Consider the following 57,671-nt stretch of genomic DNA (forward strand, 5'->3'; position numbering starts at 1 on the left):
CCGTCAACCGCCATCCGGCCTGGTCGTCCGCGTTCTCGCTCACCGCTGCCCCTCTCGTCCCGTGTCGGCGTCACCGGGCCGTCCGGCCTCCAGCGGGCCGCCCATGTCAGCTCACCACCGAGTACTTCTGCCAACCGGTGGCGAGGACCTTCGGCGCGGAGAACGTGGCCGAGGGCTGCTCCGGGTCGAACTTGCCGTTGTGCAGGTGGACGACGAGGGTGCCGTCGGCGCGTACGACCAGCAGGTCCGGCCGGCCGTCGAGGTCGATGTCGGTCACCACGACGTGCGCGAACTCCTGCCAGCCCCGGCCCAGCGTGAACCACTGGCCCTCCTCCCGCCACCAGGGGCCCTCCCCGGAGGTGTTCTGCGCGAACTCGTACAGGTCGAGGTCGCCGTTGGCGCGGCGGACCAGCAGGTCGGGCCGGCCGGTGCCGGTGACGTCGGCCATCGCGAGCGGGAAGTCCTCGACGTCGACGGTCACCATGCGGTGCGCGGTGCGGTCGTACGTCTCGTTCTGCCTGACCTGCCGCTGGTTGAAGAACGCGTCGACGTGGCCCGCGTCCTGCTCCCGGCCGAACATGTCGTCGCAGCCGTCCAGGTCCATGTCCGCGATGCCCAGCGTCTCCCACTTCTTGTCGTCGCGCGCGCCGGAGATGCGGATCGGTTCGCCGAGGGTGTCGAGGCCGTTCAGCCCACCCTTGTTCGGGTAGAGGAAGATTCCGTGGGTCGGGTTCATGAAGCTCATGCTCACGCCGATGACGTCGGCGTAGCCGTTGCCGTTGACGTCGATGGGACGAACCAGTCCGTAATTGCGCGTGGGATGGAAGTCGGTGCTGATCAGCACCGGCTCACCGAAGGTCTCGCTACCCCGGAAGCTGCCACTGTGCGGGAAGACCAACAGTTCACCCGTGACGTCGTCGCGGGCCATGATGTCCATCCTCCCGTCCCCGTTGAACGATCGGCAGTGACCATTCCCGTACATGCGTGCCACAAATAACCTCCACGTACGCCCCGAAATACGACAGTCCGATCATTACGAACAGGAGTGGGGCGGGTAACCCCTACCTGCACCCCTCACCACCCGGGAAGACGGCAACCTGCGAGGGAGATCGACGAACGACAAAGCCGAACCAGACTTCACGTCGGCCCGGAGTCAGCGGAATTTGACGTGGGATCGGTTCAGTTCGGCCACCGAGGAGACCCCGAGCAACTTCATGGTGACCTCGATCTCGCGGCTCAGGATCTCCATTGCGCGTACGACGCCACGGCGGCCGCCGGCCATCAGCCCGTACTGGTAGGCCCGGCCGACCACGGCGGCGGTGGCGCCCAGGGCGAGCGCCGCCACGATGTCGGCGCCCGAGGTGATGCCGGTGTCGACCAGCACCTCGACCCGGTCGCCGACCTCGTCGACGACGTGCGGCAGCAGCTCCACGGGCACCGGCGCCCGGTCGAGCTTGCGCCCGCCGTGCGTGGAGAGCCACACCCCGTCGACCCCGGCGGCCGCGACCCGCTTGGCGTCGGCGACGCTCTGCACGCCCTTGGCGACGAGCTTGCCCGACCAGGCACCGCGCAGCCACTCGACGTCCTCGATGGACAGCCGAGGGTTGAACACCCGTTTGATCATGTCGGAGGCGGACCCGCCGGTGGCCTTGAGCACCTGCGGCGACGGGGTGCCCGCCCGCCACTGCCGGACCCACCAGCCCGGGTGCAGGAACGCCTCGGCGATGGTGCCGACGCTCATCGACGGTGGGATGGTGAGCCCGTTGCGGATGTCGCGGCGACGCGGCACGGAGATCGGCGTGTCCAGCGTCAGCAGGATCGTGTCGAACCTCGCCTCCTCCGCGAGCGCGAGCAGCTCCTTGACCATCGCCCGGTCCTCGGCGAAGTACAGCTGGAACCAGTGCCGGCCCTCCGGCGCGGCGGCGGCGACGTCCGCCAGCGAGGTGGTGGCGAGGGTGGAGACCGAGTACGGCACGCCGAACTGCTGTGCCACCGAGGCGACCGCCGGCTCGCCCTCGGCGTGCATGACCCGGTTGAACCCGACGGGAGCCAGGGCGAACGGCAGCTTCTGCCGCTTGCCCAGCACCATGCGGCTGGTGTCCAGTTCGGACACGTCGCGCAGCACCGAAGGCTGGAACTCGATGTTCGCGAAGGTCTCCCGCGCGCGGGTGAGGCTGCGTTCGCTGTCCGCCGCCCCGTCGCAGTAGTCGAAGACCATCCGGGGCACGGCCCGGCGGGCGGTGGCGCGCAAATCGGCGATGCCCGCCGCGCGCAGCAGCCGGCGTTCCGTCGGGTTCCACGCCACCTTGGGCGGCTTGATCAGGGTGCTCATCCGAGCGGACTTGCTCATGCGGGCTTCCTTCTGTGAGGGGGGTGAGGAAGGGGGCGGCTCCACGTCGTGGGAGGCGGCTACGCGGCGAGGGCCCGCTGGGCGAGCAGTTCCTCGACCACCTCGGCGGGTGTCGGATGGTCGTAGACGAGCGCGGCCGTCAGTTCCAGCCCGGTGAGGGCTTCGAGCCTGCGGCGCAGCTCCACGGCGGTGAGGGAGGAGAAGCCGATGTCCAGGAACTCCTGGTCCTCCTCGACGGTGGCCGCCGACGGCAGACCGAGCGTGTACGCGGTCTGGGCCCGTACCACGTGGGACAGCACCGTGCGGCTCTCGGCCTCGTCGGCGCCGTCGAGCAGCCGGCGCAACGCGTCCGGATCGTCGACGTCGAGCGTGTCCTCGGCGGTCTCGGTGATGTGGCGCATCGCGTCCGGCAGGTCCCGCAGCAGCGGGCTCGGCCGGTACCGGGTGTAGTCGGGCACGAACGAGGCCCAGTCCACGTCGGCCGCGACCCGGCCGACGGCGCCCGCGCCCACCGCGGCGGCGAACCGCTCGACGGTGAGGTCCGGCCCGACCGCTACGCACACCGCCCCGTCGCGCCGCTGGGCGATCGCGTCGAACACGGCCGCCGTCTCGGCGGCGCCGGCGACCCCGAACAGCTCGTCGACCGTGTGCACGAGCACGAGCCGCTCCGCCTCGGCGGCGAGGGCGGTCGGGACCGCGTCGACGGCGTCGCTGGTGACGACCACCGTGTCGGCGGCGCCCGTGGTGGTGATCGTCACGCCCGCCGCGTCCAGCAGGGCGGCGATCCGCTCCGCCAGCGGCCCGCCGTGCAGCGCGACCGGGCCGGCCGGCCGCCACGGGTCACCCGGCTGTGCGGGGGCCGCGACGAGCCGGCGGGCGAAGACGCCCGCCGGGCGCAGCGCCACCTGGTCCTCGCCCGCGCCCCGGGTGAGCACCCGGCACAGGGCGCTCAGGGTCCGGTCGTCGAGCGCCTCCGGCAGGTCGACGACCCCACCCCAGGCGCGGGGCGTGGTGACGGCGGCGGCCCGGCCGAAGCCCCACGCCGCCGCCCCGCACGGGTCGGTGACGCGTTCGCCGGGGGCGACCGCGACCGCCTGCCGGGTCAGCGCCCACACCGGGGCGTCGATGCGGGCCTCGTCGAGGGCCCCGAGCAACTCGGCGGGAGCGGGTCCGGTGGGCGTCGTCAGCACCCCCGACACCACGTGGTCCGGCGCGAGGTCGAGCAGTTCGTCGGTCGTGCCGACGCGGTACCCGCGGACGTCGGCGCCGTGCCGGGCCATCGCCTCGGCGATCGGACCGGCGCCCTCCGGCACCAGCCAGACGCCCGGGAGGGCGGCGGCCGGCAGCCCGGTCACCGGGGACCACCGCAGCTGGTAGCCCGGCGCGGGTCCACGCCGCCAGGTCGACAGGGCCACCGCCACGTCCTTGAGGGTCGCGGTGTCGTCCAGACCCAGCAGCGCGCCCAGGTCGTCGCGGTCGACCGCGGCCCAGAAGTCGTCGCCGGGCGCGGCGACGGCGGGCGCGTCCGGCCACAGGCGGGTGCGCTGGAAGGCGTACGTGGGCAGCGCCACCGCACGCGCGCCGGCGAAGAAGGCCGCCCAGTCGACGGGTACGCCACGGTTGTGCAGGCGGGCGAGGGCCTCGGTCGCCACCAGTGCCGGGTCCCGGTCGGCGCGTTGCGCGGGAACGAATTCGCCGTCCGCCACGCAGTCGCGACCGAGCGCGGTGAGCACCGCGTCCGGGCCCAGTTCGAGGAAGGTGCGTACGCCGCGGGCCGCCAGCGCCTCGACCGCCGTGGCGAAGCGCACCGTGGCCCGCACCTGCTCCACCCAGTACCCGGACGTCAGCTCGGCGACGTCGCCGGTGACCGTGGAGAGCACGGGGATCGTCGGCGGATGGTGCGCGACGGACTCGGCCACCGCGCGGAACTCGCCGAGCATGGGCTCCATCAGCGGCGAGTGGAACGCGTGCGACACGGTGAGCCGCTTGGTCTTGCGACCGGAGCCGGCCAACTTACCGGCGACCGCCAGGGTGGCGGCCTCCGCGCCGGAGAGCACCACCGACTCCGGCCCGTTGACGGCGGCGATCGCCACGTCGCCGGTGAGCAGCGGCGTTACCTCGTCCACCGTGGCCCGTACGGCCACCATCGCGCCGCCCGTGGGCAGCGCCTGCATCAGCCGGCCGCGGGCGGCCACCAGCCGGGCGGCGTCCGGCAGGGTGAGTACGCCCGCCACGTGCGCGGCGGCCAGCTCACCGATCGAGTGCCCCGCCACGTGGTCCGGCCGTACGCCCCACGACTCGAACAACCGGAACAGGGCCACCTCCACCGCGAACAACGCCGGCTGCGCCCAGCCCGTCTGGTGCACCTCCTCGGTGTCCAGCACCTCCCGCAACGGCCGCTCCAGGTGCCGGTCGAGTTCCCCGCACACCTCGTCGAACGCCCGCGCGAACGCCGGGAAGCCCAGTAGTTGCGCCGTCATGCCGACCCGCTGCGCCCCCTGGCCGGTGAACAGCACGGCCGTCGCGCCGGCGGTGTCGGCGATCCCGCCGACCGCACCGGGCGCGTTCTCGCCGCGGGCCAGCGCGGAAAGGCCGGCGCGCAACTCGTCCAGGTTCCGGCCCAGCACGGCCGCCCGGTGCCGCAGCGCGGTACGGGTGGTGGCCAGCGAGAAGCCCACGTCGGCGGCGGACGCGTCGGCGGTGAGGCGCGCGGCGAGCCGGGCCGCCTGGTCGCGCAGCGCGGCCTGGTCGCGGCCGGACACCAGCAGCGGCACCACCGGCACCTCGGCGGTCGAGTCCACCACCACCGGCTCCGGCGCCTGCTCGATGATCGCGTGCGCGTTGGTGCCGGAGATGCCGAACGAGGAGACGCCGGCGCGGCGCGGGCGTCCCGTCTCCGGCCAGGGCACCGCCTCGGTCAACAGCCGGACGGCCCCGTCGGCCCAGTCCACGTGCGGCGACGGCGCGTCGACGTGCAGCGTCCGCGGCAGCACGCCGTGCCGGATCGCCTCCACCATCTTGATCACGCCGGCGACCCCGGCGGCGGCCTGGGTGTGCCCGATGTTCGACTTGATCGAGCCGACCCAGAGCGGCTGCTCGCCCCGGTCGCGGCCGTACGCCGCGATCAGCGACCGGGCCTCGATCGGGTCGCCCAACGTGGTGCCGGTGCCGTGCGCCTCGACGGCGTCCACGTCGCCGGGGCGCAGCCGCGCGTCGGCGAGCGCCTGGTTGACCAGGCGCTGCTGGGAGGGGCCGTTCGGTGCGGTCATGCCGTTGCTCGCGCCGTCCTGGTTCACGGCGGTGGCGCGGACGACGGCGAGCACCGGGTGGCCGTTGCGGCGCGCGTCGGAGAGCTTCTCGAGCACCAGTACGCCGACGCCCTCGCCCCAGCCGGTGCCGTCCGCGCCGGCGGCGAAGGACTTGCACCGCCCGTCCGGCGCGAGGGCCCGCTGGCGGCTGAAGTCGATGAACGCGTTGGGCGTCGCGAGCACGGTCACGCCGCCGGCGAGGGCCAGGGCGCACTCGCCCCGGCGCAGCGACTGGGCGGCCAGGTGCAGGGTGACCAGCGACGACGAGCACGCCGTGTCGACGGTGACGGCCGGCCCCTCCAGCCCCAGCGCGTACGACACCCGCCCGGAGACCACACCACCGGCGACGCCGGTGCCGATGAAGCCGTCCAGCTCGGCGGGCAGGTGTTGCAGGTGCGCGCTGTAGTCGTGGTACATCAGGCCGGCGAACACCCCGGTGCGGCTGCCGCGCAGGGTGGTGGGATCGATGCCGGCGCGCTCGACGGCCTCCCACGAGGTCTCCAGGAACAGCCGCTGCTGCGGGTCCATGGCCAGGGCCTCGCGTCGGGAGATGCCGAAGAACTCGGCGTCGAACCAGGCCGCGTCGTACAGGAACGCGCCCTCGCCGCAGTAGGTGCGGCCCGGCTTCTCCGGGTCCGGGTCGACGAGGTTGTCGATGTCCCAGCCCCGGTCGGTCGGGAAGCCGGCCACCGCGTCGACGCCGCCGGCGACCAGGTCCCACAGCTTCTCCGGTGAGCTGGCCCCGCCGGGGAAGCGGCAGCCCATGCCGACGATCGCGATCGGGTCGTCGTCGCCGCCGTCGGAGGAGGCCACCACCACGGCGGCGGCCGGCCCGCCGTCGAAGAGCTCCGCGTCCAGGTGCTCGGCGAGCGCCGTCGGGTTGGGGTGGTCGAAGACCAGCGTGACGGGCAGCCGCAGGCCGACCACCGCGTTGAGCCGGTTGCGGAACTCGACCGCGGTGAGTGAGTCGAAGCCCAGCTCCTTGAAGGCCGTCGTGGCCCCGACCGCGTCGCCGCCGCCGTGCCCCAGCACGACCGCGACCTGCGCGCGGACGACGTCCACGAGTTCCTTGCGGCGCTCCGCCGGGCCCCGTCCGGCCAGGGCCGCGACCAGGTCGGAGGCCGCCGCGGCGTCGGCCGAGACCTGGCGTCGCGCCGGGGTGCGGACCAGGCCGCGCAGCACCGTGGGCAGCACCGCGCCGGCCGCCTGCTCCCGCAGCGCGGCGAGGTCCAGGTGGATCGGCACGAGGGCGGCCTCCGGCGCGCCGAGCGCCTCGTCGAACAGCGCGAGGCCGTCCTGTGTGGACAGCGGCCGTACGCCGGAGCGCCGCATCCGGGCCAGGTCGGCGTCGTCGAGGGCACCGGTGAGGCCGGTGCGCTGCGCCCACATGCCCCACGCCAGCGAGACGGCGGGCAGGCCCCGGGCACGCCGGTGAGCGGCGAACGCGTCGACGAAGGCGTTGGCCGCCGCGTAGTTGCCCTGCCCGGGGCCGCCGAGGACACCCGCCGCCGAGGAGAACACGACGAAGGCGCTCAGGTCGCCGGCCAGCTCGTGCAGGTTGACCAGCGCGTCGACCTTGGGGCGCAGCGCGGTCGCGAGCCGCTCCGGCGTGAGCGAGGCGATCATGCCGTCGTCGAGGACGCCGGCCGTGTGCACGACCGCCGTGGGCGGGTGCTCCGCGACGAGCGCGGCCAGCGCCTCGCGGTCGGCGGCGTCGCAGGCGGCGACCGTCACGTGGACGCCCTGGGCGGTCAGCTCGTCGTGCAGGACCGCCAGGTCCTCGGTCATGCCGCGGCGACCGGCGAGCACGAGCCGGCGGACGCCGTGGCGCGCGACGAGGTGCCGGGCGACGAGACGGCCGAGCGTGCCGGAGGCGCCCGTGACCAGGACGGTTCCGGTGATCTCCGGCAACGTGCCCGGTTCCCCCGCCGCCTTGGCGAGGCGGGGCGCGAGCACCTCGGCGTCGCGCAGGGCGAGCTGCGGCTCACCCGTACGCAGCGCGGGCACCAGGTTCGGCTGCCACCGCTGACCGGCGACGTCGAGAAGGACGAACCGCCCGGGGTTCTCGGACTGCGCGGAACGCACGAGCCCCCACACGGCGGCGAGCGCCGGGTCGGTCCCGTCCGTCGCACCCTCGGTGAGCAGGACCAGCCGGGCGTCGGCGAACCGGGCGTCGGCGAGCCACTCCTGGACGGCGGCGAGGGTGCGCTCCGCCGCGCGGTAGGTGTCCCCGACGAGGCCGTCGCCGTCGCGGGTGATCGGGAGGACCACGTGCCCGGGAACCTCGGTGATCGCGGCGAGGCTGTCGTACGCGGTGGCGCCGGGCAGGTCGCCGCCGACGACCGCGACCGTGGCCGCGCCGTCGGCCACCGGGACCGGCACCCAGTCGAGCACGTGCATCGCCTGGTGGCGCGGGTTGGTCAGGGCGGCGAGCGCGCCCGCGGGCAGGCGGCGCACGGCCAGCGCCTCGATCGCGGCGACGGGCACGCCCGCGTGGTCGGCGACGGCCACCGCGACGGCGTTGGGGCCCGCCGGCCGGATGGTGACCCGCAGCCGGGCGGCGCCGGTGGCGTGCAGGCTCACCCCGTGCCAGGCGAACGGCAGCCAGGGCCCGCCCGCGCCGTCGTCGGCGGTGAAGACGCCCAGGCCGAGCGGGTGCAGCCCCGCGTCGAGCAGGGCGGGGTGCAGGCCGAAGCCGGCGACCTTCGCCGCCTCGGGCGCGGTGACCTCGGCGAACAGTTCGTCGCCCCGCCGCCACACCGAGCCCAGGCCGCCGAAGGCGGGGCCGTAGGTCACGTCGAGCGACGCGAACCGGTCGTACAGCTGCGCGGTGTCCACCGCCTCGGCGCCCTCGGGCGGCCAGGTGCCCGCCGGGGCCGCCGCACGGTCGTCGGCGCCCGCCGCACCGATGGCGAGGGTGCCGGTGGCGTGCCGGGTCCACTGGCCGTCCGCGTCGGGCCGCGAGTGGACCGTCAGCCGCCGGGCGCCGTCCGGGCCGGGCTCGCCGACGCGGAGCTGGACCTGCACCGCACCCCGCTCCGGCACCACCAGGGGCGCCTCGAGCGTCAGCTCCTCGATCCGGGTGGCGCCGACCTCGTCGCCCGCCCGGATCGCCAGCTCGACGAAGGCGGTGCCGGGCAGGAGGATCCGGCCCGCCACCCGGTGGTCGGCGAGCCAGGGGTGCGCCGAGGTCGACAGCCGGCCGGTGAGCAGCACGCCGTCCGCCCCGGCCAGCGACACGGTCGCGCCGAGCAGCGGGTGCCCGGTGGAACCCAGGCCGAGGCCGGTGGCGTCGACCGGGCCGCCCGCGCCGCTGGGCCAGTAGGTGCGCCGCTGGAAGGCGTACGTCGGCAGGGCGACCGGCCGGGCGGGGGCGGTGACGAGCGTGGCCCAGTCGGGCCGTACGCCCCGGGTGTGCGCCTGCCCCAGCGACAGCAGGAACCGGCGCAGGCCGCCCTCGTCGCGGCGCAGCGTGCCGACGACGGAGCCACCCTCGGCCTCGTCGAGCAGGTCCTGCACGGCCGGTACGAGCACGGGGTGCGAGCTGACCTCGACGAAGGAGTCGACGCCGTCGGCGACCAGGCCGCGTACGGTCTGCTCGAACTCGACGGTCTGCCGCAGGTTGCGGTACCAGTAGTCGGCGGTCAGCTGCGCGGTGTCGAGCAGTTCGCCCGTCACGGTCGAGTAGAGCGGGATGTCGCTGGTGCGTGGGCGGACGGGGGCGAGGATCCGGAGCAGCTCGTCGCGCATCGACTCCACGTGCGCGGAGTGCGAGGCGTAGTCGACGTCGATCCGCCGGGCCCGGACCTCGTCGCGCTCGCACTCGGCCAGCAGCTCGTCGAGCGCCTCGGGCGCACCGGAGACCACCACGGTGGCGGGCCCGTTCACGGCGGCGATCGACAGGCCGGGCCGCAGCCGTCGGGCGACCTCCGCCACCGGCTGCGACACGGACACCATGCCGCCCCGGCCGGCGAGTTGCCCGGCGATGAGCTGGCTGCGGCGGGTCACCACCAGCGCGGCGTCGTCGAGGGAGAGCGCGCCGGCCACGCAGGCGGCGGCGATCTCGCCCTGGGAGTGCCCGACGACGGCGGCGGGCTCGACCCCGTGCGAGCGCCACAGCGCCGCCAGCGAGACCATCATGGCGAACAGCGCGGGCTGGACGACGTCCACCCGCTCCAGGCAGGCCGCGCCCGGTACGCCGCGCAGCACGTCGAGCAGCGACCAGTCGGTGTGCCGGTCCACGGCGGCGGCGCACTGCGTCATCCGGTCGGCGAAGACGGGCGAGGTGTCGAGCAGTTCGGCGGCCATGCCCAACCACTGCGAGCCCTGCCCGGGGAAGAGGAACGCGGTGCGGTCGCCGACGTCGGCGAGGCCGGTGACGAGGTTGCGGGCGGCGTCGCCGTCGGCGAGCGCGTCGAGGGCGGTGGACAGCTCCGTCCGGTCGCCGACGAGCACCGCGCGGTGCGGCAGGCGGGCCCGGGTGGTGGCGAGGGCGTGCGCGACGTCGTGCCCGGCGTGGTCGTCGGCCAGGTGTCGGCGCAGCCGGGCCGCCTGTTCGCGCAGCGCCGCCTCGGTGCGGGCCGACAGCACCCACAGGGTGGGGCCCTCGGCGGGCGGGGCGTCCTGCGGGGCCCCGACGGCCGGGGGCTCCTCGATCAGGACGTGGGCGTTGGTGCCCGAGATGCCGAACGACGAGACGCCCGCCCGGCGCGGGGTGTCGCCCCGCGGCCAGGGCACCGGCTCGCTCAGCAGCCGCACCGCGCCGTCGGTCCAGTCCACGTGGTGCGACGGCCTGTCCACGTGCAGCGTGCGGGGCAGTTCCTCGTGCCGCAGCGCCATGACCATCTTGATCACACCCGCGACGCCGGCGGCGGCCTGGGTGTGCCCGAAGTTGGACTTCACCGAGCCCAGCCACAGCGGCCGGTCGCGCTGCTGACCGTAGGTGGCGATGAGCGACTGGGCCTCGATCGGGTCGCCCAGCGTGGTGCCGGTGCCGTGCGCCTCCACCGCGTCCACGTCGGCGGGGGTGAGCCCGGCGCTGTCCAGGGCCTGCCGGATGACCCGCTGCTGCGACGGCCCGTTGGGCGCGGTCAGGCCGTTCGACGCGCCGTCCTGGTTGACCGCCGAGCCCCGCACCACGGCCAGGACCTGGTGGCCGTTGCGGCGCGCGTCGGAGAGCTTCTCCAGCACGAGTACGCCGATGCCCTCACCGAAGGCCGTGCCGTCCGCGGCCGAGGCGAACGCCTTCACCCGCCCGTCCGGGGCGAGCCCCTTCTGGCTGGAGAACTCGATGAACGTGCCCGGCGTGCCGATGACGCAGCTGCCGCCCGCCAGCGCGAGGTCGCAGTCGCCGCTGCGCAGCGCGTGCGCGGCCACGTGCATCGCCACCAGCGACGACGAGCACGCCGTGTCGACGGTGACGGCCGGACCCTCCAGCCCCAGCACGTACGACACCCGGCCGGACACCACGCTGCCGGCGACCCCGGTCATGGTGTAACCGATCAGCGCGTCGATGTCCTGCTGCATCGCCGACAGGTACTCGACGCTGTTGGCGCCGACGAACACGCCGGTCCGGCTGCCCCGCAGCGAGTGCGGGTCGATGCCGGCGTGCTCGAACGCCTCCCACGACGTCTCCAGCATCAGCCGCTGCTGTGGGTCCATCGCCAGCGCCTCACGCGGGCTGATCCCGAAGAAGCCCGCGTCGAAGTCGATGGCGTCGGAGATGAAGCCGCCGCGTCGTACGTAGCTGGTGCCGGTGCCGCTGTCCGGGTCGAACAGGTCGTCCAGGTCCCAGCCCCGGTCGGTGGGGAAGTCGGTGATGCCCTCCCCGCCGGCCGACACGAGCTCCCACAGCTCGTCGGCGGAGCGTACGCCGCCCGGGAAGCGGCAGCCGATGCCGACGATGGCGATCGGCTCCCGCTCCGTCGCGGTCCGCAGCTTGCGCCGCGTCTCGTGCAGGTCGGCCGTCACGCGCCGGAGGTACTCGACAAGCTGTTCCTCGTTCGCCATCAGTAGCCCTCCTCAGCGCCTCCGGCTCAACCGGTGCCGAGTTCGTCGTCGATGAACCGCAACAGGTCGTCGGCCGAAGCGGTCTTCAGCGCCAGGCCGACGTCCAGGCCGTCGGGATCGGTGTCCACGTCGGACCTGCCACGCCAATTCGACATCACCGCGTGCAACCGATCGGTAATCCGTGCCTTGACCGCGTCCGCCAGGCCCGCCGCACCGGCCTGGGCGAACGACCGCTCCAGCCGGTCCAGCTCGGCCAGCAGCCCCACCGCCGGGTCCACCTCGGCCGGGGCCAGCCCGGCCAGCAGGTGGTCGGTGAGCGCCCCGGCGGTCGGGTGGTCGAAGACCATCGTGGCGGATAGCTTCAGGCCGGTGGCCGCCTTCAGCCGGTTGCGGAACTCGACCGCCGTCAGCGAGTCGAAGCCCAGCTCGGTGAACGGCCGGTCGGGGTCGACGGCGCTCGCGCTGGCGTGCCCGAGCACGGCGGCGGCCTGCGCCTTGACGAACTCCAACGCGGTGTGCCGCCGCTGCGGGCCGCTCTGGCCCGCCAGGTGCTCCCGCAGGGCGCCGGGCGACTGCGCCGCCTGCTCCACCGCCCGCCGGGACGTGCCCCGCACCAGACCGCGCAGCAGCGGGGGCAGCATGCCGACCCGGCCCAGCTCGCGCAGGGCCGCCGGATCCACCGGCATCGGCACCAGCAGTGCCTCGTCGGTCAGCTCCGCCGCGTCGTAGAGCGCCATGCCCTGCGCCACCGACAGTTCCAGCAGCCCCACGCGGGCCATCCGGGCCCGGTCGGTGGCGTCCAGGTGCGCGGTCATCCCGCTCGCCTCGCCCCACAGTCCCCAGGCGAGCGAGCGGGCGGGCAGCCCGGCCGCGCGCCGGTGGGCCACGAGCGCGTCGAGGAAGGTGTTCGCCGCCGCGTAGTTGCCCTGCCCGGGGCCACCCATCGTGCCGGCCGCCGCGGAGAACACCACGAACTCGGCCAGCTCGGCGTCGAGCGTCAGCTCGTGCAGGTTGACCGCCGCGTCGACCTTCGGCCGCAGCACCGCGTCGACCTGCTCCGGGGTGAGCGCGGTGACCAGGCCGTCGTCGAGGACGCCCGCCGTGTGCACCACGGCGGTCAGCGGGTGCGCGGCGGGGACCCGGGCCAGGGCCTCGGCCAGCGCGTCGCGGTCCGCCGCGTCGCAGGCGGCGACGGTGACCTGCGCCCCGTACCCGGTCAGCTCGGCCACCAGGTCGGCGGCGCCCGCGGCGTCCGGGCCCCGGCGGCTGGTGAGCAGGAGGTGCCGCACCCCGCGCCGGGTCACCAGGTGCCGTGCCAGCAGCCCGCCGAGGGTGCCGGTGCCGCCCGTGACGAGCACCGTGCCGTCGGGGTCGCGCCGGGGCGGCGTGGTGAGCACGAGCTTGCCGACGTGCCGGGCCTTGGACATGGTCCGGAACGCCTCCGGGGCGCGCCGCACGTCGTACGTGCGCACCGGCAGCGGGGTGAAGCGGTCCTCCGCGAAGAGCGCGAGCACGTCCCGCAGGATCGCGCCGACCCGCTCCGGGTCGATGGCGAGCAGGTCGAACGCCTGGTACTCGACCCCCGGGTGGTCCTCGGCGACCCGCCCCGGGTCGCGTACGTCGGTCTTGCCCATCTCGATGAACCGGCCGCCGCGCCCCAGCAGCCGCAGCGAGGCGTCGACGAACTCCTTGGCCAGCGAGTCGATCACCACGTCGATGCCGGCCCCGCCGAACCGCTCCTCGAACTCCAGGGTGCGGGAGTTGCCGATGTGCGAGTCCGGCAGCCCCATCGCGCGCAGCGCGTCCCACTTGCCGGTGCTCGCCGTGCCGTACACCTCGGCGCCCAGGTGCCGGGCGAGCCGGACCGCGGCCATGCCGACGCCGCCGGACGCGGCGTGCACGAGGACCCGCTCCCCCGGCTTCACCTGGGCCAGGTCGACCAGCGCGTAGTAGGCGGTGCAGAAGGCGATCGGGGTCGACGCCGCCTGCGCGAACGACCACCCCGGCGGTACCGGCACGACCATCCGCGCGTCGGTGACCACCTCGGTGCCGAAGGCGCCGTGGAACAGGCCCATGACGCGGTCGCCGACCGCGACGCCGCGCACGTCGGGTGCGGCCTCGACGACCACGCCCGCGCCCTCGCCACCCATCACCCCGCCACCGGGGTACATGTCGAGGGCGATCAGCACGTCGCGGAAGTTCAGGCCGGCGGCCCGCATCGCGATGCGCACCTGACCCGGCGCCAGGACGGGGGCCTGCTCCGCCTCGGGCAGCAGGGCGAGGTTGTCCAACGTGCCCCGCTCGGTGACGTCCAGCCGCCAGCGTTCGGCCGTGGGCGCCGTCAGCGCGGGGCTGCCGGCCGCGCGGGCGAGCCGCGGTGCCAGGGCGACGCCGTCGCGGATCGCGAGCTGCGGCTCGTCGGCCGCGAGCGCCGCCGCGAGCGCCCGGTGCGGTTCGCGGTCGTCGACGTCGAGCAGGACGAAGCGGTCCGGGTTCTCGCTCTGCGCCGAGCGGAGCAGACCCCACACCGGCGAGCCGGCCAGGTCCGCCGCCGCCTCGTGCACGCTCACCGCGCCCCGGGTGACGACGACCAGCCGGGCGTCGGCGAAGCGCTCCTCCGCCAGCCACTCCCGCAGCACCGCGAGGGTGTCGTGCACGGCCCGGTGCGCCGCCCCGGCGAGGTCGCCGGCGGCGTCGGCCGCGCAGGCCAGCACGACCAGGGCGGGCATCGGCGCGCCGTCGGCCACGCCGGCCCGCAGCGTCGCCAGATCCGGGTACGCGTCGGCGACGAGGCCGGCGTCCTGGGGCAGGGTGCAGCCACCGAGAGCCGCCCAGCGGGCGTCCGGCGGGGTCGCCGGGGTGGCGGCCGGGGTCCACTCCAGGCGGAACAGGGCGTCGTGGTGCGTGCTCGGCTGCGCGGGGGCGGCGGCCTCCCGCAGCACCAGCGACTCCACCTCGGCGACCACGGTGTTGGTCTGGTCGGCGACGGTCACCTCGACCGTGTTCCGCCCGCGCGGACGCAACCGGACGCGCAGCTCCGTCGCCCCGACTGCGTGTACGGACACACCACTCCACTCGAACGGCAACAACGCCTCCGTGCTCGAGGTGGCGAGCGCGATCGGGTGCAGCGCGGCGTCGAGCAGCGCCGGGTGCAGGTGGTAGCCGGCCGCCGCGCGGGCGGCCCCCGCCGGCAGGGCGACCTCGGCGAGGATCTCCTCGCCCCGGCGCCACACCCGGCGCACCCCCTGGAACGTCGGGCCGTACGCGAGACCGGCCGCGGCCAGGGTGGCGTACAGCTCGTCGGCGTCGACGGGCTCGGCCTCCGGAGGTGGCCACGTGGCGTCGAAGTCGCCCGCCGGCCCGCCGGGGGCGAGGAGGCCGACGCCGTGGCGCACCCACGGCGTCGCGTCGGTGGCGACCCCGTCCGGACGGGAGTGGATGGTCACCTGCCGCTGTCCGTCGTCGTCGGGCGCCTCGACGCGCAGCTGCACCTGGACGCCGCCCTTGTCCGGCAGCACCAGGGGCGCGGTCAGCGTCAGCTCCTCGACGCGGCCGCAGTCCACCTCGTCGCCCGCGCGGACGGCGAGGTCCACGAACGCGGTCCCGGGCACGATCACCTGACCGCCCACCCGGTGGTCGGCCAGCCACGGGTGCGCGGCCACCGACAGCCGCCCGGTGAACAGCAGGCCGTCGGTGTCGGCCAGGGCCACCGCCGCACCGAGCAACGGGTGCTCGGTGGCACCGAGTCCCAGCCCGGCCGCGTCGGCGGCGACCGTCGCGGCGGCCGGCCAGAAGCGCTCGTGCTGGAACGGGTAGCCGGGCAGCCGGACCCGACGCGCCCCCTCGTCGTCCCAGCGGACGCGTACGCCGTGGGCGTGCGCCTCGCCGAGGGAGAGCAGGAAGCGGGCCAGGCCCCCCTCGTCGCGGCGCAGCGAGCCGACCACCGTGGCGGGCACCTCCGCGTCGTCGACGACGTCCTGCACGCCGATGGTCAGCACGGGATGCGGGCTGACCTCCACGATCGTGGTGACGCCCGCGTCGAGCAGGGCACGGATCGCGGGCTCGAACCACACCGTCTGGCGCAGGTTGCGGTACCAGTACTCGGCGTCCATCGGCACGTCGTCGAGCCAGCGGTCGTCCACCGTCGAGTAGAGCGGCACCTCGGGCCGGCGGGGCTCCAGCCCGGCCAGCACGTCCAGCAGCTCGTCGCGGATCTCCGCCACGTACGCCGAGTGCGACGCGTAGTCGACGTGGATGCGCCTGGCGCGCACGCCGTCGCGCTCGCACTCGGCCAGCAGCTCGTCGAGGCCGTCCAGCTCGCCGGCCACCACCGTGGTGCGGGGCCCGTTGACGGTCGCCACGGTCACCCGGCCGTCGAAACGCTCCAGGCGCCCCCGCACCTCGACCGCCGGCAGCGGCACGGACACCATGCCGCCCTTGCCGGACAGGCGCAGCAGGGCCCGGCTGCGCAGGGCCACGACCCTGGCGGCGTCCGCCACGGAGAGGGCGCCCGCCACGCAGGCCGCGGCGATCTCCCCCTGCGAGTGCCCCACCACGGCGGCGGGCTCCACACCGTGGTGGCGCCACAGGTCGGCCAGCGACACCATCACGGCGAACAGCACCGGCTGCACGACGTCGACCCGGTCCAGGTCCCCGCCCTCGCGGAGGACGGCCTCCAGGGACCAGTCGACGTGCGGCGCCAGGGCGTCCGCGCACTCGGCCATCCGGGCGGCGAACACCGGCGAGGCGTCGAGCAGCTCCACGGCCATGCCGATCCACTGCGAGCCCTGGCCCGGGAAGGAGAAGGCCACCTTGCCGGGCGCGGCCGCGGCGACCCCGGTGACGAGGTTGGGCGCGGGCTCCCCCGCCGCGAGCGCGGCGAGGCCGGCGCGCAGTTCGTCGGCCCCGCCGACGACCACCGCGCGGCGCGGGTGCGCGCTTCGCCGGGCGAGCGAGTACGCCAGGTCGCGCGGCGGCACGTCGGCCAGCAGCGGCGCGATCCCGGCGGCCTGCTCGCGCAGCGCGCCGTCCGAGCGGGCGGAGAGCGTCAGCGCGACGGGCCCGTCGTCGGGCGTCCGTTCGGTCTCGGGCGCCTCCGGGGCCTCCTCCACGACGACGTGGGCGTTGGTGCCACTGAACCCGAAGGACGAGACACCGGCGCGGCGCGGGTGCCCGTCGCGTCCCCACGGCTGCGCCTCGGCGAGCAGCCGGACGCCGCCCGCCCAGTCGACGTGTGTCGTCGGCTCGGCCACGTGCAGGGTGCGGGGCAGTTCGCCGTGCCGCAGCGCAAGCACCATCTTGATCACTCCGGCGACGCCGGCGGCGGCCTGGGTGTGCCCGATGTTCGACTTGACCGAGCCGAGCCAGAGCGGCCGGTCGCCGGCACGGTCCCGGCCGTACGTGGCGAACAGCGCGTCGACCTCGATCGGGTCGCCCAGCGTCGTGCCGGTGCCGTGCGCCTCGACCACGTCCACGTCGGCCGTGGCGAGCCCGGCGTCGGCCAGCGCCTGCCGGATGACCCGCTGCTGCGACGGCCCGTTGGGGGCGGTCAGCCCGTTGGACGCGCCGTCCTGGTTGACCGCGCTCCCGCGCACCACGGCCAGCACCTCGTGGCCGGCGGCGAGCGCGTCGGAGAGCCGTTCGAGCACGAGCACACCGATGCCCTCGCCCCAGTTGGTGCCGTCCGCGCCGGCCGCGAACGCCTTGCAGCGCCCGTCCGGGGCGAGCCCCCGCATGCGGCTGAACTCCAGGAACGCGCCCGGCGTCGCCATGGCGGTCACGCCGCCCGCCACCGCCATCGCGCACTCGCCCGAGCGCAGCGCCCGCACCGCCAGGTGCATGGCGACCAGCGACGAGGAGCAGGCGGTGTCCACCGTCACCGCCGGGCCCTCCAGCCCCAGCACGTAGGAGAGCCGGCCGGAGAGGATGCTCGCGGCGTTGCCGGTGGCCATGAAGCCCTCGGCGCTCGTCCCCGCGCCGCCGGTGATCCGGGCGTAGTCGACGTTGTTGGCGCCGACGTACACCCCGGTGGCGCTGCCCCGCAGCGTGGTCGGGTCGATGCCCGCGTCCTCGAAGGCCGCCCAGGACGCCTCCAGCACCAGCCGCTGCTGCGGGTCCATGGCCTCCGCCTCGCGGGGGCTGATGCCGAAGAACGCCGCGTCGAAGCCCGGCAGGTCGGCGAGGAAGCCGCCCTCCCGGACGTAGCTGGTCCCGGAGTGCTCCGGGTCGGGGTGGAACAGGCTGTCCAGGTCCCAGCCACGGTCGGTGGGGAACGGGCCGATGCCGTCGCGGCCCTCCCGCAGCATCGCCCACAGCTCCTCGGGGGAGCCGACGTCGCCGGGGAACCGGCAGCTCATGCCGACGATGGCGATCGGCTCGTCGGCCGCGACGGTGCCCACGACCGCCTCGGGGCGGCCGGTCTCCAGCAGGTGCTCGGCCAGCGCGACCGGGGTCGGGTAGTCGAACGCGACGGCCGCGGAGAGCCGTACGCCGGTGGCCTCCACCATCCGGTTGCGGAACTCGACGGCGGTGACCGAGTCGAAGCCCAACTCCTTGAACGCCGACGTCGGTTCGACCGCCTCCGGGCCCGCGTAGCCGAGCGTGAGTGCCACCTGCGTACGCACCAGCCCGACGGCGTGTTCCAGGCGGTCCACCTCCGGCAGGGCGGCGAGCCGGCGGGCGAAGTCCGAGGAGGTGGACGTCGTGACCGGCTCCTCGTCGGCGACCGCCTCGCCGATCGCGTCGAACAGCCGGCTCGGCCGCAGCGCGGTGAACGACGGCGCGAAGGCCGCCCAGTCCACGTCGGCGAGCACCACGTTCGTGTCCCCCGCCCCCAGGGCGGTACGCATGGCCGCGACGGCGCGCTGCGGCGCCATCGGCGCCAGGCCCCGCTTGCGCAGCGAGGCCGAGATCTCGTCGTCGACCAGGGTGCTCTCGGCCCACGGCCCCCAGGCCAGCGCGGTGGCCGGCTGTCCCCGGCCGCGCCGCGCCTCGGCGAGGGCGCACAGGTGCGCGTTGCCGGCGGCGTAGGCGGCCTGGCCGCCGCTGCCCCAGACGCCGGCCACGGAGGAGAAGAGCACGAACTCGTCGAGGTCGCGTTCGGCGAAGATCGCGTCGAGGTTGGTGGCGCCGGCGACCTTGGCGGAGACGACGTCGGCGTACTCGGCGTGGTCCATGTCCATGATGCCGGTCAGCTGCGCCAGCCCCGCCACGTGCACCACGGCGCGCACGTCGGGGTAGCCGTCGACGACTGCCGCCAGGGCGGCCCGGTCGGCCACGTCGCAGGCGACGACGTCGACCTGGGCCCCTGATCCGCGCAGCTCGTCGAGGATCTCGGCGGGGGCGGTGCCGCGCCGGCTCAGCAGCACGATCCGCTCGGCGCCGTGGCGCGCGTACAGCCGGGCGGCCTCGATGCCGAGGGTGCCGGTGCCGCCGGTGACCAGCACGGTGCCGGACACGCCACGCCAGCGCGGGGTGCCGGTCACCGGCGCCCGGTGCAGCCGGCGGACGAAGACCCCGTCGGGGCGTACGGCGACCTGGTCCTCCCCGCTGCCGGCGAGCACGCCGGCCAGCGCGGCGGCGGTGCGCCCGTCCAGCTCGGCGGGCAGGTCGACCAGGCCGCCCCAGGTGTCGGGCAGCTCCAGCGCGGCGACCCGGCCGAGGCCCCACACCTGCGACTGCGCCACCCCGGTCACCGGATCGGCCGGCGAGGTGGCGACGGCGCCACGGGTGACGCACCACAGCCGGACGCCCCGCCCGGCGAGGACGCGGATCAGGTCGAGGGTGGCGGCCGCGCCCGCCGGGACGCCGGGGCGGCCGGGCAGGAACGTCTCGTCGAGCGCCAGGAGGGACACCACGCCGGCCGGCTCGCCGTCGAGGTGGCCCGGCAGTCCGTCGGGGTCGGTGGTGACGACGGTCGCGCCGTGCGCGGCGAGCGCGTCGGCGACGGCGGCGCCCGTGTCCCCGGTCACCGCCGGGTCGCCGGCCACCAGCAGCCAGGTCCCGCTCAGCGCCGCCGTGGTGCCGCCGGGGAGGCGCTCCCAGCGGGCCTGGTAGCGCCAGCCGTCCAGCGCGGAGCGCTCCTGCCGCCCCCGGCGCCATGCCGAGAGCGCGGGCAGCACCGACGCCAGGGGCGCCTGCGGGTCGACGTCGAGCGCGGTGACGACCGTGTCGAGGTCGCCGCTGTCCACGGCCGCCCACAGGCCGTCGTCGTCGGCGGAACCGCCGGCGGCGGCCGGCTCGACGCTGTCCTGCCAGAACCGCTCGTGCTGGAAGGGGTACGTCGGCAGGTCGACCAGGGACGGTCCGGACCGGTGGTAGAACGCCTGCGGGTCCACCGTGACGCCCCGGGTCTCCAGCCGGGCCAGCGCCTCGACCAGGGCGCGCGGCTCGGCGCGGTCCCGGCGCAGCACCGGCGTGGCCAGCACGTCGCCGTCGAGGCAGTCCGCCGCCATGGTGGCGAGCACCGAGTCCGGGCCCAGTTCGAGGAAGGTGGTGGCGCCGGTCGCGGCGGCGGCACGCACCGCGTCGGCGAAACGCACCGAGGCGCGGACCTGCCCGACCCAGTACTCCGGCGTCGCCAGCTCATCGCCCGCCAGCGCGCCGGTGACCGTCGAGACCAGCGGAATCGTCGGCGGCGCGTACGACACCGTCTCGGCCACCGACCGGAACTCCGTGAGCATCGGGTCCATCAGCGGCGAGTGGAACGCGTGCGACACGGTCAGCCGCCGGGTACGACGGTCGGTGAACCGCTCGGCGACCGCCGCCACCGCCTCCTCGGTGCCGGAGACGACCACCGAGTCCGGCCCGTTGACGGCCGCGATGTCGACGTCCGGGCCGAGCAGCGGCGCGACCTCGTCCTCGGTGGCCTGGACGGCGAGCATCGCGCCGCCGGCCGGCAGCGCCTGCATCAGCCGGCCCCGGGCCGCGACCAGGCGGGCCGCGTCGGCGAGCGGGAACACGCCCGCGACGTGCGCGGCGGCCAGCTCGCCGATCGAGTGCCCGGCCAGCACGGACGGGGCGACGCCCCAGGACCGGACGAGCCGGTACAGGGCCACCTCGACGGCGAACAGGGCGGGCTGCGTCCAGCCGGTCTCGTGCAGGTCCCCGGTGTCCAGGACCTCGCGCAGCGGCCGGTCCAGGTGCGGGTCCAACGCCGCGCACACCTCGTCGAACACCGCCGCGAACTCCGGGTACGCCGCGTACAGCCCACGGCCCATGCCGAGGCGCTGCGCGCCCTGCCCGGAGAAGAGCATCGCGACCCGGCCGTCCGCGGCCCGGCCGCGTACCAGGTTGACGGCCTGCTCGTCGCGGGCCAGGGCACCCAGGCCGGCGGCCAGTTCCTCGGCCGAGGTGCCGAACACGGCGGCCCGGTGCGGAAAGCGGGACCGGGTGGTGGCCAGGGCGTAGCCCAGCTCGGCCGGTTCCACCTCCGACACCACGGCGGACAGTCGCCGCGCCTGGTCGCGCAGCCCGTCGACGTCGCGGGCGGTGACCAGCAACGAGGCCACCGGCGCGGAGGCCGGCGCGGGCGCCTCGGCGTGCGGCGCCTGCTCCACGATCACGTGGGCGTTCGTGCCGCTGAACCCGAACGAGGAGACCGCCGCCCGGCGCGGCTGCCCCGTCTCGGGCCACGCCGCGGCCGTGGTCAGCAGCCGCACGTTCCCGGCCGTCCAGTCCACCTGGTCCGACGGCTGGTCGGCGTGCAGCGTCGCGGGCAGGACCCCGCGCCGCATCGCCTCCACCATCTTGATGACCCCGGCGACCCCGGCGGCGGCCTGGGTGTGCCCGATGTTCGACTTGACCGAGCCGAGCCACAGCGGGTCCTCGCGGTCCTGGCCGTACGTCGCCAGCAGCGCCTGCGCCTCGATCGGGTCGCCCAGGGTCGTGCCGGTGCCGTGGCCCTCGACCACGTCGACCTGGCGCGTCGACAGGCCCGCGTCGACCAGCGCCGCCTCGATGACGCGCTGCTGCGACGGCCCGTTGGGCGCGGTGAGCCCGTTCGACGCACCGTCCTGGTTGACCGCGGAGCCCCGGACGACCGCCAGGACGCGGTGGCCGCGCTCGATCGCGTCCGACAGCCGCTCCACCAGCAGCACGCCGGCGCCCTCGGCGAAGCCGGTGCCGTCGGCGTCGGCCGAGTACGACCGGCACCGCCCGTCGGGGGACAGGCCGCGCTGACGGGAGAACTCGACGAAGGTCAGCGGCGTCGCCATCACCGAGACACCGCCGACGAGCGCGAGCGTGCAGTCGCCCCGGCGCAGGGCCTGGATCGCCAGGTGCAGCGCCACGAGCGACGACGAGCAGGCGGTGTCGACGGTGACCGCCGGTCCCTCCAGGCCGAGCGTGTAGGCCACCCGGCCGGAGACCACGCTGCCCGAGCTGCTGCTGCCCGCGTAGTCGTGGTACATCAGGCCGGTGAACACCCCGGTCGGGCTGCCGGCGAGCGAGCCGGGGTCGATGCCGGCCCGCTCCAGGGTCTCCCACGCGACCTCCAGTAGCAGCCGCTGCTGGGGGTCCAGACCGACCGCCTCGCGGGGGCTGATGCCGAAGAACGTCGGGTCGAAGTCCGCCGCGTCGTACAGGAAACCGCCGCGTGAGGTGTATGAGGTGCCCTCCCGGCGGGCCTGGGGGTCGTACAGGGACTCCAGGTCCCAGCCGCGGTCCGTCGGGAACGCGCCGGTGGCGTCGGTGCCGGACTCCACCAGCCGCCACAGGTCCTCCGGGCTCGCCACACCCCCCGGGTAGCGGCAGGCCATGCCGACGATCGCGACCGGCTCGTGCGCGGACGCCTCCACCTCGTGCAGGCGCTGCCGGGTCTTCTGCAGATCGACCGTGACCCGCTTGAGGTAGTCCCGCAGCTTGTCCTCGTTGGCCACCACTACGGTCGCCCTCCTCGCACTGTCATGAGACCCCCAGCTCGCTGTCGATGAGAGCGAAGACCTCGTCGTCGGTCGCGGAATCGATGTCGTTGCCGGTGGATGCGGGCTCGCCGCCCAGCTTCGAGAGCACGTCGCGCAGCCGCAGCGACAGTCGCGTGCGCGACTGCTCGTCGACGTCGGACAGGACCGCCTCGAGGCGGTCGAGTTCGGCGAACGCGGCCAGCACCGCGTTGGTGTCGCCCGCCTCGCCGGAGAGTTCGGCCCGCAGGTGCGCGGCCAGGGCGTTGGACGTCGGATGGTCGAACACCAGCGTCGCGGACAGCCGCAGCCCCGTCGCGGCGTTGACCCGGTTGCGCAGCTCGACCGCGGTCAGCGAGTCGAAGCCGAGCTCGTTGAACGGCCGGTCGGCCGCGACGGCGCCCGGGTCGGGGTACGCCAGCACGCCCGCCACATGGGTCCGAACCAGGTCGAGCAGGATGGCCTCGGCCGCCTCGGCGTCCCGGCCCGCCAGCCGCTGCCGCAGCGCGTCGACCGCGCCCGCGTCGGCGTCGGCCGCCCGTCTGGCGGGCACCCGGACCAGGCCGCGCAGCAGCGGCGGCACCATGCCCGCGACCGCGCGCTCGCGTAGGGCCCGGTGGTCGAGGCGGATGGGCGCCACCATGCCCCGGTGCGACAGCGCCGCGTCGAACAGGGCCAGCGCCTCCTGCACTGCGAGCGCGCCGATGCCCGAACGCGACATGCGCCGCAGGTCGGCCTCGGTGAGCTGCTCCGCCATGCCCGCCTGTTCCCAGCGACCCCAGGCCAGCGACACGGCCGGCTGGCCGTTCGCCCGCCGGTGCTGGGCGAGCGCGTCCAGGTAGGCGTTGCCGGCCGCGTAGTTGCCCTGGCCGGGCCCGCCGAGCACCCCGGAGGCCGAGGAGAAGAGGACGAACGCGGTCAGGTCCCCGGTCAGCTCGTGCAGGTTCGTCGCGGCGTCGACCTTGGGCCGCAGCACCCGGTCGACCCGCTCCGGGGTCAGCGAGGAGATGACGCCGTCGTCCACCACACCCGCGGTGTGCACCACCGCGCGTACCGGGTGTGCGGCGAGCAGTGCGCCGAGCGCTCCGGAGTCGGCGACGTCGCACGCGGCGACGGTGACCTGCGCCCCGAGGGCGAGCAGTTCGTCGCGCAGCTCGCTGGCGCCCTCGGCGGCAAGGCCGCTGCGGCTGACCAGCACCAGCTCGCGTACCCCGTGCCGGTCCACCAGGTGCCGTGCGACGAGCCGGCCGAGCACGCCGGTGGCGCCCGTGACCAGGACGGGACCCTCGATCCCGGCGGCGGGGGTGTCGGCCGTGACGGCGGTCCGCGCGAGGCGGGGCACGAGGACGTCGGTGCCCCGGACGGCCAGTTGCGGCTCGTCGGAGCCGAGCGCGGCCGGCAGCCCCGGGCAGTCCTCGGCGTCGACGTCGACCAGCACGAACCGGTCGGCGTGTTCGGACTGGGCGGAGCGGACCAGGCCCCAGGCCGCGGCTCCCGCGAGGTCGGTGACGTCGGCGTCGGGGCGGGTGGCCACCGCGCCGCTGGTCAGGACGGCGAGGCGGGAGGTGGCGAAGCGCTCGTCGGCGAGCCACCGCTGCGCGAGGGCGAGGACCTGGTGGGTGGCCGTGTGCGCGCGTACGTCCGGTGCCGCGCCCCGGTCGGGGGCGCAGCGCGCCACCACCACCTCGGGCACCGCGGCGCCGGCGTCGACGGCCCCGGCGAGGGCCGCCAGGTCCGGGTACCCGGTGGCGTCGAGGCCGTCGATGCCGTCGCCGAGCACCGCGACGGTACGCGGCCGGGGCGAGACGGTCAGCGGCGTCCACTCCAGGTGCAGCAGCGACTCGTGCCGGTCGCGGCGCAGGGCGGAGAGCTGTTCCGGCGACACCGGGCGCACGGCCAGCGCCTCGACGGAGGCGACCGGGGCGCCGGCCGCGTCGGCCAGGGTGACCGTCGCCGTGCCGTCGCCCGACCCGATCCGGGCCCGCAGGCGGGTGGCGCCCGCGGCGTGCACGGTGACGCCGCGCCACGAGAACGGCAGCACGGGTTCGCCGTCGCCGGTCGACGCCGCGTGCAGGGCGGCGTCCAGCAGCGCCGGGTGCAGGCCGAAGCGGGCGGCGTCGTCGTGCGCCTGCTCGGGCAGGGCGATCTCCGCGAACACCTCGTCCCCGCGCCGCCACGCCGCGGTCAGGCCCTGGAAGACCGGGCCGTAGCGCAGGCCGCGCGCGAACAGGTCGTCGTAGGTCGTGGCGACGTCGACCGGGTCGGCGTCCGGCGGCCAGGCCCGCAGGTCGGCGCCGGGGGGCCCGGCCGGGGTCAGCCGGCCCGCCGCGTGGGTCGTCCAGCCGTCCTCGTCCTCGACCCGCGAGTGGACGCCGACGTCCCGGCCGCCGTCCGACGCCGCCTCGCCCACCGTCACGCGCACCTGGACGCCGCCGGCGTCCGGCAGCACCAGCGGCGCCTCCAGCGTCAGTTCCTCGACGCGCGGGCAGCCGAGCTCGCGGCCGGCGTGTGCCGCCAGCTCGACCAGCGCCGCGCCGGGCAGCAGCACCAGGTCCGCGACCGCGTGGTCGGCGAGCCACGGGTGGGTGGCCAGCGCGAGCCGGCCGGTGAACACGGTGCCGCCGTCCGGCAGCTCGACCGCCGCGCCCAGCAGCGGGTGGTTCGTCCGCGTCTGGCCGAGCCCGCTCGCGTCGCCGGTGCCGGCGCCCGGCCGGGGCCAGTACGGCTGGTGTTGGAAGGCGGAGGTGGGCAGCTCCACGGTCCGCCCCGGCGCCACCGTGGGCCAGTCGACGGCCACGCCGCGAGCCGCGAGCCGGGCGAACGCGGTGGCCACGGTCTCCGGCGCGGCGCGGCCCTTGCGGCACACCGGGATCCACTCGCCCTCGGCCACGTTGCGCCCGAGCGCGGTGAGCACCGCGTCGGGACCGAGTTCCAGGAAGGTGGTGGCCCCGGACGCGGCCAGCGTGGCGACCGCGTGGGCGTACCGGACGGGTTCGCGTACCTGCCGCACCCAGTAGTCGGCGTCGAGGGTGGTGACGTCCCCCGTCACCGTCGAGACCAGCTCGATGACCGGTTCCCGGCACTCCACCCGCGCCACGACCGCGCGGTACTCGTCGAGCATGGGGTCCATCAGCGGCGAGTGGAACGCGTGCGACACCGTGAGTCGCTGCGACTTGCGGCCCCGCCCGGTCAGCTGCCCGGCCACGGCGAGGGTGGCCGCCTCCTCCCCGGAGAGCACCACCGACTCCGGCCCGTTGACGGCGGCGATGGCGACGCCGTCGGTGAGCAGCGGCGCGACCTCGTCCTCGGTGGCCCGTACGGCCACCATCGCGCCGCCGGTGGGCAGCGCCTGCATCAGCCGGCCCCGCGCCGCGACCACCGCCGCGGCGTCGGCGAGCGACCAGACCCCGGCCACGTGCGCCGCCGCCAGTTCACCGATCGAGTGCCCGGCCACCAGGTCCGGCCGTACGCCCCACGACTCGAACAACCTGAACAGGGCCACCTCGACCGCGAACAACGCCGGCTGGGTCCACGCGGTCTGGTGCACCTCGTCGGTGTCCAGGACCTCCCGCAGGGGCCGCTCCAGGTGCCGGTCCAGCTCCGCGCACACCTCGTCGAACGCCCGCGCGAACGCCGGGAAGCCCGACAGCTGCGCCGCCATGCCGACCCGCTGGGCGCCCTGGCCGGTGAAGACCATCGCGAGCCTGCCGCCGTCGACCGTGCCGGTCACCACCTGGTCGCCGAGCAGCACCGCGCGGTGCGGGAACCCGGCCCGCCCGGTGGCGAGCGTGTACGCGACGTCGACCGGGCGCAGCGTCGGATCGGCGGCGACGTAAGCACGCAGCCGCGGGATCTGCTCGCGCAGCCCCTCCTCGGTCCGGGCGGAGAGCAGCCACGGCGTGAACGCGACGGCCGGCTCTTCGACCGGCGCCGCCGGCTCGACCTGTTCCAGCACGACGTGCGCGTTGGTCCCGCTGATGCCGAAGGACGACACGGCGGCCCGCACGGGCCGGTCGGTGGCGGCGAGCGGCACCGGCGTCGCGGCGACGCGTACCGCGCCGGAGGCCCAGTCGACGTGCGGCGAGGGCTCGTCCACGTGCAGGGTCCGCGGCAGCAGGCCGTGCCGCAGCGCCAGCACCATCTTCATGATGCCGGCCACCCCGGCGGCTGCCTGGGTGTGCCCGAGGTTCGACTTGACCGAACCGAGCAGCAGCGGCGCCGCGCGGTCCTGGCCGTACGTGGCGAGGACGGCCTGCGCCTCGATCGGGTCGCCCAGGGTCGTGCCCGTGCCGTGCGCCTCGACGACGTCGACCTCGGACGGGGAGAGCCGGGCGTCCGCCAGGGCGGCCCGGATCACCCGCTGCTGGGCCGGCCCGTTCGGCGCGGTGAGCCCGTTGGAGGCGCCGTCGGAGTTCACCGCCGAGCCGCGCACCACGGCGAGCACCGGGTGCCCGTGGCGGCGCGCGTCGGAGAGCCGCTCCACCACCAGCACGCCGACGCCCTCCGAGAGCGAGGTGCCGTCGGCGGCCCCCGCGAACGACTTGCACCGTCCGTCGGGGGCGAGGTTGCGTTGCCGGGAGAACTCCAGGAACGTGCCGGGCGTCGACATCACCGACACGCCGCCGGCGAGCGCGAGGGAACACTCCCCGTTGCGCAGCGCGGAGATGGCGAGGTGCAGGGCGACCAGCGACGACGAGCAGGCGGTGTCGACGGTCATCGTCGGGCCCTCCAGCCCGAGCGTGTACGAGATCCGGCCGGAGATCACCCCGCCGGAGTTGCCGGTGGACAGGAACCCGTCGACCGACTCGGCGGAGCCGCTCAGCACGCTGCCGTAGTCGTTGTACATCACGCCCGCGTACACGCCGGTGCGGCTGCCGCGCAGCGTGGTCGGGTCGATGCCGGCCCGCTCCAACGCCTCCCACGAGGTCTCCAGCAGCAGTCGCTGCTGCGGGTCCATCGCCAGCGCCTCGCGGGGGGAGATGCCGAAGAAGCCGGGGTCGAACTGGGCCGCGTCGTAGAGGAAACCGCCCTGGTCGACGTAGCTGGTGCCGGGGTGGTCCGGGTCGGGGTCGAACAGCGCGTCGAGGTGCCAGCCCCGGTCGGTGGGGAACGGCCCGATCGCGTCCGCGCCGCCGGACAGCAGCCGCCACAGGTCCTCCGGCGTACGCACGCCGCCCGGGAAGCGGCACGCCATCCCCACGATCACGACGGGCTCCTGGTCGTGCCGCGCCAGCGCGACGTCCGTCGTCGCGGTCCGCCCGCCGCCCAACTGCTCCACGAGGTGCCCGGCCAGCACCTCCGGCGTCGGGTAGTCGAACACCAGCGTCGCGGGCAGCCGCAGCCCGGTCGTCGCGTTGAGCTGGTTGCGCAGGTCGAGCGCGGTGAGCGAGTCGAAGCCGAGTTCCTTGAAGGCGCGTCCCGCGGGCAGCCGGTCCGCGCGGGCGTAGCCGAGGACGGAGGCGACCCGGGTGAGCACCACCTCCAGCACGACCTCGTGCCAGCGCCCGGCGGGCACCTCGGCCAGCCGCTGCGCCAGCGACGAGCCGCCCACCGCCCGGCGGGCCGGGGCGCGGACGAGGCCGCGCAGCAGCGCCGGCGGTTCGCGGTCGCCGCGGCCGAGCACGGCCAGGTCCATCGGCACCGGTGCCAGCAGCGCCCCGGTCGAGCGGACCGCGGCGTCGAAGAGCGCCAGACCGTCCTTGCTGGACAGCTCGGCCATGCCGCTGCGGGCCATCCGGCCGAGCTGCGCGCCGTCCACGTCGGCGGTCATCTCGCTGCGCTCGGCCCAGAGCCCCCAGGCGAGCGAGTGGGCGGGCAGTCCCGCCGCCCGCCGCTGCGCGGCGAGCGCGTCGAGCACCGCGTTCGCCGCCGCGTAGGCCCCCTGGCCGGGGCTGCCGAAGATGCCGGCGGCCGAGGAGAACAGCACGAAGGCGCTCAGCTCACCGGCCAGTTCGTGCAGGTGCCAGGCCGCGTCGACCTTGGGGCGCAGCGCGGTGGCCAGCCGCTCGGGGGTGAGCGTGGGAACGGTGGCGTCGGCCATCACGCCCGCGGTGTGCACGACGCCGGTGACGGGGTACGCCGCCAGCAGCGCGGCCACCTGGTCCCGCTCCGCCACGTCGCACGCCGCCACGGTCACGGTCGCGCCCAGCCGGGTGAGTTCGTCGCGCAGCTCGGCCGCGCCCTCGGCGGCCAGGCCACGGCGGCTGGTCAGCACGAGTTCGCGTACCCCGTGCTCGGTGACCAGGTGGCGGGCGACCAGCGCGCCGAGGGTGCCGGTGCCGCCGGTGACCAGCACCCTGCCGTCCGGGCCGAACACGGCGGGCCCGGCGACGTCGGAGTCGGGGACCCGGGCCAGGCGCGGCGCGCTCACCACGCCGTCCCGCACGGCGAGCACCGGCTCGCCGGTCGCCAGCGCCGCGGCCACCAGCGCGTCGGCGGTGTGGTCGGCCTCCAGCAGGACGATCCGCTCCGGGTTCTCGGCCTGCGCGGAGCGGGCCAGCCCGTGCACCGCCGCGCCGGCCAGGTCGTCCGGTCGGGTCACCACGACGAGCCTGGTGTCGGCCAGGTCCGGTGCGGCGAGCCACTGCTGGATGGTGGTCAGCGCGTACGCCGTGAGGTCGGCGACCGCGGCGACGCCGGGCGCGTCGGCGAAGCACGGCAGGAACAGCGTGTCGGCGGACGCGTCGGCCAACGCCACCGGCGGCGCGTCGAAGACCGGCGTGGCGCCCAGCGTCTGCCAGCCACCCCGGTCGCCCCGGCCGACGGCCAGGGGCGCGTGCTCCAGCCGGAACAGCGACTCGACGAAGCCGCTGCGGCCCCGCAGCGCCTGCGGGGCCACCGGGCGTACGGTGAGCGCCGCCACGGTGGCGACCGGGGCGCCCGCGTGGTCGGCGACGAGCAGGGCGGCGCTGTCCGTCCCCTTCCGGGTGAACCGGACGCGCAGGCTCGTCGCGCCCGCCCCGTGCAGCGTCACGCCGCCGAAGAGGAAGGGCAGCTGCGCCGTGCCGTCGGCGACGTCGCCGGCGAGGGCGTGCAGGGCCGCGTCGAACAGCGCGGGGTGCAGGCCGAACCCGTCGGCGTCGGTGCCCTGCGGCAGCGCCACCTCCGCGTACGTCTCGTCGCCCCGGCGCCACGCGGCCCGCAGGCCCTGGAACACCGGCCCGTAGCGCAGGCCGAGCCCGGCGAGCCGGTCGTACAGGTCGCCGAGGTCGACGGCCTGCGCGTCGGCGGGCGGCCACTCGGTGAGGCGTTCCCCCTCCGTCGTGGCGGGGGCGAGGACGCCGGTGGCGTGCCGGGTCCACATGCCGACCGTCGCCTCGGCGTCGGTCTGGCCGTAGACGCCCAGCGCGCGGCGGCCGTGCTCGTCGGGTGCCTCGACGGTGAGCCGCAGGGCCACCCCGCCCTGGGGCGGAAGGACGAGCGGGGTGGTGAGGGTGAGTTCCTCGACGGCCGGGCAGCCGACCTCGTCACCGGCGCGGACGGCGAGTTCGACCAGCGCCGTGCCGGGCAGCAGGACGGCGTCCAGGACGGCGTGGTCGGCCAGCCAGGGGTGGGTCTCCAGGCTGATCCGGCCGGCGAGCACGACCAGGTCCCGCTCCGGGACGGTGAGCGCGGCGCCGAGCAGCGGGTGGCCGACGACGTCGATGCCGAGCCCGCGCGCGTCCACCGCGGACGCCGCCTCGATCTGCCAGTACCGCTGGTGCTGGAACGGGTACGTCGGCAGTGGGGCCGGCACGCCGTTGGTGTGCCGGGACCAGTCGACGGCGACCCCGCACACGTACGCCTCGGCGAGGGAGAGCAGGAACCGCGACAGGCCGCCCTCGTCGCGGCGCAGCGACGCGACGAGCGCGGCGGGGGCGTCGGCGCGGTCCAGGATCTCGCGCACCCCCATGCCCAGCACCGGGTGGGGGCTGATCTCGACGAGGACGTCGTGCCCGTCGGCGAGCAGGCGGTCGACCGCCTCCTCGAACCGGACCGTGCCGCGCAGGTTCGCGTACCAGTGGTCGGCGTCGAGGGTGGCGGTGTCGGCGACCGCGCCGGTGAGGGTGGAGTACAGCGGCACGTCGGCGCTTCGCGGACGGACGTCGGCGAGGACGCTGAGCAGTTCGTCCCGGATGGCCTCGACCTGCGCGGAGTGCGAGGCGTAGTCCACCGGGATCATCCGCATCCGCACGCCGTCGGCCTCGCACGCCGCCAGCAGTTCCCGCAGGGCGTCGGGCTCGCCGGAGACCACGGTGGCGGTGGGCCCGTTGACGGCGGCGACCGAGATCCGCTCGCCCCACCGGGCCAGGCGTGCCTCCACGTCCGCGCGCGGCGCCGCCACGGAGGCCATGCCGCCGCGTCCGGCCAGGCCGGCGGCGATCGCCCGGCTGCGCAACGCGACGACGCGGGCACCGTCGTCGAGGGTGAGCGCGCCGGCGACGACGGCGGCCGCGATCTCGCCCTGCGAGTGCCCCACCACGGCGGCGGGCTCGACGCCGTACGACCGCCACAGTGCCGCCAGCGACACCATCACGGCGAACAGCACGGGCTGCACCACGTCCACCCGATCGAGCGAGGGCGCGCCGGGCACGCCCCGCACCACGTCGAGCAGCGACCAGTCGGTGAAGCCGTCCACCGCCTTGGCGCACTCCTCCATCCGGGCGGCGAACACCTCGTGGGTGTCCATCAGCTCCACGGCCATGCCCGCCCACTGCGAGCCCTGGCCGGGAAACATGAAGGCGACCCGCGGCTCGGTCTTCCGGGCGGTGCCGGCGGCCACGGCGGGCGCGGGTTCGTCCGCCGCGACGGCGGCCAGGCCGGCCCGCAGCTCGGCGGGGTTCGTGCCGACCACGACCGCCCGGTGCTCGAAGCGGGTGCGGGCCGCCAGGGCGGCGGCGACGTCGGCCGGGGCGGCGGGGTGCCGGTCGAGGTGGGCCGCCAGCCGGGCCGCCTGGTCGCGCCGGGCGTCGGGGGTACGGCCGGACAGCACCCACGGCACCGGTCCGGTCGCTCCGGCGGCCGGCGCGGCCTCCTGTGCGGGCGGTTCCTCGAGGATCACGTGGGCGTTGGTCCCGCTCACCCCGAACGACGAGACGGCGGCACGCGACGCCTCGGCGCCGCGCGGCCAGGCGACGGCCTCGGTCAGCAGGGAGACCGCGCCCTCCGTCCAGTCGACCTGGTCGCTCGGCGCGTCGACGTGCAGCGTCTTCGGCAGCAGCCGGTGCCGCATGGCGAGCACCATCTTGATGATCCCGCCGACGCCGGCGGCGGCCTGGGTGTGGCCGATGTTGGACTTGACGGAGCCGAGCCAGAGCGGCCGTTCCCGGTCCTGGCCGTAGGTGGCGAGGATGGCCTGGGCCTCGATGGGGTCGCCCAGGGTGGTGCCGGTGCCGTGCGCCTCGACCACGTCGACCTGGTTGGCCGACAGGCGCGCGTTGGCCAGCGCCGACCGGATGACGCGCTGCTGCGCGGGTCCGCTCGGGGCGGTCAGGCCGTTGGAGGCGCCGTCCTGGTTGACGGCCGTGCCGCGCACGACGGCGAGCACCGGGTGCCCGTTGCGCCGGGCGTCGGACAGCCGCTCCACGACCAGCATGCCGGCGCCCTCGGCGAAGCCGGTGCCGTCGGCGGCGGCGGCGAACGACTTGCACCGGCCGTCGGGCGCCAGCCCGCGCTGCTTGGAGAACTCGACGTAGGTCAGCGGGGTCGCCATGACGGTGACCCCGCCGGCCAGCGCCAGCGAGCACTCGCCGTTGCGCAGCGCCTGCACGGCCAGGTGCAGGGCGACCAGCGACGACGAGCACGCGGTGTCGACGGTGACGGCGGGCCCCTCCAGGCCGAAGGTGTACGCCACCCGGCCCGAGACGACCGCGCCGGCGGCCTTGCTGTCGGCGTAGTCGTGGTACATCATGCCGGCGAAGACCCCGGCGTCGCTGCCGCGCAGGCCGGCCGGGTCGATGCCGGCGTTCTCGAACGCCTCCCAGGAGACCTCCAGCAGCAGCCGCTGCTGCGGGTCCATCGCCAGCGCCTCGCGGGGGCTGATGCCGAAGAACTCCGGGTCGAACTGGCCCGCGTCGTGCAGGAAGCCCCCCTCGCGGGTGTACGAGCGGCCCGGCGTACCGGGCGTGGGGTCGTACAGCTCGGCGACGTTCCAGCCACGGTCGGTGGGGAAACCGGTGATTCCGTCGCCGCCGGCGGCCACCAGGTCCCACAGGTCGTCCGGGGCCCGCACCCCGCCGGGATAGCGGCAGGCCATGCCCACGATGGCGATCGGTTCGCGCAGCACCGAGTCGAGCTTGCGGTTCTGTTCCCGCAGCCACTCGTTCTCCTTCAGCGAGGCCCGCAGCGCGGTGACGAGCTTCTCCTCCGAGTGCGCCATGTGGTCAGCTCCCCGCTTCCGTCGTCGCGTCACCGAGGTCGGCGAGCGCCATGCTGATCAGTGCGTCGGCGTCCATGTCGTCGATGGACCCGGTCGGTGCGGCGTCGGGCTCGCCGGTGGCGACCCGTACGCCGGCCAGTTCGAGCAGGCTGTCCAGCAGGCCGGCGTCGCGCAGCCGGCTGATCGGGATGGCGAGCAGGATGCGGCGGACCTCGTCCTCCGGCAGCCCGCCGTCGGTGCCGGTGTCCGGCACGAGCCGCTCGTGCAGCAGGTCGGCGACCGCGCGGGTGTTCGGGCGGTCGAAGGTCAGCGTGGCGGGCAGCCGCAGGCCGGTCGCGGCGTTGAGCTGGTTGCGCAGTTCCAGCGCGGCGAGGGAGTCGAAGCCCAGTTCGGTGAAGGCTCGGGCGGGATCGACGGCGTCGGCGTCCCGGTGCCCGAGCACCCCCGCGACCTTCGTACGGACCAGGTCCAGCAGCAGGTCCGCGCGCTCCGGGGCGGGCAGGCCGAGCAGCCGGGTGGCGAGGCCGTTGCCGGCGGACGCCGCCCGCCGCGTCCTGGCCCGCACCAGGCCGCGGTAGATGGGGCCCTCGACCACGCCGAGGTCGAGCCCGACGGGTACGAGCACCGGCGCCGGGCAGGTGGTGGCGGCGTCGAAGAGGCGCAGGCCCTCGTCCACCGACAGCGCGCGCACGCCCGCCTGGGCCAGCCGCTGTCGTTCCGTGGCACCCAGTTCGCCCGCCATGCCCCCGTCCCACATGCCCCACGCCAACGACTGCCCGGTCAGGCCGGCCGCCCGGCGACGCACCGCCAGGGCGTCCAGGAAGGCGTTGGCCGCGGAGTACGCCGCCTGACCGGCGTTGCCGAACACGCCCGCCGCCGACGAGAACGTCACGAACGCCGACAGCCCCGCCGTGGCCGTCGCCTCGTGCAGGTGCCAGGCCGCGTCGACCTTCGGCGCGAGCACCCGGTCCAGCCGCTCGGCCGTCAGCGACGTCAGCAGACCGTCGTCCACCACGCCGGCGACGTGCACCACCGCCGACAGGTCCCGGCCGGCGACCAGCGCCGTCACCGCGTCCCGGTCGGCCACGTCGCACGCCGCCCACCGCACGGCGGCGCCCGACGCCGTCAGCTCCGCCGCCAGCTCCGCCGCGCCCGGCGCCGCCGCGCCCCGGCGCGACACCAGCAGCAGGTCGCGCACCCCGTGGGCCGCCACGAGGTGCCGGGCCAGGACCGCACCCAGCGCGCCGGACGCGCCCGACACCAGCACGGTGCCGGAGCCGAAGTCCGCCGGCACCGGGTCGGCGGTGGCCGCCCGGGCCAGTCGGGCGGCGTGCGCGACGCCGTCGCGGACCGCGACCTGCGGTTCGTCGTCGGCCAGTACGAGGTCGCCGTCGACGAGGACGACGCGGTCGGGGTGCTCGGCCTGGACCGAGCGGACGAAGCCCCACACGGCGGCGCCGACGAGGTCCGTGACGTCCTCGCCGGGCAGGGCTACCGCGCCCCGGGTACGCACGACGAGCCGGGAGCCGGCGGGGTCGGCCAGGAACGACCTGGTCTCGTCGAGTACGCGGTGCAGGGCGGCGCGTACGGCGGCCGGGGTGTCCGTCGCGGCGGGACCGGGCGGGAACGTGGTGGTGTCGAGCACCGTCACGTCGCCGGCCGGCCCGCCGGTGGCCGGTACCGGCACCCAGGTCAGCTCGTACAGCGAGTCGTGGTGGGTCGGCCGCACGTCGAGCCCGGCGACCGGCCGGGTCTCCAGCCTGCCCACGGACACCACGGGCGCGCCCGTGCCGTCGGTGGCGGTGAGCGCCCAGCCGGAGTCGACGGGGACGATCCGGACCCGCAGGGCGGTGGCGTTCGTGGCGTGCAGCACCACCTGCTGCCACGAGAACGGGAGCAGGGTGTCGCCGGTGCCGTCCGGGTCGGCCAGCAGCGGGGCGTGCAGCGCCGCGTCCAGCAGGGCGGGATGCAGCGCGAACCGCTCCTCCGCCTCGGGGAGGGCGACCTCGGCGAACAGCTCGTCACCGCGTCGCCACACGACCGTGACGCCCCGGAACGCGCGCCCGTACCCGTAGCCCCGGTCCGCGAGCCGGTCGTACGCGTCGGTCAGGTCGACGGGCCGGGCGTCGGCGGGGGGCCACTCGGCCACGGTCTCCGGCGTGGCGACCGGGTCGGCGGTGACGAGTCCGGTGGCGTGCGACGTCCAGCTCTCGGTGTGCTCGCCGCGGGAGTGGACATCGACCTTGCGGCGCCCCTCCTCGTCCGGCTCGCCGACCCGCAGCCGCAGCTGCACCGCACCGTTCTCGGGCAGGACCAGCGGGGCGACGATGGTCAGCTCGTCCACCACCGGGCAGCCGACCGCGTCGGCGGCGTGTACGGCGAGTTCGACGAGCGCCGCGCCGGGAACGAGCACCCGGCCCGCGATGACGTGGTCCGCCAGCCACGGGTGGCTGCCGGTCGACAACCGGCCGGTGTAGACGACGCCGTCGAGGTCGGGCAGCGCGACGGCCGCTCCGAGCAGGGGATGTTCGGTGTCGGCGAGCCCGAGCCGGCTGGCGGCCCCCGTCGCGGTCGCGTTCTCCGCCCAGTACCGCTGGCGCTGGAAGGGGTAGGTGGGCAGGTCGGTGGTGCGGGCACCGGAGAACCAGGTGGGCCAGTCGACGGGGAAGCCGAGGTTGTGCAGGTCGGCGACGGCCCTGGCGAGGGTGGTGGTCTCGGGTTGTCCGCGGCGGGTGGTGGCGATGGTGGTGACGTCGCTGGTGGCGGCGGCGGTGGCGAGGACGGTGTCGGGGCCGATCTCGAGGTGGGTGTCGACGTGGTGCGTGCCGGCGAGGGTGCTGATGGCGTCGTGGAAGCGGACGGTGTGGCGGACCTGGTCGACCCAGTGGTCGGGGGTGGGTCGCAGTGGTTGGCCGTCGAGGGTGGAGATGACGGGGATGGTGGGTTCGTGGTGGGTGATGGACGCGGCGACGGCTCGGTAGTCGTCGAGCATGGGGTCCATCAGGTGGGAGTGGAAGGCGTGGGAGACGGTGAGGCGTTTGGTGCGGTGGCCGTGCGCGGCGAGTGCGTCGGCGACGGTGCGGGTTGCGGCCTCGTCGCCGGAGATGACGAGGTCACTACAGGTGTTGATGGCGGCGATGCCGACCCCGTGGATGAGGTGGGGGGTGACCTGTTCCTCGGTGGCCTGTACGGCGATCATGGCGCCGCCGGTGGGGAGGGCCTGCATGAGTCGGCCGCGGGCGGTGACGAGTGTGGCGGCGTCGGTGAGGTCGAGGATGCCGGCGATGTGGGCGGCGGTGAGTTCGCCGATGGAGTGGCCGGCGAGGGCGTGGGGGTGGATGCCCCAGGATCCGAGGAGCCGGTGCAGGGCGACCTCGAAGGCGAACAGGGCGGGTTGGGTGTAGCCGGTCTGGTGCAGTTCGTCGGTGTCGATGACCTCGCGTAGTGGTTTGTCGAGGTGTTTGTCGAGGGCGGCGCACACCTCGTCGAAGGCGGTGGCGAAGACGGGGTGGGCGGCGGCGAGTTCGGCGCCCATGCCGAGTCGTTGTGCGCCCTGCCCGGTGAACAGGAACGCCAACCTGCCGGTGCCCGCCACGGTCGGCTGCACACCCGTCTCCAGGGCGCGTACCAGCTCCGCGGTGTCGCGGCCCACCACGGCGGCACGGTGCTCGAACGCGGTCCGCCCGACCGCGAGCGTGAAGCCGACGGCCATCGCGAACCCGACGTCGTCGGGGTCCCGGCCGGCCACCGCGTCGGCCAGGCGCACGGCCTGGGCCCGTACGGCCTCCGGCGTGCGTCCGGAGAGGACCCACGGGATCGCCGGCGGCCCGAAGTACGCCGGCTCGGGCGACCCGTCGTGCTCGGGCTCCTCGATGATCACGTGCGCGTTGGTGCCGCTGACCCCGAACGACGACACGGCGGCCCGGCGCGGCCGGTCGCCGGCGGGCCACGCCACCGGCGCGGTCAGCAGGGACACCGCCCCCGCCGACCAGTTCACCTGCGGCGACGGCTCGTCCACGTGCAGGGTGCGCGGCAGCATCCCGTTGCGCAGCGCACCCACCATCTTGATCACCCCGGCGACACCGGCCGCGGCCTGGGTGTGCCCGATGTTCGACTTGACGGAGCCGAGCCACAACGGCCGGTCCCGGCCCTGCCCGTACGTGGCCAGGAGCGCCTGGGCCTCGATCGGGTCACCCAGGGTCGTGCCCGTGCCGTGCGCCTCGACCACGTCGACCTGGCTCGCCGACAGCCGCGCGTTGGCCAGCGCGGCCCTGATCACCCGCTGCTGCGACGGCCCGTTCGGCGCGGTCAGCCCGTTCGACGCGCCGTCCTGGTTCACGGCCGTTCCGCGCACCACCGCCAGCACCCGGTGGCCGTGGCGCAGCGCGTCCGACAGCCGTTCCACCACCAGCACGCCGACGCCCTCGGACCAGCCGGTGCCGTCGGCGGCGGCGGCGAACGACTTGCACCGGCCGTCCGGCGACAGGCCCCGCTGCCGGGAGAACTCGACGAAGGTCTCGGGGGTCGCCATGACCGTCACGCCGCCCGCCAGCGCCAGCGAGCACTCGCCACCACGCAGCGCCTGGGCGGCGAGGTGCAGGGCGACCAGCGACGACGAGCAGGCCGTGTCGAGCGTGACGGCCGGGCCCTCCAGCCCCAACGCGTAGGCGACCCGACCCGAGGCGATCGCGCCCGTGGAACTGTTGCCCGCGTAGTCGTGGTACATCATCCCGGCGAACACGCCGGTGTCGCTGCCGCGCAGGGACGCCGGATCGAGGCCCGCCCGCTCCAGCGCCTCCCACGACGTCTCCAGCAGCAACCGCTGCTGGGGGTCCATGGTCAGCGCCTCACGCGGGCTGATCTCGAAGAACTCCGCGTCGAACTCCGCGGCGTCGTACAGGAAGCCGCCCTCGCGGGTGTACGACTTCCCCGGCGCGCCCGGCGTCGGATCGTACAGTTCCGCCACGTCCCAGCCCCGGTCGGTGGGGAAGCCACCGATTCCGTCGCGCCCGGCGGCGACCAGGCCCCACAGCTCCTCCGGCGTACGCACGCCGCCGGGGAACCGGCACGCCATACCGACGATCGCGATGGGCTCGTGCACCGCCTCCTCCGCGTCACGCAGCTTCCGCCGCGTCTCGCGCAGCTCCGCTGTCGTCCGCTTGAGGTAGTCGAGCAGCTTTTCCTCGTTGTCGGGCATCGACGTCACTCCAGGGGCGGACCGGTGGGGGGAATCGGGGTGCTAGAGCGGGATGTTCCCGTGCGTGCCGCGCCGGCGGACCGGGCCGGTCGCGTCGAGGAGGACGGAGACCAGACGGGCCCGGGTGCCCTCGGGGCGGACGGCCTCGTCGACCACGCCGAGGTCCGGCGCGCGGCCGAAGCCGACGACCGCGTTCGGCGCCCACTTCGGTCGCAGCTCCGGCGGGCCGGCGTCGCCGAGCGGGTCGCGGGTGTCCCGCTCGCCGATCACCGCGGTCATCGCGATCAGCTCACCCTGCGCTCGTGGCCCTGCCAGAACCGCTCCCGCAGCTCGCGGCGCAGGATCTTCCCACTGGGGTTGCGTGGCACCCGGTCGATGAACTCGTAGTGCAACGGCTGCTTGAAGGCGGCCAACTGCCCGCGCAGGTGCAACGCCAGGTCGCGCTCGGTGAGCTGCTGACCCTCCACCGGCACCACGAACGCGTACACCGCCTCGCCCCAGCGCTCGTCCGGCACCCCGACGACCGCCGACTCGGCGACCAGCGGATGACGGCCGATCACGTTCTCGACCTCCGCCGGGTAGACGTTCTCCCCCGCCACGATGATCATGTCCTTGATCCGGTCGCGGATGAACAGGTAGCCGTCCTCGTCCAGCACGCCCGCGTCGCCGGTCACGACCCACCCGTCGACCAGCGTCCTCGCGGTGGCCTCCGGCAGGTTCCAGTACTCCACCATGGCCGCCGGCGTACGCAGCCAGACCTCGCCGACCTCGCCGGCCGGCAGCGGGTTGCCCTTGTCGTCGGCGACCTTGACCTCGAAGCCCGGGTAGGCCCGTCCCGCCGCCTGCATCCTGCCGCTGTCCGGCGTGTGGTCGGCCGGGGGCAGGCAGATGGCGGTGTTGCCGGTCTCGGTCAGGCCGTAGATCTGGGCGAACTCGCAGCCGAAGCCCTCGACGCAGCGGGCCAGCAGCGCGGCCGAGATGGGCGCGCCGCCGTAGACCACCTTGCGGAGCGAGGTGAAGTCCTCCCGGGAGACGCCGGGCTCGGCCAGCAGCAGCCGCAGCATCGCGGGCACCAGGCAGGCGGTGGTGACGCGCAGCGTCCTGATCAGTTCCACCGCGCCGGCGGTGGTGAACTCGCGCATCACCACGTTGGTCACGCCCGACACGAAGCCCTGCGTCGCCCACCACAGGCCGCCGATGTGGAAGCCGGCCATGCCGACGAGGCTGACGTCGCCCTCGCGCCAGTCGATCCAGTTCAGCTCCGCCGAGGCGAGCGCCTGGCGTACCGCGAAGAAGCTGCGGTGCGCGAGGACGACCCCCTTCGGCAGCCCCGTCGTGCCGCTGGTGTACATCTGCACCAGCGGCGTGTCGGGGGTGACCCTGGCCAGCACGTCCGCGTCCGGCTGCGGCGCCACCCAGGCGGCGAAACCCGCACCGGCCGCACCGGACTCGTCGAGCCCGACCACCTGCTTCAGCGTCGGCAGTTCCGGCGCCAGCTTCGCGGCGGTGGAGGCCGAGTCGGAGTCGACGAACAGCAGGGCGGCGCCGGAGTCGCGCAGGATGTGCTCGACCTCGCCGGCGGCCAGCCGCCAGTTGATCGGCACCAGCACCACGCCGGTCTTCGCGGCACCGAAGAGCAGGTGGTAGAAGTGCTCGGACTCCTTGCCCAGGTAGGCGATCCGGTCGCCGGGGCGCAGACCCGCCGTCTGGAGGCCGCGCGCGACCTGGTTGCTGACGCGGTGCAGGGTGGCGTAGTCGACGCGCCGACCCGCACAGACCAGAGCGACGACGTCCGGCTGCTGGGCCGCGTGCCTGCGCGCCACGTCGACGAGCGTGCGCAACTGAACAGTCACCAGGTCCTCCTCAGGGGACGTACGGGTGGGAGCGGCTCACGCCGCGTCGGCCTGGAGACGCATGCCGGGCGGGTTGACCAGCGCCATCCGCACCTCGCCCTCCGCGACGCCGCCCTGGGTGTCCCAGAAACGCCAGGGCATGTCGATGATCTGGACCGGCTTGCTGCGGTTGCGCTCGCTGAACTCCGCGAAGGCCACCTCGCCGTGGAACGACGACGAGTCGATCGGCCGCCGGAACCTGCTGGTGAAGTTCGCGATGAGCATGTCCGGGAGCTGCTTCTCCCAGTAGTCGTCCATCGTCCACGCCGCCAGCGCGGGAACCGCACGGTCCTGCACGCACTTGGCGACCAGGTAGTACATGAGCTGGTTGAAGCAGATGTTCACCTCGACCGAGTTGAGGTGACCGGTGTCGTCGATGTAGCACGGGTACGGGATGGCAAACTCACCCTCCGCGCTCGCCAGCCCGTTGGCCGCGGTGACCGTCGCGGACTTCAGGTACTGGGTCTTCGGCCTCGCGTACGGCCGCAGGACGTCCGCCAGCAGTACCGGGTCGTTGGCGAATGTCGCCCGACCGATCGGCGCGCTGTTCCTGACCGGCGATGTCGTCATCGCTATTCCTCCTCTGCGCACGAGTGTGAAATCGAACGTAATCGGCGCTTGTCCATCAACCGGTAACAGCGCAAGAACTGGCCGCGCGGGCCCGGCCGACCAATCGGTCCAGCAGCATGTCGGAGGTGAGCGACAGGTCGGTGAGCAGTGGTTCGGTCGACAGCAGGGCCCGGTGCAGGGCCTGGATCCGTGCCGAGGGCTCGATGCCGAGTTCACCCAGCATCCGCCGCCGGAACCGCAGGTAGACCTCCAGCGCCGCCGGTGTACGGCCGGACCGGTGCAGCGCGAGCATCAGCATCGCGTGCGCCGACTCGTGCAGCGGGTGCTCCACGACGAGCGACGCCAGCTCCGAGGTCGCCTCCCGGTGCCGACCCAGGCACAGGTCGGCGTCGATCCTGGTCATGTACGCGTAGAACCGGCGTTCCTCCAGCCGCGCCGCCTGGGCGCGCAACTGCGGGCCCCACTGGCCCTGGTGCACGACGTTGCCGCGCCACAGTGCCAGCGCCCGGCGCAGGTGCGCGCCGGCCTGCTCGTAGTCACCGACGCGCATCGCCGCGGTGCCCGCCGTGACCAGGTCGTCGAACTCGAAGATGTCGAGCTGCTCCGGGTCCACCCGCAGCGTGTAGCCCCCGGAACAGGTGAGCAGGACCTCCCGCGCGACGTCCTCGACGGACCCGCCGAGCACGCCGCGGAAGAGCTTGCGCACCTTGAACATGTACGTCTGGAGGGTGGCGTGCGCGGTGCGCGGTGCTCCCGAGCTCCACAGTTCCCGCACGAGCACCGACGCGCCGACCGGCTGGTTCGCGTTGAACAGCAACGCGGACAGGACCAGCCGCAGCTTCGGCGCGCTGGGTGCGATGTCGACCCCGTCGTGCCGGATCACGAGCGGGCCGAGCAGCTCGAACCGTACGCCGGCCAGCGGGTTCTCCGCCGGCCGCCGCGGCGGCGGCACGGCCGGTGGCGGCTCCGGGTCTCGCCCGACGTCCGGTGCGGGGCCGGCCGCTGACTCCAGCAACGCGGCGAGGAGTGTCAGTTTCTCCTCGTGCGACATCGATCCCAGTTCCGCAAACTTGGTAACCATTTCGCCGACCTCGCTATCAATCGGATGCACCGCGCCTTCCACCGCCGACGAGTGGTGTCGACGTACTGGTTCCGCGACGGGGGCGAGATTCCGATCAGGGGGAGTCAGGACAGGCTTCCACGCTATTCCCAGCGAGGGTCGAGCCGATAGTGACCGCGTCATGGACCGGCGTGACCAAACGAGGGGCCACGCCGTGACGGCCGCACTTGCCCCGCAGCCTGTGCCGCCGGAAGGCTGGGCTGGAGGCACGCTGGAGCGCCGCTGGAGCGGTGCTGGTCGAGCAGGGGGCAGCCATGTCGGTTCAGGACGCGCAGCTTCGGGTCGGATTCAAACGGCACCTGAGGGCCCACGTGGTACGCGGTGACGCGGTCTACCTGCTGTCCGAGCGCGGGGCCACCTCGGTCAGCGGCGCACACGTCGAGGCCCTGGCGCCGCTGCTCGACGGCACCCGTGGGCTCGCCGAACTCGTCCGCGACAGTCCCCCCGGGATCTCACCCGCGCAGATCGGCACGGTCGTGCGGCGGCTCGTCGACGCCGGCCTGGTCACGCTGCGGCCCGCGCCGGAGGAGCCGGCCGAGGAGCCGGCGCTCGCGTACTGGGAGTCGGCGGGCATGGACGCCATCGCCGCCGTACGGGCCACGGCCGCCGCCCGGGTGGACCTGATCCGCGTCGGCCTCCCGGCGGGTGCCGACGCGGCCGGCGAAGCGCTGCGCGCGGCCGGACTGACGGTGACGCAGGTTTCCGGGAACTTTTCACCCTCTCCCGCCGACTTATCGATTGTGCTCTGTGCGGACTATCTCGACGAGGGGCTGGCGGCCGTCGACGCCGCGCATCGCGCCGCGCGCCGGCCCTGGCTCCTCGCGAAGCCCGGCGGCGCACAGGTGTGGGTGGGGCCGGTGTTCGATCCCGCCGCCCCGACGGCGTGCTGGCACTGCCTGGCGCACCGGCTGCGCGGCCACCGCCAGGCCGAGACGCGCCTGCGCGCCGTCGCCGGCCCGGGCGCGGACGTCACCGCGCCGCCGGTGTCGCTCCCCCCACTCGCCGCCGCCGCCGGGCACCTGGTGGCGCTGGAGGCCGCCAAGTGGACGGCCGGGCTCCGCCACGACGGGCAGCGCGCGGTGTGGACGTTGGACAGCGTGACCCTGCGTGGTGCCCACCACGAGGTGCGCGCACGGCCGCAGTGCCCCCGGTGCGGGGATCCCGGCATCGAGCGCGACCGGGCCTTCCGCCCGGTGCCGCTGCGCAGCCGGCCGAAGGCGTCCCGCTCCGGCGGCAGCCACCGCGCCCTGCCCCCCGAGCGGGTGCTGCACGACTACGGGCACCTGGTGAGCCCGGTCAGCGGCGTGGTCAAGGAGATCACCCGCGACGGGCGGGGCCCGGCCTTCCTCAACTCGTTCCGCTCGGGCCCCAACCTGGCGATGACGACGCGCAGGAACGCCGAGCAGATGCGCTTCGCGCTGCGGGCCGAGAACGGCGGCAAGGGCGTCACCTCCCTGCACGCCGAGGTGAGCGCGCTCTGCGAGGCCATCGAGCGGCACAGCGCCTACTTCCACGGTGACGAGGCCCGGGTCACCGGCAGCTACCGGGAGCTGGCCGAGACCGCGATCCACCCCGACGAGTGCCTGCTGTTCGACGAGCGGCAGTACGCCGACCGGGCCCGCTGGAACGCCACCTGCTCGCCGTTCCAGTACGTGTGCGCGCCGTTCGACGAGGCGGCCGTGACGAGTTGGACCCCGGTGTGGTCGCTCACCGGGCAGCGACACCGCCTGCTGCCCACCTCGATGCTCTACTTCAACGTGCCGGACCAGTACGGCGGCGCGTCGCTGTGCGCGGATTCCAACGGCAACGCCGCGGGCAGCAGCCTGGAGGACGCGCTGCTCCAGGGCCTGCTGGAGGTGGTGGAACGCGACGCCGTGGCCCTCTGGTGGTACAACCGCACCCAGGCTCCCGCGGTCGACCTGGACAGCTTCGGCGACCGCTGGATCGACGAGCTGCGCGAGGTCTACGCTGGCCTGCACCGCGAGGTCTGGGTCCTCGACGTGTCGTCGGACGTCGGGATACCCACCATGGCCGCGCTGTCCCGGCGCACCGACAAGCGGTGCGAGGACATCATGTTCGGCTTCGGTGCGCACCCGGACCCGCGTGCGGCGTTGGTCCGCGCGCTCACCGAGATGAACCAGTTGATGCCGACCGTGGCGGAGGTCGGCGGCGACGACGACAGGTACGGCTGGTCCGATCCCGACGCCGTACGGTGGTGGCGCACCGCCACCTGGGCCGGGGACGCCTACCTGCGGCCCGATCCGGGGGTGCCGGCACGCCGGCTCTCCGACTACCGCCACACCCCGACGGACGACCTGCTGTCGGACGTCCGCTCGGTGCAGCACAGGCTGGCGGCGCTGGGGCTCGACGTGCTCGTGCTCGACCAGACCCGTCCGGACGTCGGGCTCCCCGTGGTGAAGGCCATCGTGCCGGGGATGCGCGGTTTCTGGGCGAGGTTCGCGCCGGGCCGGCTGTTCGACGTCCCGGTGCGGCTCGGCCGGCTCGACCGTCCCACGGAGTACGAGAACCTCAACCCGATACCCCTTTTCGTGTAGAGCGGGCGCACGCGGCGTCACCGCCACGCCCGCCGAGGAGCCAGGTTGCTGCCATCCGACGCCGACGCGTCCCGCCCCGGACCGAGCCTGTCGCTGTGGTCCTTCCGGGACGACGTGACCATCGAGACGGCCGAGGACGGGAGTCTGACGATCCTCAGCCGCTGGGGTGACGTTCCGGTGGGCCGTCCCGCGCCCTCGGTCGAGGAGGTCCTGCACCGGATGACCTACGGCCCGGTCGCGCTCGGCAACGTCGCCGGGCTGGACGAGCGGGTCCTCCGGTCGGTCTTCGACCGGCTGCCCGGCCGGATAGTCCGCTCGCTCGGCTCGCGGGACTCGCCGGTGCCGCTGCTGTCCGTCCAGCCGGTGTCCCCGCTGGGGGTGCTCGGGCTGCCGGAGGTGGCCGAGGATCGACCGATGCGGCTGTCCCGGTTCGCGTTCGCGCACCAGCGCGACGGCGAGCTGGTGCTCGAGTCCCCGCTGTCGCACCACCGGGTGGTGCTGCACCGGCCGCAGGCGGCGCTGGTGCTCGGCGCGCTCCCCCGCGCGACCACCAGCGTCGAGGTCGCGCGGAGGGTCGACCTGGCGCTTCCGGTCGTGGCCGACGTCGTCGCCCACCTGGTCGGCGCGGGCATGGTCGTCCTCGGCGAGGACGGCACGTCGGTGTTCCGCGAGGACACCGATCCCACGCTGCTGCTGTGGTCGCCGTACGACCTGTTGTTCCACTCGCGCAGCAGGCTCGGCACGCACGACGAGCCCGCCGGCGCGACGTTCCGGCACGTCGCGACCCTGGCTCCGCCGGCCGCCGCCAAGCCGGCGCCCGACGGGCCGCGGATCCCGATGTACCGCCCGCCCGCCCCGGTTCCGCACGGGATGACCCTCACCGAGGCCATCGACGGCCGCCGCTCCTCCCGGAGGTTCGCCGACGCGGCGCCGTCCACCCGGGAACTCGGGGAGTTGTTGTTCCACGCGGCGCGGGTCCGGATGCAGGCCACGGCCACCGCCCCCGACAACGTGCGGTACACGGTGACGCAGCGCCCGTACCCCAGCGCGGGTTCGCTGTACGAGCTGGAGCTGTACCTGACGGTGGACCGCTGCCCCGACCTGCGGCGCGGGATCTACCACTACAGCCCGGCCGAGCACGCGCTGACGCTCGTCAACGCCACCCCGGCCGACGTCGACGAGGTGCTCGACAACGCGCGGGTGTCCATCGGCGGACGGCGGCGCCCGCCGGTGCTGATCACCATGACGGCGCGGGCGGGACGCCTCTCCTGGGTCTACGACAGCATCTCCTACGCCACCACGCTGAAACACGTCGGCATGCTCCAGCAGACGCTCTGCCTGGTGGCCACGATGCTCGGGCTCGCCACGTGCGCCCTCACCATGGGCGACGCCAGGGTTTCCGCTTCGGCATTCGGGCTGGACTGGCCGGCGGAGGTCGGGGTCGGCGAATTCGCCATCGGCCTACCCGAAAACGACATTTCCTGTAACGACGAGTATCTAGGCGTACACGGAATGTGAAAGGGCCGATGAGCTTTTGACAAATGGTATGCCGCAGCCCGGGCGCAGGCGTGGCAAAGAGCATTCGCCAGGTGTGCGGCGCGTGATAGAACGGGGTTAATCGCGCCGGCCCGACAGGGGATGCCAAGTTGATCAAGGTGTTGTTGGCCGAGGACATGCACATGGTCCGAGATGCGCTGGTCGCGTTGCTCAACCTCGAGCCGGACATCGAGGTCGTCGCCGCGGTCGCCTCGGGCACGGAGATCCTGCCCATGGCACAGCGCTTCCGGCCCGATGTCGCGGTTATCGACATCGACCTGCCGGGCAAGGACGGGCTCTCCGCGATCGGCGACATCCAGGCCCACCTGCCGGAGATCCGCACCCTGGTCCTGACCGCGCTCGGCCGCCCGGGCACCCTCCGCCGGGCGCTGTCCGCCAAGGCGACCGGCTTCCTGCTCAAGGACGCCCCGACCGAGCAGCTGGTCGACGCGATCCGCAGTGTCGCCGCCGGCCGCCGGGTCGTCGACAGTCAGCTCGCGATGTCCGCCTGGGACAGCGCGGAGTGCCCGCTCACGGCCCGCGAGACCGAGGTCCTTCGCCTCACCGCGGAGGGGCTACAGGCGGTCGACATCGCGGCCCAGATGTTCCTGTCGGTCGGGACCGTCCGCAACTACCTGACCACGATCGTCAACAAGCTCGCCGCCCGCAACCGCGTCGACGCCATCCGGCTCGCCAGGGAGGCCGGCTGGCTGTGACCGGGACGCCTGGTGACGTTCCTGGCGCAGCGGCACCTCGGCGCGGAGCCGGAACCGGTGCGGCTGCCGCTCGACCGTCAGCGATCCGCCGATCTCCTGGGCGCGTACGGACAGGTTGCGCAGGCCGTTGCGACCGCTGTTCGGATCTCTGGGCGGCCCGACCGGCAGGTCGTCGTTGACGATCTCGATCCAGGCGTCGTCCTGCGTCTGGCGGATGGTGATGTCGCACCGCTTGGCCTTGCTGTGCCGCAGGATGTTGGTCACCCCCTCGCGGAGCACCGTGGCGAGCACCGTGCTCACCTGGACCGGCAGGTCGAGGTGGTCGCTGTCCAGCCGCGCCTGGATGTCCGCGGCGGAGAGCACGGACAAGGCGGAGCGGCACTCCTCCTCGAGCGACAGCTCGCGGTAGCCACTGGCGACGGTCCGCGCGTCGGCGAGCGCGACCCGGGATATCTCCAGGATCTCCAGCAGGTGGTCGCTCGCCTCCTGCGGGGACTTCTCCATCAGCCGGTGCACGAGCTCGATCTTGAGCGAGATCGCGGACAGGCTGTAGCCGAGCAGGTCGTGCAGGTCACGGGCGAACCGCAGCCGCTCGCGCAGCACCGCCATGCGCGCGATCTCCGCGCGGCTCTCCTGCACCTCGACGACGAGTGTGGTCAGCCGGGACAGCCCGTACACCACGAGTCCCGTCGTCACGGTGGAGATCGCGGTGTAGAGCATGTCGATCGGCGCACCTGTGAACAGCCACTGGGCCAGCGCCATCGACAGCACGATGAGGGAGAAGGCCGTCCAGGCCGGGATCGCCCGCAGCACGAGCAGCACGCTGCCGGCCAGGAAGCCCGGCATGCCGACCCACGCCTGACCGAAGATCAGGATCGGCAGGTAGACCAGCACCGCCTGGGCGGCGAGGACGCCGTAGCCCAGCGGCGACCGGAGGCGTCCGTTGTCCCGGCCGTACCACAGCAACTGCATCGCCATCAGGGCGGCGATGCACGTGAACGACAGGGCGATGGCGACCGGCCCGACCGGCAGGAACATGACGTGGAGGAAGCCGATGAGACTGATGCTTGCGAAGACGGCGGTGACGACGCCCATCGCGAGACGCGGCGCCGGTAGCGGCGCGCCCCCCGGCGATGATGAGCGCCCTGGTGTGACGGTGAGGTTCACGGCAGCAGCGCTCGTGTGCTCTATCGCAGCCGGCGTACGCCCAGCGGCCAACCCGCCCCGCACCCGGTTCGGCCGGCCCCCCGCCGACCGCGATGCCCGCCAGCGGGCGTCGGTCCAACAACCACGACTCTCTCCCCAGTATCGACCCGACGGCGGGAATGGTCCTCGTCAGAGCGCGCGAGCCCGTGGTCGATCGGACGCCGACACGGCGCCGAGCCCACAAAGTTCTTACGCAACGCAAACGTTTTGAACAGATTCCCGACCGTGAATTGCGATGTGCCCCTACGGACACCTTCCCCCTTGAGGGTCGACCCTTCCACAAAAAAATGATGGCCGTCAAGCGGTATGCCCCTGACCGCAGCGCGAAAGGGTCCTAATCGATGCTACGGAACAATTGCCGCCGTCACGTCATATCCTCTAGTAGGGACATTTGACGCGGGGCCGAGGAGGCCGCCGGCGGGACTACCGGGGCAGCGCCGGACGCGGCCGCGGGGCCGGCGCCAGCAGCGCGGCCAGGTCGCGGCGGGCCCGCGCGACGCGGGAGCGGATCGTGCCGACGGGGCAACCGCAGAGTTCGGCCGCCTCCGCATACCCGAGGCCGACCACCTGGGTCAGCACGAACGCGGCGCGGCGGGCCGTGGGCAGCGTGCGCACCGCGAGGTTGAGCGCGACCATGTCGTCCAGGTCGGGCAGGTGGTGGGCCCCCGAGCGCTCCGCACTGGCCTGCCAGTCCTGGTCGGCAGCGATCCGCGGCCGGCACGCGGCGGCGCGGAAGTGGTCGGCGGCCACGTGCCGGGCGATGGCCAGCAGCCAGGCCCGCGCGTGGTGGGGACCGGTGAACCGGTGCGCGCTGCTCAGCGCGCGGACGAACGTCTCCTGCGTCAGGTCCTCGGCGTCGGCGTGCCCCACCAGGTAGACCAGGAAGCGCCGGATGTCACGCTGCGTGCCGCGCACGAGCGGGTCCGCGGCGGAGCGGTCGCCCCGCCCGACGGCCAGGACCAGAGTCGCTACCGCGCTTTCCCCCAGTGATTCCGACATAGATTCACGTTATCGGTACGGAATACGGGGAGGAACGGCTTCCAGTGGCAGTCCAGTCAACCTCTCCACCGGAAACCAGAATTCGTTGGAACCGTCCGGCCAGCCGGCTTCGCAGCCCGGGGACCGCGCGGCGCGACGTCGGCACGGGCGCGCCGGACACGGCGGCGGGGCCGCCGTCGGACGCCCGCCCGCCGACGACCCCGCTCCCGGGCCGCTCCCACCGTCCGGCGGACACGTCCGCCGCACCCCGAGTCAGCCGGCCCTGGCCAGCGGGCGGGCACCGTACGTGACGCGGACCACCCCGTCGTCGTGGCGCTCCGTCTCGGCGGTGACCCCGAAGACCCCGGACAGCACCTGGGGCGTGAGCGCGTCCAGCACCGGCCCCACCGCGACCACCTCCCCACGGTCCAGCACGACGAGGCGGTCGCAGCTGCGCACCGCCAGGTCCAGGTCGTGCAGCACCGCCAGCGTCGTGACGCCCAGCGTGTGCACCAGTTCCAACAGCTCGAACCGGGCCCGGATGTCCAGGTGGTTGGTCGGCTCGTCGAGCACCAGGAGCTGCGGCTGCTGGGCGAGTGCCCTGGCGAGCAGCACCCGCTGCTTCTCGCCCCCGGACAGCGAGCCGTACATCCGGTCTGCGTGCTCCAGCATCCCGGTACGCGTCAACGCGTCCGAGACGATCTGGTGGTCCTCGGCGCTCTCGCGGTCGAACACCCCCTTGTGCGGCGTCCGCCCCAGCGCGGCGACCTCCTGCACGGTCAACCCGGGGGGCGTCGGGCTGTTCTGCAACACCGCGGCGGTCCGCCGCGCGGCCGCCCGCGCCGACAGAGACCAGACGTCCTCGCCGCCGAGCAGCACCTGGCCGCCGCTCGGGCGGACCGACCGGTAGATCGTCCGCAGGAGCGTGGACTTGCCGCTGCCGTTGGGGCCGATCAGGCCGACGACCTCACCGGGCGCGACCTCCATGCTGACGTCGCGGAGGATCGGCGTGACGCCGATGGAGACACACACCTGCTGCACCTGAAGCTTCATGAGTGGGACATGCTCCTATCCCGGCGCATCAGCCAGATGAAGAACGGTGCACCGAAGAGGGCGGTCAGGATGTTGAGGGGCAGTTCGTTCGGCGGGTCGACCGTCCGGCACAGCAGGTCGACGACCACGAGGTAGACCGCGCCGACGAGCGCCGCGAGGGGCAGGACCCGGCGATGGTCCACGCCGAACGCGAGCCGCACCAGGTGCGGCACCATCAACCCGACGAAGCCGATGCCGCCGGCCACGGCGATGAGCACGCCCGCGACCAGCGACGTCAGGACGATCGCCACGAGCCGCAGTCGCTTGACGTCGATCCCGAGGGCGGTCGCCGACTCGTCGCCGGTGACGAGCGCGTTGAACTGCCGGGCGTACATGGTCAGCAGCAGGGTCGCCGCCAGGACGACCACGCCCGCGACGTGGAGTTGCTCCCAGCGGGCGCCCGCGACGCTGCCGAGCAGCCAGAACATGATCTGGCGCATGTTGTTCGGCGTCGTCTGCAACTGCAGCAGGCTGGTGATCGACGTGAAGACGTAGCTGATCGCGACGCCCGCGAGCACGAGGCGGACCGGGTTGATCCGGCCGCGCTGCTGGCCGAGGGTGAACACCAGCGCCACCGCGAGCATCGCGCCGAGGAACGCCGCCCCCGAGACGCCGAGTCCGCCGAGCGTGCCCGCGCCCAGCGCCATCACGGTGACGGCGCCGACCGAACCGCCCGCCGACACCCCGAGGATGAAGGGGTCGGCGAGCGGGTTGGCCACGAGCGCCTGCAACACGACGCCCGCGACCGCGAGCCCGGCGCCGCACAGCGCCGCCAGCAGCACCCGGGGGATCCGGAAGGTCCAGACGATCTGGTCGTGCGCCGGGTCCACCGCGGGGGTCACCCCGGTCAGGTGCGCCCAGACGATCCGGCCGGTGTCACCGACGGAGACCTGCACCGACCCGACGGCCGCCGCGACGAGGACCAGACCGACCAGCAGTACGCCGAGCACGAGCAGGCACAGCGGCAGCGGTGCGCCGTGCAGTGGGGCCGGCCGGGCGGCGGTGCGCTTCGACCCGGCCGACACCCGACCGTTCGTGGAACGCGACATGGTGGTCATGGCGCTCAGAACGCCTCGGGGTGGGCGGCCTGCGCGATCTTCTCGACGGCCAGGTGGTTGCTGGGGCCGAGGAAGACCGAGTCGGAGAGCACGACGTAGCGGTTGTTCTTGGCCGCGTCCCACTGCGGGAACTGGGCGAGCAGCCTGCGCGCGTCCGCGTCCGGATCCTTGGACATGTAGTTCACCACGAGCAGGGTGTCCACGTCGGCCTTGGCCACCTGTTCCCGGGAGAGGTTGGCGAACGTCTGGTCGGTGGCGCCCTCGAAGGCGTTCACCGCCCCGGCCTTGGCCATGACGTCGTTCCAGAGCCCGTTGCCGCCGACCGAGCTGAACTCGCCGCCCATCGCCATGCCCGGGATGATCATCATGACCTTCTGCTTCGGCAGGTTCCCGGTCTTCGTCCCGACGGCGGCGATGCGCGCCTGGGAGTCCGCGATGATCTTCTCGGCACGCTCGGACACCCCGAAGATGGCGCCCAGGTCGCGCAGCAGCGCGTAGCTGTCCTCGACGGTCGGCTTGCCGGTGACCGTGCCGACCTCGCCGCACGAGCTCTTCGGGGCGTACGTGTTGGCGCCGACCGCCGCGAGGTCGTCTCGGGTGGCGAAGCCCGCCTCGGCGCGGAAGCCCCCGTCGTAGGTGGAGATCACGAAGTCGGGCGTCAACCCGATCATGGCCTCGCGCGGGATGTCCGACATGTCGTTGAGCTTCAGGTTCCCCGTCGGCAGCTGCTTGATCGCGTCGACCCGGCCGTCGACCTCCGAGGTGCCGTAGGACTGCGCGTTGGCGATGATCCGGTCGGCGACGCCGAGTTCCAGCAGCGCGGAGACCTCGGCCACCGAGCCGCCGTTCATCACGACCACCCGGCTCGGCGCCTGCTTGTAGGTGTACGACTTGCCGCAGTTGGTGATCGTCACCGGGTAGCCCGCCTTCGGCGGCTCGTTCGACAGCTCGGCCTCGCTCCTGGCCGCCGTGCAGGCCGTCGTGAGCAGCAGGGCGGCGACCGCCGCGGCAAGGGGGAATCGCTTGAGTTTCATCCGGTCCTCCGAATGGTTGACGTGGCGACGGGCGTCGGCGCCGCCGCCGGATCCGGTTCCGCTGCCGCGGCCGTGGGCCCGGGCAGGTGGTGCAGACGGGCACTGACCAGGCCCGCGCAGGTCGCGGAGGCCGCGAGCAGGAGCGCGGTGGCCGCGAAGGCCGTCGCGTGGTCGGCGAAGGGCACGCCGGGGTCGCCGGGCGTCGCGCCGAGCACGGTGCGGTACCAGACCCCGGCGACCGCGACCCCGAGCGCGAGGCCGAACTGGGTCACGGTGGTCGCCATGCCCGACGCCGCGCCCGCCTCGGCGGGCCGGACCCGGCCGAGGATCCCGGCCACCAGGGGTGAGACGACCAGTCCCTGCCCGAAGCCGGCCAGCGTGACCACCGCGACGAGCATGGGTGCCTGCGCGGACTCGGGCGCCTGGACGACCCCCGCGCTGGCCAGCAGGACGGCGGCGAGCAGGCCGCAGCCCCAGACCGGGGTCGGCGACGCCACGAGGCGTCCCACCCGCCGGTTCGCCGCCGAGCCCAGCGAGAAGCCGATCCCGAGCGGCACGAACATCAGCGCCGCGGTGAGCGGCGTGAACCGCAGCCCGGTCTGCAGGTAGTAGGTGAACACGAGGAAGAGCCCCGAGTTCGTGGCGAACAGTGCCAGCACGGTCAACAGGGACAGCCGCATCCCGGGGGCGGTGACGACCCGCGGCGGGAACAGCGGGTCGCCGCCGGCGCGGTGCAGGCGCCGCTGCTGGTTGACGAGCACGACGGCCACGACGGCCGCGATGGGCACCCCGAGCCAGAGCCACGCCGGGCCGCCCGGCCCGAAGACCAGGGGTACGAGCAGGGCAGGGGCCGCCACGATGGTGAGCGCCGCGCCCGCGAGGTCGAGCCGGTGCGGCGCCTTCGGCACGGTACGCGGCAGGATCCCGCCCAACGCCAGGATGGCGATCCCGACGGGCACGTTGACGAGCAGCGCCGGCCGCCAGCCGAGGCCGAGGATGTCGGCCTCGACGATGAGCCCGCCGCCCGCGATGCCGCTGATCACGCCGAGGCCGATCACGACGCCGTAGACGCTGATGGCCCTCGCGAGCCGGTCCGGGTCCTGCATCGTGGCCCGGATGATCGCGAGCACCTGGGGTGCCATGAACGCCGCCGTGGCGCCCTGCAGGAAGCGGGCCACGATGAGCAGGTCGGCGTCCGGCGCGATCCCGCACAGCAGCGAGGTGACCGTGAAGCCGGCGACGCCCCAGAGGAACACCGTGCGGTGCCCCAGCCGGTCGCCGAGCCGCGCGCCGGTGACCATCAGGGCCCCGAACGCGATCACGTAAGCCGCGCCGACGAACTGGATCTGGTCGAAGCCCGCGTCGAGGTCGCGCTGGATGGACGGGCTGGCCACGTTGACGACGAACCCGTCCACCTGGGTCATGAACGTCGCGGCGAGGACCGCGCCGAGTCCGAGCCATTCACGCCGTTCGCTCATGCTGTTCTCCGAGAATCGTCGACGGATGCGAGGACGGCGCCGACCCGCGCCAGGGGGCCGGCGGCGAGCATCCCGTCATGGGTGCAGTCGAGCCGGTGCACGTCGATCCGCCCGTCGACGTGTGGCCCCCAGCTCGCCGGTACGGGCCAGTCCGGTGTCTTGCCCTCGGTCGCCTCGACGACCAGGACGTCGCCGCTGAGACGGCGGGGCGTCCAGTCGGCGATCAGCCGCGAGTTGCGCACGAAGGCGTCGTACGCGAGACGACGCTGCGCCTCTTCGAGGCCGCCCAGCGCGGCCTGGCCGAGCACGGCGGCGGCCGCGTCGTGCTCGCCGGGCGGCGGCCGGTCCCGCCAGCCGGCCGGGAGCGGGTACGAGTCGAGCAGCGCGAGCAGGGCCACCGACTCGCCCGACTCCGTGAGCTGCGTGGCCATCTCGTGGGCCACCAGCCCGCCGAACGACGCGCCGAGCAGGTGGTACGGCCCGACGGGCTGGATCTCGCGGATGCGCCGCACGTGGTCGGCGGCCAGCTCGGCGACGCTCGCGCACTGGCCGGCGGCGACCGACTGGAGCCCGTACACCGGGCGGCCCGGGATCCTCGCCAGCAGCGCGGCGTACGACCACGCCAGCCCGGTGGCCGGCGCGACGCAGTACAGCGGAGGGCCGCTCCCCCGCGTCCGCAACGGGAGCAGCACCTCCGTCGAGCCGTCGCCGGTGTCCGTGGCGAGCGCCGGTGCGAGCTTCGCGACGGTCGGCGCCTCGAACACCGTCCGGATGCTGATCTCCACGCCGAACTCCGCGCGCACCCGGCCCATGAGCCGGGCGACCAGCAGGGAGTGCCCGCCCAGCGAGAAGAAGTCGTCGTCGATGCCGACCTCCGGCAGGCCGAGCAGCTCGGCGAAGAGGCCGCACAGGACCGTCTCGCGCTGGTCGCGCGGCGCACGCCCGCCGACGGTCGCGGTCAGGTCCGGCGCGGGCAGCGCCGCGCGGTCCAGCTTGCCGTTCGTGGTACGCGGGATCGCCGCCAGCGCGACGAACGCGGGCGGCACCATGTAGTCGGGCAGCCGCTGCGCCAGGAACTGCCGCAGCGCGGCGGGTTCCGGCGCGGCGTCGCCCGCCGGCACGACGTAGCCGACGAGCCGCACCTGACCCGGCGCGTCCTCGCGGGGCACCACCGCCGCCTGGGCGACCTCGGGGTGGGCGAGCAGGACCGCCTCGACCTCCCCCGGTTCGATGCGGAAACCACGGATCTTGACCTGGTCGTCCGCGCGGCCGAGGAACTCCAGCGTGCCGTCGGGCCGCCAGCGGGCGAGGTCGCCGGTGCGGTACATCCGACCGCCGGGGGGCCCGAACGGGTCCTCGACGAACCGCTGCGCGGTCTGCTCCGGACGCTCGTGGTAGCCGCGGGCGACCGGCGCGCCGGCGAAGTACAGCTCGCCCACCGTGCCGGGCGGCACGAGCCTGCGCGCCGGGTCCAGCACGTACGCCCTGGTGTTGCTCAGCGGCCTGCCCACGATCGGCTCGGCGCTCTCGGCGAGCCGGCACCAGAGGGTGTCGACCGTGCACTCGGTGGGGCCGTACAGGTTGTAGACGGTCATGCCGGCGCCGCGCAGCGCCGTCCAGAGCGCAGGGCCGGTGGCCTCGCCGCCGAGCGCGAGCACGGCGGGCCGGTGCCGCCCGGCGTCGAGGAACCCGTTCGCCATCAACTCCTCGGCGTACGTGGGGGTGATGTCCATGAAGTCGATCCCGTGCCGGGCGACGTAGTCGAGCATCGCGGCCGGGTCGCGGCGCCGGTCGTCGTCGACGAAGTGCAGCTCGTGGCCGTCGAGCAGCCACAGCAGTCCCTCCCACGAGGTGTCGAAGGACAGCGACGCGGAGAGCGCGGCCCGGCACACCCGGCCGGCGGACTCCGGACGGATCATCGTGTCGCGGTGGTGCTGGAAGAGGTTGACCAGACCCCGGTGCTCGACCACGACCCCCTTGGGAACGCCGGTGGAGCCGGACGTGTAGATGAGGCAGGCCGGGTGCCGCGGCGCGAGACCGGTGTCCGGGGCGGGCACGTCGGCCGTCCCGGCCAGCGCCGCGGCGGTCTCGGGGGCGTCCACGAGCAGCACCGGCACCTCGGTGTCGCGGTGCCCGGCCCAGAGCGCGTCGGTGCTGACCACCGCGACGGGCGCGCTGTCGGCGAGCATCGCCGCGACGCGTCGGGCGGGCAGGTCCGGATCGACGGGCACGTAGGCCGCGCCCGCCTTGAGCACCGCGAGCAGCGCCACGATCGCCGCCGACGTACGCGGCAGCAGCAGCCCCACGTACCGGTCGGGGCCGGCCCCCCGGGCGACGAGCATGGCGGCCAGGCGGTCGGCGCGGCGGTCGAGCTCGGCGAAGGTCAGCGTGGCGTCGCCGGCCACCAGCGCCGTCCGGTCCGGCGTAGCGGCGGCCTGCGCCGCGAACAGCGCCGGTACAGTGACCGCCGGCAGGGGTCGCGCCGTGTCGTTCCACTCCTCCAGCAGCAGCCTGCGCTCGCCGTCGAGGAGCAGGTCGACGTCCCCGACCGGGGTGTCGGGAGCGTCCGTCGCGCGGCGCAGGAAGGCCAGGAACCGCTCCAGGTGGCCGGCGAGTTCGTCGTCGTCGTAGCAGTTGGGGTTGGCGTCCAGGACGATCCGCAGGCCGCTGCCGTCGGCGTGGTCGTACACGTGCACGACGAGGTCCTCGACGAGCCCGGCGCTGACGTTGCGTACGAGCCCGTGGTGCCCGGCGAAGCGCAGGCCGTAGTCGAACGGCATGATGTTGACCGAGGGGCCGAACAGCTTGCGATCACTGGCGACCAGTCTGAGGTCGCGGCGCAGCTGCTCGTAGCGGTAGCGCAGGTGCGGACGCGCGGACCGCACCTCGTCGCCGACCTGCGCGGTGAGACCCGCCAAGGTGGTGGTGGGCTCGACGCGGACCCAGAGCGGCACGACGTTGGTCACCATGCACGGCACGCGGAGCGACACCGAGCCGAGGCGGGACATGACGGGCAGCGCGAGGGTGAGTTCGTCCGCACCCGTCATCCGGTGCAGGTAGGCCGCGAAGGCCGCGATGAGCACCTCGCTCCAGGTGGTTCCGGTGGCCTTCGCGACCCCCTTCAACGCGCCGATGCCGGCGGAGTCGAGGTCCTCGCCGACGCGGAGCACCCTGCGGGCCAGCGGCCCGGAGCGGCGGGCGAGGACGACCGGCACCGGTCTGCCCTGCGCCCGGGACGTCCAGTGCTCGCGCGCCGCGGCGTACGCGTCCGAGTCCGCGTAGGCCCGGTCCTCGTCGACGACGGCGGCCAGGGAGCCGAACGTCCGGGGCGGCGGTTCGCGCCCCTCGACGAGTGCGGTGTAGCGCTGCGCCACCCTGCGGGCGACGAGGGACAGCCCGTACCCGTCCAGCGCGATGTGGTGGGCGCGCTGGTACCACAGGACGTGGTCGGGGCCGAGCCGGAAGATCGCCTGACAGAACAGCAGGTCCTTACGGAGGTCGACAGCGACCGCGAGGTCCGCGCGCATCCAGGCCAGCGCGGCGGCGAGCGGGTCGGCCTCGCCGCTGGTGTCGACGTGGTGCACCGGCCACGGCTGGTCGGCGCGGGGGCGTTGCCACGGGCGGCCGTCGGCGTCCTCCTCGAAGACCATGGTCAGCGCCTCGGCCTCGCCGACGGCTCCGCGTACCGCCGCCTCCAGCAGCCGCAGGTCGACCGGGCCCCGGATCTCGACGTACTCGGCCGTGTTGAAGGCGGAGCTGTCCGGGTCGAACTGCTGGCCCGTCCAGATCCCCTCCTGCGCGGCGCCCAGCCGCAGCGCACCGTCAGCCATCGCGGCCCGCCACCAGCTTCACCCAGTGCCCCAGCGTCGGCTGCTCGGCCAGCTCGACGAAGCTCACCTCGGCGCCGGCGTCGCGCCACCGCTCCATCAGCATCATCAGCCGCATCGAGTCCAGGCCACAGTCGAACAGGTTCTCGTCGTCGGAGGTCTCGTCCTGGAGGCGGTGGAGCATCTCCGCGACGTCCGCCCTGACCGTCGTCGCCGTCAACTGATCTGCCACGTCATGCCTTCCCGCGGGTGTGAGGGTGGACACGGGTGGGATCCGGCGATCGGCACCGCCGGATCCCACCCTGGAACGGACGTCCATGAAGGACTAGGCCGCCGCGTCGACGTCGTCGTAGACGGTGACGCGGTAGGACACGGCCGGCTCCGGCGTCGCGGTGTGCAACGCCCGGTGGACCAGGCTCTGGTTGTCCCAGAGGAGCATGTCGCCCTTCTCGAACGTCTGGAGGTGGATGTTCTCGTGCTGGTAGGTGCG

20 protein-coding genes and 3 pseudogenes (2 of these 23 cut by a window edge) are annotated in these 57,671 nt (G+C 74.4%); 3 read left to right on the plus strand and 20 right to left on the minus strand.

The genetic code is table 11. From position 1 onward, the window contains the following. The 11 genes and pseudogenes from KBX06_RS16500 to KBX06_RS16550 all read right to left on the minus strand — a co-directional run. Positions 1-43, minus strand: partial view of a ferredoxin gene (locus tag KBX06_RS16500; RefSeq protein ID WP_210835738.1) — the 5' end (the start) only. The gene continues 200 nt to the left of window position 1, outside the view; only the first 43 of its 243 coding nucleotides appear in the window; its start codon is at positions 41-43; its stop codon lies beyond the left edge, outside the window. A 63-nt stretch (positions 44-106) separates the two neighbouring features. Continuing rightward, positions 107-982, minus strand: coding sequence for a VCBS repeat-containing protein (locus KBX06_RS16505; protein WP_256442403.1), 876 nt, complete (start codon positions 980-982; stop codon positions 107-109). Positions 983-1,153: 171 nt separating this feature from the next. Then, entirely contained in the window at positions 1,154-2,350 is a 1,197-nt protein-coding gene (locus tag KBX06_RS16510) for an alpha-hydroxy acid oxidase (RefSeq protein WP_210835742.1), read from the minus strand. Positions 2,351-2,409: 59 nt separating this feature from the next. Further along, positions 2,410-11,628, minus strand: a pseudogene (locus tag KBX06_RS16515) (type I polyketide synthase); the annotation flags it as partial. Between the two features lie 65 nt (positions 11,629-11,693). Further along, positions 11,694-22,553: pseudogene (locus KBX06_RS16520) on the minus strand (type I polyketide synthase); the annotation flags it as partial. A 16-nt stretch (positions 22,554-22,569) separates the two neighbouring features. After that, positions 22,570-32,922, minus strand: coding sequence for a type I polyketide synthase (locus KBX06_RS16525; protein WP_210835744.1), 10,353 nt, complete (start codon positions 32,920-32,922; stop codon positions 22,570-22,572). A gap of 4 nt (positions 32,923-32,926) precedes the next feature. Beyond that, on the minus strand, positions 32,927-38,128 hold the full coding sequence (locus KBX06_RS28245; protein WP_374225645.1) for a type I polyketide synthase: 5,202 nt from the start codon (positions 38,126-38,128) through the stop codon (positions 32,927-32,929). A gap of 33 nt (positions 38,129-38,161) precedes the next feature. Continuing rightward, positions 38,162-38,398, minus strand: coding sequence for a hypothetical protein (locus KBX06_RS16535; protein WP_210835746.1), 237 nt, complete (start codon positions 38,396-38,398; stop codon positions 38,162-38,164). 5 nt (positions 38,399-38,403) lie between these two features. Beyond that, positions 38,404-39,972 carry a fatty acid--CoA ligase gene (locus KBX06_RS16540; RefSeq protein WP_307854654.1) on the minus strand — a complete coding sequence of 523 codons (1,569 nt, stop codon included), beginning with the start codon at positions 39,970-39,972 and terminating at the stop codon, positions 38,404-38,406. 36 nt (positions 39,973-40,008) lie between these two features. Beyond that, a complete protein-coding gene (locus KBX06_RS16545) occupies positions 40,009-40,581 on the minus strand; it encodes an FcoT family thioesterase (RefSeq protein ID WP_210835752.1) in 573 nt (190 codons plus the stop codon). Between the two features lie 55 nt (positions 40,582-40,636). After that, positions 40,637-41,662, minus strand: coding sequence for an AfsR/SARP family transcriptional regulator (locus KBX06_RS16550; protein ID WP_210835754.1), 1,026 nt, complete (start codon positions 41,660-41,662; stop codon positions 40,637-40,639). Positions 41,663-41,955: 293 nt separating this feature from the next. Between KBX06_RS16550 and KBX06_RS16555 the strand changes: the two genes are divergently transcribed. The 3 genes from KBX06_RS16555 (at position 41,956) to KBX06_RS16565 (ending at position 46,508) form a co-directional block, all read left to right on the plus strand. Next, the gene (locus tag KBX06_RS16555; protein ID WP_210835756.1) at positions 41,956-44,256 is read left to right on the plus strand and encodes a TOMM precursor leader peptide-binding protein; all 2,301 of its coding nucleotides are present in this window, start codon (positions 41,956-41,958) and stop codon (positions 44,254-44,256) included. A gap of 45 nt (positions 44,257-44,301) precedes the next feature. Continuing rightward, positions 44,302-45,774 (plus strand): SagB family peptide dehydrogenase, encoded by a 1,473-nt coding sequence (locus KBX06_RS16560; RefSeq protein ID WP_210835758.1) that lies wholly within the window; start codon positions 44,302-44,304, stop codon positions 45,772-45,774. Between the two features lie 128 nt (positions 45,775-45,902). Then, entirely contained in the window at positions 45,903-46,508 is a 606-nt protein-coding gene (locus tag KBX06_RS16565) for a DNA-binding response regulator (protein WP_210835760.1), read from the plus strand. Between the two features lie 411 nt (positions 46,509-46,919). On the opposite strand, the pseudogene KBX06_RS28480 reads toward KBX06_RS16565, so the two are convergent. The 9 genes and pseudogenes from KBX06_RS28480 to KBX06_RS16605 form a co-directional block, all read right to left on the minus strand. Then, positions 46,920-47,603: pseudogene (locus tag KBX06_RS28480) on the minus strand (sensor histidine kinase); the annotation flags it as partial. Between the two features lie 534 nt (positions 47,604-48,137). Beyond that, on the minus strand, positions 48,138-48,713 hold the full coding sequence (locus KBX06_RS16570) for a sigma-70 family RNA polymerase sigma factor (protein ID WP_210835762.1): 576 nt from the start codon (positions 48,711-48,713) through the stop codon (positions 48,138-48,140). Positions 48,714-48,965: 252 nt separating this feature from the next. Further along, a complete protein-coding gene (locus KBX06_RS16575; RefSeq protein WP_210835764.1) occupies positions 48,966-49,745 on the minus strand; it encodes an ABC transporter ATP-binding protein in 780 nt (259 codons plus the stop codon). Next, positions 49,742-50,842, minus strand: a complete 1,101-nt coding sequence (locus tag KBX06_RS16580; RefSeq protein WP_210835766.1) for an iron ABC transporter permease — start codon at positions 50,840-50,842, stop codon at positions 49,742-49,744. Before KBX06_RS16580 ends, KBX06_RS16575 begins: the two co-directional genes overlap by 4 nt. 5 nt (positions 50,843-50,847) lie before the next feature. Further along, positions 50,848-51,876 (minus strand): ABC transporter substrate-binding protein, encoded by a 1,029-nt coding sequence (locus KBX06_RS16585; RefSeq protein WP_210835768.1) that lies wholly within the window; start codon positions 51,874-51,876, stop codon positions 50,848-50,850. Continuing rightward, entirely contained in the window at positions 51,873-53,354 is a 1,482-nt protein-coding gene (locus KBX06_RS16590) for an MFS transporter (protein WP_210835769.1), read from the minus strand. Before KBX06_RS16590 ends, KBX06_RS16585 begins: the two co-directional genes overlap by 4 nt. Continuing rightward, a complete protein-coding gene (locus tag KBX06_RS16595) occupies positions 53,351-57,184 on the minus strand; it encodes a non-ribosomal peptide synthetase (protein ID WP_210835770.1) in 3,834 nt (1,277 codons plus the stop codon). Before KBX06_RS16595 ends, KBX06_RS16590 begins: the two co-directional genes overlap by 4 nt. Continuing rightward, positions 57,177-57,413 carry a phosphopantetheine-binding protein gene (locus KBX06_RS28250; protein ID WP_307854655.1) on the minus strand — a complete coding sequence of 79 codons (237 nt, stop codon included), beginning with the start codon at positions 57,411-57,413 and terminating at the stop codon, positions 57,177-57,179. Before KBX06_RS28250 ends, KBX06_RS16595 begins: the two co-directional genes overlap by 8 nt. 93 nt (positions 57,414-57,506) lie before the next feature. Next, positions 57,507-57,671, minus strand: partial view of a TauD/TfdA family dioxygenase gene (locus KBX06_RS16605; protein WP_210835772.1) — the 3' portion only. Its footprint extends 711 nt past the window's final position; 165 of the gene's 876 nt are visible here — the last part of the coding sequence; its start codon lies beyond the right edge, outside the window; it ends in the stop codon at positions 57,507-57,509.

It is taken from the genome of Micromonospora sp. C31 (genome assembly GCF_018070575.1).
In the GTDB taxonomy this organism is placed as follows: domain Bacteria; phylum Actinomycetota; class Actinomycetes; order Mycobacteriales; family Micromonosporaceae; genus Micromonospora.

Bases quoted from the DNA above. Each gene is read 5' to 3' on its own strand.
- KBX06_RS16505 (WP_256442403.1), bottom strand. From the start codon at position 982: ATGTACGGGAATGGTCACTGCCGATCGTTCAACGGGGACGGGAGGATG.
- KBX06_RS16510 (WP_210835742.1), bottom strand. From the start codon at position 2,350: ATGAGCAAGTCCGCTCGGATGAGCACCCTGATCAAGCCGCCCAAGGTG.
- KBX06_RS16525 (WP_210835744.1), bottom strand. From the start codon at position 32,922: ATGGCGCACTCGGAGGAGAAGCTCGTCACCGCGCTGCGGGCCTCGCTG.
- KBX06_RS16535 (WP_210835746.1), bottom strand. From the start codon at position 38,398: ATGACCGCGGTGATCGGCGAGCGGGACACCCGCGACCCGCTCGGCGAC.
- KBX06_RS16545 (WP_210835752.1), bottom strand. From the start codon at position 40,581: ATGACGACATCGCCGGTCAGGAACAGCGCGCCGATCGGTCGGGCGACA.
- KBX06_RS16550 (WP_210835754.1), bottom strand. From the start codon at position 41,662: ATGGTTACCAAGTTTGCGGAACTGGGATCGATGTCGCACGAGGAGAAA.
- KBX06_RS16555 (WP_210835756.1), top strand. From the start codon at position 41,956: ATGTCGGTTCAGGACGCGCAGCTTCGGGTCGGATTCAAACGGCACCTG.
- KBX06_RS16570 (WP_210835762.1), bottom strand. From the start codon at position 48,713: ATGTCGGAATCACTGGGGGAAAGCGCGGTAGCGACTCTGGTCCTGGCC.
- KBX06_RS16575 (WP_210835764.1), bottom strand. From the start codon at position 49,745: ATGAAGCTTCAGGTGCAGCAGGTGTGTGTCTCCATCGGCGTCACGCCG.
- KBX06_RS16580 (WP_210835766.1), bottom strand. From the start codon at position 50,842: ATGACCACCATGTCGCGTTCCACGAACGGTCGGGTGTCGGCCGGGTCG.
- KBX06_RS16585 (WP_210835768.1), bottom strand. From the start codon at position 51,876: ATGAAACTCAAGCGATTCCCCCTTGCCGCGGCGGTCGCCGCCCTGCTG.
- KBX06_RS16590 (WP_210835769.1), bottom strand. From the start codon at position 53,354: ATGAGCGAACGGCGTGAATGGCTCGGACTCGGCGCGGTCCTCGCCGCG.
- KBX06_RS16595 (WP_210835770.1), bottom strand. From the start codon at position 57,184: ATGGCTGACGGTGCGCTGCGGCTGGGCGCCGCGCAGGAGGGGATCTGG.